This is a genomic window from Hyphomicrobium zavarzinii ATCC 27496, from assembly GCF_000383415.1.
Taxonomy (GTDB): domain Bacteria; phylum Pseudomonadota; class Alphaproteobacteria; order Rhizobiales; family Hyphomicrobiaceae; genus Hyphomicrobium_C; species Hyphomicrobium_C zavarzinii.
In genome coordinates this window covers 714,691-771,689 of record NZ_KB911256.1, presented here as the reverse complement: position 1 = coordinate 771,689, position 56,999 = coordinate 714,691, and the positions used below count along the sequence as shown (strand labels likewise).

49 protein-coding genes and 1 tRNA gene (2 of these 50 only partly in view) are annotated in these 56,999 nt (G+C 64.5%); 23 read left to right on the top strand and 27 right to left on the bottom strand.

Features of this window, described 5'->3' with window-relative positions; genetic code table 11:
* On the bottom strand, nt 1-1,248 hold the 5' portion of the coding sequence (locus F812_RS0107610) for a glycosyltransferase family 4 protein (RefSeq protein WP_020085370.1). It extends 30 nt beyond the left edge of the window; only the first 1,248 of its 1,278 coding nucleotides appear in the window; its start codon is at nt 1,246-1,248; its stop codon lies off the left edge, out of view.
* Nucleotides 1,249-1,280: 32 nt separating this feature from the next.
* Nucleotides 1,281-2,546 carry a nucleotide sugar dehydrogenase gene (locus F812_RS0107605; RefSeq protein WP_020085369.1) on the bottom strand — a complete coding sequence of 422 codons (1,266 nt, stop codon included), beginning with the start codon at nt 2,544-2,546 and terminating at the stop codon, nt 1,281-1,283.
* A gap of 240 nt (nt 2,547-2,786) precedes the next feature.
* On the opposite strand from F812_RS0107605, the gene F812_RS23030 reads away from it, so the two are divergent.
* Entirely contained in the window at nt 2,787-3,899 is a 1,113-nt protein-coding gene (locus tag F812_RS23030; RefSeq protein WP_020085368.1) for a glycosyltransferase family 4 protein, read from the top strand.
* Nucleotides 3,899-5,836, top strand: coding sequence for a heparinase II/III family protein (locus tag F812_RS0107595; protein ID WP_020085367.1), 1,938 nt, complete (start codon nt 3,899-3,901; stop codon nt 5,834-5,836). The genes F812_RS23030 and F812_RS0107595 overlap by 1 nt, the downstream gene beginning before the upstream one ends.
* 9 nt (nt 5,837-5,845) lie before the next feature.
* Here F812_RS0107595 and F812_RS0107590 read toward each other — a convergent pair whose 3' ends face one another.
* Complete coding sequence (locus F812_RS0107590; protein ID WP_020085366.1) at nt 5,846-6,553, bottom strand: heparin lyase I family protein; 708 nt, start codon at nt 6,551-6,553, stop codon at nt 5,846-5,848.
* Between the two features lie 99 nt (nt 6,554-6,652).
* Here F812_RS0107590 and galE point away from each other — a divergent pair, with 99 nt between their 5' ends.
* Nucleotides 6,653-7,630, top strand: coding sequence for a UDP-glucose 4-epimerase GalE (gene galE, locus F812_RS0107585; RefSeq protein ID WP_020085365.1), 978 nt, complete (start codon nt 6,653-6,655; stop codon nt 7,628-7,630).
* A gap of 3 nt (nt 7,631-7,633) precedes the next feature.
* On the opposite strand, the gene F812_RS0107580 is transcribed toward galE, so the two are convergent.
* Nucleotides 7,634-9,142: a lipopolysaccharide biosynthesis protein gene (locus tag F812_RS0107580; protein ID WP_020085364.1), complete on the bottom strand. Its 1,509-nt coding sequence runs from the start codon at nt 9,140-9,142 to the stop codon at nt 7,634-7,636.
* A 136-nt stretch (nt 9,143-9,278) separates the two neighbouring features.
* On the opposite strand from F812_RS0107580, the gene F812_RS25355 reads away from it, so the two are divergent.
* The 6 genes from F812_RS25355 (at nt 9,279) to F812_RS0107550 (ending at nt 15,149) form a co-directional block, all read left to right on the top strand.
* Entirely contained in the window at nt 9,279-10,760 is a 1,482-nt protein-coding gene (locus F812_RS25355; protein ID WP_020085363.1) for a glucosamine inositolphosphorylceramide transferase family protein, read from the top strand.
* A gap of 122 nt (nt 10,761-10,882) precedes the next feature.
* Nucleotides 10,883-11,818: a cupin domain-containing protein gene (locus tag F812_RS0107570; protein WP_020085362.1), complete on the top strand. Its 936-nt coding sequence runs from the start codon at nt 10,883-10,885 to the stop codon at nt 11,816-11,818.
* A gap of 19 nt (nt 11,819-11,837) precedes the next feature.
* Nucleotides 11,838-12,941: a GNAT family N-acetyltransferase gene (locus F812_RS0107565; RefSeq protein ID WP_020085361.1), complete on the top strand. Its 1,104-nt coding sequence runs from the start codon at nt 11,838-11,840 to the stop codon at nt 12,939-12,941.
* Between the two features lie 109 nt (nt 12,942-13,050).
* Nucleotides 13,051-13,125 (top strand) — tRNA-Thr (locus tag F812_RS0107560).
* Between the two features lie 204 nt (nt 13,126-13,329).
* Nucleotides 13,330-14,070 carry a Crp/Fnr family transcriptional regulator gene (locus F812_RS0107555; protein WP_020085360.1) on the top strand — a complete coding sequence of 247 codons (741 nt, stop codon included), beginning with the start codon at nt 13,330-13,332 and terminating at the stop codon, nt 14,068-14,070.
* A gap of 71 nt (nt 14,071-14,141) precedes the next feature.
* The gene (locus tag F812_RS0107550; protein ID WP_040497933.1) at nt 14,142-15,149 is read left to right on the top strand and encodes a hypothetical protein; all 1,008 of its coding nucleotides are present in this window, start codon (nt 14,142-14,144) and stop codon (nt 15,147-15,149) included.
* Nucleotides 15,150-15,222: 73 nt separating this feature from the next.
* Here the strand turns inward: F812_RS0107550 and F812_RS0107545 are convergent, their stop codons facing one another.
* Together F812_RS0107545 and F812_RS0107540 are read right to left on the bottom strand one after the other, a co-directional pair.
* Nucleotides 15,223-16,224, bottom strand: coding sequence for a hypothetical protein (locus F812_RS0107545; protein WP_156827297.1), 1,002 nt, complete (start codon nt 16,222-16,224; stop codon nt 15,223-15,225).
* A 251-nt stretch (nt 16,225-16,475) separates the two neighbouring features.
* Nucleotides 16,476-23,381 (bottom strand): DUF5801 repeats-in-toxin domain-containing protein, encoded by a 6,906-nt coding sequence (locus tag F812_RS0107540; RefSeq protein ID WP_020085357.1) that lies wholly within the window; start codon nt 23,379-23,381, stop codon nt 16,476-16,478.
* Between the two features lie 332 nt (nt 23,382-23,713).
* Between F812_RS0107540 and F812_RS0107535 the strand changes: the two genes are divergently transcribed.
* Nucleotides 23,714-24,604 (top strand): TIGR01459 family HAD-type hydrolase, encoded by an 891-nt coding sequence (locus tag F812_RS0107535; RefSeq protein ID WP_040498069.1) that lies wholly within the window; start codon nt 23,714-23,716, stop codon nt 24,602-24,604.
* 39 nt (nt 24,605-24,643) lie between these two features.
* On the opposite strand, the gene ribA is transcribed toward F812_RS0107535, so the two are convergent.
* Nucleotides 24,644-25,279, bottom strand: a complete 636-nt coding sequence (gene ribA / locus F812_RS0107530) for a GTP cyclohydrolase II (protein WP_020085355.1) — start codon at nt 25,277-25,279, stop codon at nt 24,644-24,646.
* Nucleotides 25,280-25,451: 172 nt separating this feature from the next.
* Here ribA and F812_RS23020 point away from each other — a divergent pair, with 172 nt between their 5' ends.
* Nucleotides 25,452-27,662, top strand: a complete 2,211-nt coding sequence (locus tag F812_RS23020) for a glycoside hydrolase family 3 N-terminal domain-containing protein (protein WP_020085354.1) — start codon at nt 25,452-25,454, stop codon at nt 27,660-27,662.
* Between the two features lie 15 nt (nt 27,663-27,677).
* Here F812_RS23020 and F812_RS0107520 read toward each other — a convergent pair whose 3' ends face one another.
* From F812_RS0107520 to F812_RS0107505, 4 genes are read right to left on the bottom strand one after another with little or no spacing between them, the layout of a single operon-like run.
* Nucleotides 27,678-28,115, bottom strand: coding sequence for a CoA-binding protein (locus F812_RS0107520; protein WP_020085353.1), 438 nt, complete (start codon nt 28,113-28,115; stop codon nt 27,678-27,680).
* On the bottom strand, nt 28,115-28,543 hold the full coding sequence (locus F812_RS0107515) for a VOC family protein (RefSeq protein WP_020085352.1): 429 nt from the start codon (nt 28,541-28,543) through the stop codon (nt 28,115-28,117). Before F812_RS0107515 ends, F812_RS0107520 begins: the two co-directional genes overlap by 1 nt.
* 1 nt (nt 28,544) lies before the next feature.
* Nucleotides 28,545-29,387, bottom strand: coding sequence for an enoyl-CoA hydratase (locus F812_RS0107510; protein ID WP_020085351.1), 843 nt, complete (start codon nt 29,385-29,387; stop codon nt 28,545-28,547).
* A gap of 29 nt (nt 29,388-29,416) precedes the next feature.
* Nucleotides 29,417-29,989: a hypothetical protein gene (locus F812_RS0107505; protein ID WP_020085350.1), complete on the bottom strand. Its 573-nt coding sequence runs from the start codon at nt 29,987-29,989 to the stop codon at nt 29,417-29,419.
* Nucleotides 29,990-30,443: 454 nt separating this feature from the next.
* Between F812_RS0107505 and rplM the strand changes: the two genes are divergently transcribed.
* From rplM to F812_RS27105, 5 genes are all read left to right on the top strand, one after another.
* Complete coding sequence (rplM, locus tag F812_RS0107500; protein WP_020085349.1) at nt 30,444-30,905, top strand: 50S ribosomal protein L13; 462 nt, start codon at nt 30,444-30,446, stop codon at nt 30,903-30,905.
* 5 nt (nt 30,906-30,910) lie between these two features.
* Nucleotides 30,911-31,390, top strand: coding sequence for a 30S ribosomal protein S9 (rpsI, locus tag F812_RS0107495; protein ID WP_020085348.1), 480 nt, complete (start codon nt 30,911-30,913; stop codon nt 31,388-31,390).
* A gap of 140 nt (nt 31,391-31,530) precedes the next feature.
* Nucleotides 31,531-32,238, top strand: a complete 708-nt coding sequence (locus F812_RS0107490) for a YjbE family putative metal transport protein (RefSeq protein ID WP_026867934.1) — start codon at nt 31,531-31,533, stop codon at nt 32,236-32,238.
* On the top strand, nt 32,235-33,173 hold the full coding sequence (gene argC / locus F812_RS0107485) for an N-acetyl-gamma-glutamyl-phosphate reductase (protein ID WP_020085346.1): 939 nt from the start codon (nt 32,235-32,237) through the stop codon (nt 33,171-33,173). The genes F812_RS0107490 and argC overlap by 4 nt, the downstream gene beginning before the upstream one ends.
* An 80-nt stretch (nt 33,174-33,253) precedes the next feature.
* A complete protein-coding gene (locus tag F812_RS27105; protein ID WP_020085345.1) occupies nt 33,254-33,385 on the top strand; it encodes a hypothetical protein in 132 nt (43 codons plus the stop codon).
* 29 nt (nt 33,386-33,414) lie between these two features.
* Here the strand turns inward: F812_RS27105 and F812_RS0107475 are convergent, their stop codons facing one another.
* The gene (locus F812_RS0107475; protein ID WP_020085344.1) at nt 33,415-34,485 is read right to left on the bottom strand and encodes a COX15/CtaA family protein; all 1,071 of its coding nucleotides are present in this window, start codon (nt 34,483-34,485) and stop codon (nt 33,415-33,417) included.
* A gap of 139 nt (nt 34,486-34,624) precedes the next feature.
* Between F812_RS0107475 and F812_RS0107470 the strand changes: the two genes are divergently transcribed.
* Nucleotides 34,625-34,831, top strand: coding sequence for a DUF2842 domain-containing protein (locus F812_RS0107470; RefSeq protein WP_020085343.1), 207 nt, complete (start codon nt 34,625-34,627; stop codon nt 34,829-34,831).
* On the opposite strand, the gene F812_RS0107465 is transcribed toward F812_RS0107470, so the two are convergent.
* A complete protein-coding gene (locus tag F812_RS0107465) occupies nt 34,803-35,933 on the bottom strand; it encodes a polysaccharide deacetylase family protein (protein WP_026867933.1) in 1,131 nt (376 codons plus the stop codon). The genes F812_RS0107470 and F812_RS0107465 overlap by 29 nt on opposite strands.
* A 120-nt stretch (nt 35,934-36,053) precedes the next feature.
* Nucleotides 36,054-38,327: a GumC family protein gene (locus F812_RS0107460; RefSeq protein WP_020085341.1), complete on the bottom strand. Its 2,274-nt coding sequence runs from the start codon at nt 38,325-38,327 to the stop codon at nt 36,054-36,056.
* A gap of 153 nt (nt 38,328-38,480) precedes the next feature.
* Between F812_RS0107460 and F812_RS0107455 the strand changes: the two genes are divergently transcribed.
* The 3 genes from F812_RS0107455 to F812_RS0107445 all read left to right on the top strand — a co-directional run bounded on the left by F812_RS0107455 (nt 38,481) and on the right by F812_RS0107445 (nt 41,998).
* Nucleotides 38,481-39,182, top strand: a complete 702-nt coding sequence (locus F812_RS0107455) for a polysaccharide biosynthesis/export family protein (protein WP_020085340.1) — start codon at nt 38,481-38,483, stop codon at nt 39,180-39,182.
* Nucleotides 39,183-39,189: 7 nt separating this feature from the next.
* Nucleotides 39,190-40,332: a glycosyltransferase family 4 protein gene (locus tag F812_RS0107450; RefSeq protein ID WP_245257639.1), complete on the top strand. Its 1,143-nt coding sequence runs from the start codon at nt 39,190-39,192 to the stop codon at nt 40,330-40,332.
* Between the two features lie 157 nt (nt 40,333-40,489).
* Nucleotides 40,490-41,998, top strand: coding sequence for an undecaprenyl-phosphate glucose phosphotransferase (locus tag F812_RS0107445; RefSeq protein WP_020085338.1), 1,509 nt, complete (start codon nt 40,490-40,492; stop codon nt 41,996-41,998).
* Here F812_RS0107445 and F812_RS23015 read toward each other — a convergent pair.
* The 9 genes from F812_RS23015 to F812_RS0107395 all read right to left on the bottom strand — a co-directional run bounded on the left by F812_RS23015 (nt 41,992) and on the right by F812_RS0107395 (nt 50,953).
* Nucleotides 41,992-43,824 carry a patatin-like phospholipase family protein gene (locus F812_RS23015; protein WP_020085337.1) on the bottom strand — a complete coding sequence of 611 codons (1,833 nt, stop codon included), beginning with the start codon at nt 43,822-43,824 and terminating at the stop codon, nt 41,992-41,994. The two genes, F812_RS0107445 and F812_RS23015, sit on opposite strands and share 7 nt — an antisense overlap.
* A 262-nt stretch (nt 43,825-44,086) precedes the next feature.
* Nucleotides 44,087-44,518: a hypothetical protein gene (locus F812_RS0107430; RefSeq protein ID WP_020085335.1), complete on the bottom strand. Its 432-nt coding sequence runs from the start codon at nt 44,516-44,518 to the stop codon at nt 44,087-44,089.
* A 5-nt stretch (nt 44,519-44,523) separates the two neighbouring features.
* Nucleotides 44,524-44,757, bottom strand: coding sequence for a hypothetical protein (locus F812_RS0107425; RefSeq protein ID WP_026867932.1), 234 nt, complete (start codon nt 44,755-44,757; stop codon nt 44,524-44,526).
* A gap of 320 nt (nt 44,758-45,077) precedes the next feature.
* The gene (locus tag F812_RS0107420) at nt 45,078-46,106 is read right to left on the bottom strand and encodes an HlyD family secretion protein (protein ID WP_020085333.1); all 1,029 of its coding nucleotides are present in this window, start codon (nt 46,104-46,106) and stop codon (nt 45,078-45,080) included.
* Nucleotides 46,107-46,121: 15 nt separating this feature from the next.
* Nucleotides 46,122-46,895: an ABC transporter ATP-binding protein gene (locus F812_RS0107415; protein WP_020085332.1), complete on the bottom strand. Its 774-nt coding sequence runs from the start codon at nt 46,893-46,895 to the stop codon at nt 46,122-46,124.
* A 294-nt stretch (nt 46,896-47,189) separates the two neighbouring features.
* Nucleotides 47,190-48,389 carry an ABC transporter permease gene (locus tag F812_RS0107410; RefSeq protein WP_020085331.1) on the bottom strand — a complete coding sequence of 400 codons (1,200 nt, stop codon included), beginning with the start codon at nt 48,387-48,389 and terminating at the stop codon, nt 47,190-47,192.
* Nucleotides 48,390-48,557: 168 nt separating this feature from the next.
* Complete coding sequence (locus F812_RS25350) at nt 48,558-49,070, bottom strand: hypothetical protein (protein WP_020085330.1); 513 nt, start codon at nt 49,068-49,070, stop codon at nt 48,558-48,560.
* Between the two features lie 193 nt (nt 49,071-49,263).
* On the bottom strand, nt 49,264-49,860 hold the full coding sequence (locus F812_RS0107400) for a hypothetical protein (protein WP_156827295.1): 597 nt from the start codon (nt 49,858-49,860) through the stop codon (nt 49,264-49,266).
* 217 nt (nt 49,861-50,077) lie between these two features.
* Nucleotides 50,078-50,953 carry an alpha/beta hydrolase gene (locus F812_RS0107395; RefSeq protein ID WP_020085328.1) on the bottom strand — a complete coding sequence of 292 codons (876 nt, stop codon included), beginning with the start codon at nt 50,951-50,953 and terminating at the stop codon, nt 50,078-50,080.
* Nucleotides 50,954-51,339: 386 nt separating this feature from the next.
* On the opposite strand from F812_RS0107395, the gene bfr reads away from it, so the two are divergent.
* Together bfr and F812_RS0107385 are read left to right on the top strand one after the other, a co-directional pair.
* Nucleotides 51,340-51,831: a bacterioferritin gene (gene bfr / locus F812_RS0107390; RefSeq protein ID WP_020085327.1), complete on the top strand. Its 492-nt coding sequence runs from the start codon at nt 51,340-51,342 to the stop codon at nt 51,829-51,831.
* A 136-nt stretch (nt 51,832-51,967) separates the two neighbouring features.
* Nucleotides 51,968-52,384: a response regulator gene (locus F812_RS0107385; RefSeq protein ID WP_083929107.1), complete on the top strand. Its 417-nt coding sequence runs from the start codon at nt 51,968-51,970 to the stop codon at nt 52,382-52,384.
* On the opposite strand, the gene F812_RS0107380 is transcribed toward F812_RS0107385, so the two are convergent.
* The 4 genes from F812_RS0107380 to petA all read right to left on the bottom strand — a co-directional run bounded on the left by F812_RS0107380 (nt 52,381) and on the right by petA (nt 56,193).
* Nucleotides 52,381-53,256, bottom strand: coding sequence for an S-methyl-5'-thioadenosine phosphorylase (locus F812_RS0107380; RefSeq protein ID WP_020085325.1), 876 nt, complete (start codon nt 53,254-53,256; stop codon nt 52,381-52,383). The genes F812_RS0107385 and F812_RS0107380 overlap by 4 nt on opposite strands.
* A 188-nt stretch (nt 53,257-53,444) precedes the next feature.
* Nucleotides 53,445-54,302, bottom strand: a complete 858-nt coding sequence (locus F812_RS0107375; protein WP_198011150.1) for a cytochrome c1 — start codon at nt 54,300-54,302, stop codon at nt 53,445-53,447.
* Nucleotides 54,303-54,328: 26 nt separating this feature from the next.
* The gene (locus tag F812_RS0107370) at nt 54,329-55,606 is read right to left on the bottom strand and encodes a cytochrome b (protein WP_020085323.1); all 1,278 of its coding nucleotides are present in this window, start codon (nt 55,604-55,606) and stop codon (nt 54,329-54,331) included.
* Nucleotides 55,607-55,620: 14 nt separating this feature from the next.
* Nucleotides 55,621-56,193, bottom strand: a complete 573-nt coding sequence (gene petA / locus F812_RS0107365; protein WP_020085322.1) for a ubiquinol-cytochrome c reductase iron-sulfur subunit — start codon at nt 56,191-56,193, stop codon at nt 55,621-55,623.
* Between the two features lie 347 nt (nt 56,194-56,540).
* Between petA and F812_RS0107360 the strand changes: the two genes are divergently transcribed.
* Nucleotides 56,541-56,999, top strand: the 5' portion of a protein-coding gene (locus tag F812_RS0107360; RefSeq protein ID WP_026867929.1) for a tRNA (cytidine(34)-2'-O)-methyltransferase. Its footprint extends 12 nt past the window's final position; the window shows 459 of its 471 coding nt (coding positions 1-459); its start codon is at nt 56,541-56,543; its stop codon lies off the right edge, out of view.

Genomic DNA, 56,999 nt, shown 5'->3' with positions numbered 1-56,999 from the left:
TGCGACGGCGCGAGCGTTTTTGTGCTCCAATCTCCGGTAGGCGGCGATGAGGCGGGGGATCTCATAGCTCCAGGCCATCTGCGTCTCGATCCGCTTTCGGCCTGACGCGCCCATGCGCGCTCGCGCGTCGGGGTCTGCAAGAAGCTCGAGAAGCTTCGCGGCAAAATCGACCGGGTCATTGGCCTTGGCATAGAGCGACGCGTCGGCCGCGCTGACGCGGCCCTCGGTAACGTCGAACTGAACGATCGGTTTTCCGAGCGCCATGTATTCCAGAATCTTGTTCATGGTCGACTTGTCGTTCATGGCGTTCACGCGATCCGGGTTCACACACACGTCCGCCGTGGACAGCATCTCGAACAGCAGCGCATCGGGCACGCGGCCAAGGAACGTGACGTGGTCCGCAAGGCCTAGATTGTCCGCCTGCTTCTTGAGCGCTTCGGTGCTGGGTCCGCCGCCCGCAAGGCAGAACTGCACGTCGTCGCGACCGAGGGTGTGGACGACATGGCGCGCGGCCATCAGCAGCAGGTCGATGCCTTCCTGATCGCCCATGACCCCGACGTAACCCACGAGATAGCGGCGTCCTTTGCGGTGGGCCGGGTTCGGCTCCGCATGTTTCACGCGCGTGAGATCGGGTCCGCTGCGCACCACGAAGACATCCTCGGGCTTCTTGCCGCCGCGCTCGATCGCGATCCTGCGGTAGCTCTCGTTGGTCGATATGACCAGGTTCGCCGTCTTGAACGTCAGCCACTCGAAGAGGCGCAGAAGCCTGTGAAAGCCGCCTTGCCGCCCGAACTTGGCCTCGTAGAGCTCGGGATTGATGTCATGGTGATCGAACACATAGCGCTTGCCGATCAGCTTGAACGGCAGGGCCACGAGGAAGATGAGATCAGGCGGATTGCAGCCGTGGATGACATCGAAGCCGTGCCGCCTGAGCACCTTCAGCGCGAGGCGCATCTCGTGATAGAGGGCTGCGCCGTATTCGACGAGGTAGCCTGCGGCCGCGCTCGCTTCCGTTGGCAGGGGATGGCGATAGACGTGGATGCCTTCGAGGCATTCGTAAGCTGCATCGTGGCCTTTCCCGGTGGGACAGATCACCGAGACAAGCGCGCCGGCCTCCTTCAGAGCGCGCGCTTCCTGCCACACGCGCCGGTCGAACGGCACCGGGAGGTTCTCGACGATGATCAGCACCTTGCGGCCCGCGAGTGGTGCCACCTGGTGGTCATCCAGGCCTTCGATGGTTGTCAGCATGTCCCCGTCCCCAGAAGTCCCCAAGTGCCTCGTCAAAGAGCGTTGATGTTGATGAGCGGCGCCGGCATGAGTGCCACGCCTCGCGCGCGGCCGTTGGTGTCGATCACCCTGTCATAGGTGGTGGATGCGGCCACCTCTTCCGACACCAGCAGCTTGGCCATGTTGGGCAGATGCGCGAAGGCATAGCCAAGGTTCTGGCCGAGAAGCTGATCCGGCTTCACAGCGGGATCGAGGATCGAGAGCCGGTAGCCGTTCTGGAGCAAGCGGCGCGCGAGATCGAGCTGAGGGGCTTCGCGCAGATCGTCGGTTCCGGCCTTGAAGGCGAGACCGATCATCAGCACGTGCGATCCCTTGGGCAGATCCTTGGTCGCAAGCTCGTAGAGAAAGCGCTTGTGCGCCTCGTTGGATTTCAGAAGCGACTCGATGAGGTAGGCGCTGGAGCCCGTGTCGTCCGAGAGATACTGGAGCGCGCGGACGTCCTTCGGCAGGCACGAGCCGCCGAACGCCCCGCCCGGGCGGCAGTAGTACGGGGAGATATTGAGCTTGCGGTCAGATATGAAAATCTCGTGCACCTTCGACGCGTCGATGCCGAGCGCCACGCAGAAGCGGCCGATCTCGTTGGCGAAGGCCACCTTCACTGCGTGGAAGGTGTTGTCGACGAACTTCGTGAATTCCGCCTCCCGGAAACGCGTGACGAACGTGGGGGCGTCGATGGTGCTGTAGAGCGCCTCGATCCGGGTCGACGGCTTTCCGTCTTTGGTTCCGACCACAATTTTCGGGGGAGCCAGGTAATCGGCCACGGCGGTGGATTCGCGCAAGAACTCGGGATTGTAGACGAGTTCGACGAGCGCGGCGTTTTTCTCGCCCAGCACGCTCTCGAACACGGGCGCGATCAGCTCCTCGATGGATCCGGGGCGCATCGTCGAGCGGTAGACGACCGTCAGCGGCTCCGCTCGCGCGCTATCTGCGAGCGCAGTCGCGATCTCCTTCGAGACGTTCATGACATAGGACATATTGTGCGCGCCATCCGGCGCGCTCGGCGTACCGACGCACACCATCGCAATGTCGGCATCCGCGATCGCGTCCCTGGCATCGGCGACCACCGTCAGCCGCCCTTCGCGCACGCCCGCGGCGAGCAACTCCTCCACGCCCGGCTCGAAAATCGGAGAGCGCCCGGATGCGACCGCGCGGCTCTTGCGCTCGTTGATCTCGACTCCGACGACCGTATGCCCTTCACGCACAAGGCAGGCCGCGCCGGTGATGCCGACGTATCCGAGACCAAAAATCGCAATCTTCACCGGGTCTTCCTATCGAGAGTCGTGCGCGCGGGGAGGACCGGCACAGCACGGGTGCCGGAGCAGTCCGAACGGAGGGGATATCGACGTGACTGTACCCGGCTCTCCGCGCCAACCTCTCTCAAGACGGTAGATACCGTTAACAACGCCGCTTAAGACTGTAGGCTGACGCATGCTTGCGTCCGGCCGTCACTTGCCGCCTATGCGGTAGAGAGCGGACCGACAGGGGGCGTCCAGCGCATAATGAGCGGCGACATCGCAAACACTCAGGCAAGAGCGGGCAAAACGTCCGTCTACGTCCTTGTGGCGACGCCGCTTGGCCACGGCGGCCGCGGCGGCATCGATCGCCTGATGGATGCGGTGAGGGACGAAGCGCGCGGCGGAAAGATTGGCCCGTGCGATGTGCGCTTCGCGGCGACACGCGGTCAACGGAGCATCTGGTTTTCGCCCCTTTACCTTGCGAGCTTCCTTTTGCGCATGGCGTGGCTCAGAGCGCGCGGGCTGCTCGACGTGGTGCACATCAATCTTTCGAGCCACGGCAGCGTGCGGCGTAAATCGATCGTCGCGCGTTCGGCCCGCATGCTCGGCGTCCCCTATGTGGTTCACCTCCACGGCTCTCGCTTCCAATCGTTTTTCGATGCGGCCGATTCCGGAACTCAGGCGTCCGTCCGTCAGCTTTTCGCCGGAGCCCGGCGCGTGATTGTGCTTGGGAGCGCGTGGCGGACGTTCGTTGCCGATCGCGTTCCGGAAGCCGCCTCGCGCATCGTGATCCTTGCCAATGCCTCGCAGCCGCTTTCGCGCTCCCTTGAGCGCCGTGACGGCGTTCGCATTCTCTTCCTCGGTCAGGTCGGTGCCCGAAAGGGGGTGCCAGACCTGATCCGTGCGCTTGCTCGCCTCAAGGACGTTGCGGGGTGGCGCGCGACCATCGCTGGCGATGGGGATGTCGCGGTGGCGCGCGAGCAGGCTCAGGCGCTCGGCCTCTCCGCTCACGTCACCTTTCCGGGATGGGTTGGACCGGAAGAAGCGCGCGCGCTTCTCGTCTCGTCCGACATTCTGGTGCTGCCGTCTTTCGACGAGAACCTGCCGATGTCCGTGATCGAGGGCATGTCGGCCGGCCTCGCCGTCGTCGCAACTCCGGTGGGTGCCGTCGAGGACATCGTCCGAAACGGAGAGACCGGCCTGCTGGTTTCTCCCGGAAACTCAGATGAGCTCGCCGACGCGCTGCGTCGGCTCGTTGCGGACGAGCGCCTTCGTCACGCGCTCGGGGACGCGGCTCAGGATTTTCACCGCCGCAATCTCGAAATCGGCGCCTACGTCGCGCGGCTCGCAAAACTCTGGACGGAGGCGTGCCGCTGATGTCGCTCGCCTGGTACATCCGCCGCCTTCGCAGCATGAGCCCAGCCGAGATTGCACATCGGGTTCGCGAGCTGGCTCTGAAAACCAGCGCGCGCAGGCGCACGGAGGGGTGGGAGCGCTATGCGAGCCCCGGAGGCGTGCCGCGCATTGCCGGTCTGCGGGAGGCGGTGGAGCGCGCCTCGCCCGAAGTTCGCGATGCCATTCACAGAGCTGCGAGGCGTGCGATCGAAGGGCGCTTCAGCGCGCTTGGATGCGACTGGCCGAGACGCTGGCCGGGCGTGCCACTCTCTGCCGATCTCTGGCGGCTCGATCCCGTCACGGGACGGCTGTGGCCCGGTGCGGACACGTTCACCTTCGACATCAACTACCGCCACGAGCGCCGCTTCGGTGACATCAAGTACGTGTGGGAAATCAACCGGCTTCAGTTTCTCCAGCCGCTCGCGGCCGAGGTGGCTCTCGGCGGAGATCCGAAGGCGCTCGCCCTGATCGAGGAGACGATCGGGAGCTGGCATGCGAGCAACCCGCCGTTCCGCGGCCTCGCCTGGAATTCCGGCATCGAATGCGCGTTGCGGGCGATCAGCCTGATCGTGGTCGCCTCGCTCGCCGGAGATCGCCTCTCGAACGAGACGATTGCGCGCATGCGCGAAATTCTCGCAGCCCACGCCTTCTGGCTCCGGCGGTTTCCGTCGCGCTTTTCCTCCGCCAACAACCATCTCGTGGCGGAAGCGGCAGGCGAGCTTATTCTTGCGATCGCCATGCCGGAGCTTCCTCGTGCGTTCGCGCTCGAAACGGAGGCGCGCCGTGCGCTCGAGGCCGAAGCGTCCCGGCAGATCCTGGCCGATGGCATGGGGGCCGAGCAATCGCCCACCTATGGTGCCTTCACGGCGGAGTTGCTGCTGCTCGCCGCCATCGCCGCGCGCGGATCGGACAAGCCGCTTTCGGCCATCGTCGATCAGAGGCTCGGGCAGTTCGCGCGTTTCGTCGGATGGATTGCAGACGCGAGCGGCGCTGTCCCCGCATTCGGCGATGACGACGAGGGGCGCGTCCTGTCGCTCGCGGGATACGAGCCGGCCTATGCCATGTCGGTTGCCCGCGCCATCAGTGGCTATCTCGCGCAGACGCCAGAAGGCCTTGTTTCGGTTTCGCCGCATCTCCGCGACGCGATTTTCTTCGCGCCGCCCGCACCTACGCCGCCTCCGCGCGGCCTCGCGACGTTTTCGAGCGGAGGGCTGTCTGTCGTGCGGGAAACGCGTGCTGGGCGTGAGCTCGTTCTCGCACTCGACCACGGTCCGCTCGGCTATCTTTCCATCGCGGCGCATGGGCACGCGGACGCGCTTTCGCTTCTCGTTGCCCTCGATGGCCGTCCGCTGCTCGTCGATCCCGGCACGTACCTCTATCACTCGGGTGGCGCGTGGCGCGACTGGTTTCGCGGCACCGCGGCCCACAACACCCTTTCCATCGAAGGGGCGGATCAAAGCGAGATTTCAGGCCCTTTCAATTGGGGGCGAAAGGCGGATGCGCGCCTCGATGCGTTCCAAGACGGCGCCACCTGGCAGCTTCGCGCCTCGCACGATGGCTACGTTCCGAAGTTCGGCGTGCGGCACGAGCGGACAGTGGAAGCGGCGAGTGACGGCTTCACGGTTCGCGACCGGCTGCTCGGCGCCGAGACGCCGCTTCCGGTCGAGATCGTGTTTCAGCTTGCGGCGGATTGCGCAGCCTCCCGCGACGGGCAGGTGGTGACCGTGACGCCCGCTATCGGCGCGCCCGTTCGCATCGCATTCGAGACGCCGGGCGACATTGTGCTTGCGTGCGGGGCGCCGGAGCGTTCAGGCGGGTGGGTTTCGCCGGCCTTCGGCCTCAAGCATCCGGCTTGGCGCCTCGCGTGGCGGGGATGCATCGGCAGCTCCGGAGCCGTCGTTCGGTTCGTGCTCGCGTAAGGAGCACGCTCAGGGCGCCGCCGCCTCGGTGATTTTAACGTTCCGAAAGCGGATCGCGATCGGCTCGGGGCTTTTGGCGCGGTAGATGCCGAACTTGAAGTAAGGCCCGACGTCGTCCGCGTATCCGATCGGAATGTCCTCTGCGAATACCCGCCTTCCATCGACGCGGACCGCGAGGGTTCCATGGCGTGGATCGAAGCGCACGTCGTAAGAAAAGGAGATCCATCGCCCGCGCTGAATGTCCGGCACGCGCGCGCGCTCGATACCTTTCGGATTCTTGGTATGGCGGCGCGCGATTTCGGACTGCGTGTAAACAACGAGATCGCGGCCGGCCAACTCAAACGCCAGCGGCGGCGACGACGGTGCGTCTCCCTCGTCCTCCGTCGCGTGCCACTGCCCCGCGACGAGCCAAGCGGATGTGCTTTGCGGTCCGGGCTCGATCAGCATCTCGTAGGAAACACGATAGAGCGCACCGAAGCTCACGGGGCTTTTGTCGAGACTGAGCTCGGCACGCTCGCGATCGGCGCCCAAGATGCGGTCGACGCTCCATCTGTCGCCAGCACGCACTTCGAAACGAAACTCTCCGGCGTGCGGCGCCGTGACGGCGTACGGGCGCTCCTCAGCGGCGTGCCGGCTGGCTGGCCGGCCATCGACATTCATCTCAGCGGCCACGGCCACTTGCATGTGCGCCTGCAGGGCGAGAACGGCGACAAACAAGGCGGCGCGGCGCCGGACTGGCCAATGCTCCGTGTGCCCCGCCGTGCCTCTAGACTGCCAACACGCTTTGTGAACGAATTTCATGTATGCGTGTCTCTCATGACAGTTCTCGTGACAGGCGGCGCCGGCTACATCGGCAGCCATATGGTGCTGGCGCTTCTGGACGCCGGTGAAAAAGTTGTCGTGGTCGACAATCTGTCGACCGGCTTTCGACACGCGGTACGCCCTCCGGCGGTGCTGGTGGAAGGCAACGTGGGAGACCAGGAGCTGGTGTCCCGCGTCGTCCGGGAGCATGGCGTCCGGATCATCATCCATTTCGCCGGCTCCATCGTTGTGCCGGATTCAGTGGCCGATCCGCTCGGCTACTATCTCAACAACACGTCGAACTCGCGCTCGCTTATCGAAGTCGCGGTTAAGACCGGCGTCAAGTCGTTCATCTTCTCTTCCACGGCCGCCGTCTACGGCAACCCCAAGGAGATCCCCGTCAAGGAAGACGCCGAGCTTCGGCCGGTCTCGCCTTACGGCACCTCCAAGCTGATGACGGAATTGATGCTGGCGGACACCGCGTTCGCGCATGACTTCCGCTACGTGGCGCTGCGCTATTTCAACGTCGCGGGCGCCGATCCAGAAGGACGAGCCGGACAATCCACGCCGCGCGCGACGCATCTCATCAAGGTCGCGTGCGAGACCGCGCTCGGCAAGCGTGCTTCGATGGACGTGTTCGGAACGGACTACCCGACGGCCGACGGCACCTGCATCCGCGACTATATCCACGTGACGGATCTCGCAGCCGCGCACATGGCGGCGCTGAGATATCTCGACGCCGGCGGCAAGTCGGACGTGTTCAACTGCGGATACTCATCGGGTTACTCGGTGCTCGAGGTGATCGAAGCGGTGAAGCGCGCCTCCGGCGGCCCGTTCCCGGTGAAGCTCGCCCCGCGCCGCCCCGGTGACGCGGAAGCGATCGTGGCGGATTCCTCGAAGATCCGTAGCAAGCTCGGCTGGCAGCCGAAGCTTGCCAATCTCGATCAGATCGTCGCCCATGCGTTCGCGTGGGAACGCTCGCTCAAGGCCTGAGCTTCACGGCTTCTGCCTCGCCACAACCATCTCTCGCGCGAGCGCTACGGCTTTCCTGCGCTCGCGCGGATAAAGGGCCGCGATCAGGCTTGCGAAGACCAGCGCACCCAGGGCCACGATGAGCGTCAGGGATGCTATGTCCGCTCGCGCAGGGACAAGCGCGATCACGGCCATCATGGCGGCCGTTGCGAGCGCGATCTTCACGACATCGGCGAGCGGCAGCGCAAACCGGTAAAGCGCCCAGCCCCAGGCCATGGTCACGATCAGGCTCAACACTGCACCGATCGCGGCACCGGCGACCAGCCCCGGCAGGCCCGCCCACAACAGCCCGATGCCTCCCAGAACCAGGGCCGCGACGGCATCGATGGCATCGTTGATCAGTGGAACAACCGGGCGCTCGTGCAGCAGGAACACCTGCTCGCCGCAGTGGACGCGGAAGCTGCGGGCGGCTCCCGCCAGAATTGACGCCGGCAGAATGGCCGCTGTCACCGCCCGATAGGGCTCGCCCACGAACATCGGTACGATCAGGTCCGAGATCATCCAGAGACCGGCGGAGGCCGGTGCGAGCGTCGCCAGCAGCAAGAGCCCGTTGCGGGCGAGCTGGGCCTGTCCCGCCTCATGTCCGCCGTCGCGCGCGCGGGCAAGCGCCAAGGGAAAGCCGGCCGCCGTCACCATCATCGCCGCAACGCTCGCGATACGGAGACCGATCGACCATCCAACCGTGACGAGGCCGACGGCGGCGGCGCCATCGCGCCATTCCACCACGAAGCGCACGCCGTTGTTCGCGAGCCAGACGAGCATGCCTCCGATGACGAGCGGCAGAGCGTAGGCCATGGCTTTCGCGATCACCTCCCGCGCGAAGCGGAGGGGTTCGCGGCCGATCTCGATCCTCAGTAGGACGAGGGCCAGCGAGATGGCCTGCGCCGCAGCGTATCCGGCGAGGACCGAGGCCGCGCTCGGCTCATAGAGCATCACGAGTGCGAGCGCGGCGAAGAAACCGCCGACCGGCCAGCCTATCTGGAGGATGGAATACGACAGGGGATCGCCACAGGCTCGCGCGCGGTCGGAGAGCTGCGCGACGGCGAGCCGTCCGACACTTTGCAGGATTGCGGCCGCGACGAGGCCCCAGGTCCAGACCCCGTCGATGAACGACGGCATAGCCACCACGATAAGAACCGTGATCACCCCGGAGAACGTAAGCACGAACGTCTCCGTATCGAGAAACGCCTTGCCGGGGCTCGGGGCGCCGCCCGCATAGCGCACGGTGTAGTGCGTGAACCAGTTGAGCGTGGTGGCGAGGGATAGCTCCTGGACAGCCGTGATCAAAGCCACGAGACCAAGGTCGGTCGGGCTCAGAAAATGGGTCCATGTCAGGATCGACACGAACTGGAAGACCGGCCCGAGAAACTGGGCCGGCAGATAGAGAAGCGTCTGGCGTAGGAGCATCGTGTCCCATCTGATGCGGGCCTCGTCGCGATGCCACGCGTGCGGCGCCGGGCGAAGCTCGGTCATCTCTACCTTTTAGCGCAGGCTTTGTGGCATTCGGCGCTTCGTCGCTCCGCTCCCTTAACCGCAACCGCTTTTTGAGGGTGGCATCGGCGGCGGCTTCATCGGAGGGTCGCGGCGGATCGTTCAAATACGGGGCGCCATGCGCACGCTCGTTGTTCTCGATGCAAAGCGGCTCGCGCGCTGGCACGGATGGTTAATTTCGCGCCTCGCGGCGGATGCCCGCGTGGAGTTGCATGTCTCGCTCGTGGAGGGGCCGGCGGGAGCGCGGCCGGGCGCGGCGCTGGAGATGCTGCTCTCCGGCGAGCGCCTGCTCGACCGGCGGCGGCTTTCTGCATCCGATCGGATCACGGCCGCCGAGCTTGGCCATCGCGCGACGGCCGGCCCCTTCCCGGCAGGCGACTTCGACGTGGTGCTCGATCTCACCTGGGGCGTTGCAGGCGTCCCGGCGGCGGGCCGTGTCATCCGGCCGACGTTCGACGCCGATCCTTCGGAAGCGGCGCTGTGGTCGGCTCTGCTCGAACGAAGATCGCCGCTACTCGGCCTCGATCTCGGCGAGGCCAAGCCGCGTCCCGCTGCCCTCCCCGCGGTCGAGCATCCGACGCGTCTTCGTCGCTCGGCGGATCAGGTTCTCTCGCGCCTCATCCAGGTGCTCGCGATTGCCGCTCTCGAAGGCCCGAACGCGCTGCCTCAGGTGCCAGTGCCGTGCGCCGTCAAAGATCACACCGACGCCGGAGCCTTCGCGGCTGCGGACTTCGCGTGGCGCAAAGTCGCCCGCAAGACCGAGCGTGCTCTTTCCAGGCTTCTTGGTACGCGCGAGCGCTGGCGCGTCGGATGGCGCCTCGCGCCTGAGGGGCGCAGCCATCTCGCGGGGCTGGCGCCGGCCGAAGCCTACCGCACGCTTCCGGACGACGGACAGCGTTACTTCGCAGACCCTTTCCCGATGCTGCGCGACGGCCTGCACCATGTCTTCGCCGAGGAGGTGCCGTTTCAAACCGGACGCGGGCTCATTTCGCATTTCACAGTGGATGCGAGCGGCAGGGCAACCGCGCCGCGTCCCGTGCTCGAAACAGGGCATCACCTCTCCTACCCGCAAGTGTTCGCGCATGAGGGGCAGATCTACATGATGCCCGAATGCTCAGCCTCCGGCGCGCTCGACATCTATCGTGCGGACCCGTTTCCACATCGCTGGGTTCCCGCGTTCCGCTTGCTGGACGAGGAGGTTCACGACGCCACGCTCGCCGTCCACGCGGGGGCTTTCTATCTCTTCGCGTCCACGCGCGACCTTCAAAGCTCGTCCTGGGATGCGCTCAACGTCTACCGCTCTGAAAAACTCGAAGGGCCATGGCAGCCAGTGTCCGTGAACCCAGCGCTGATCGATGCGCGCGAGAGCAGGCCCGCGGGAGCGCTCTACCATCGGGACGGCGCCCTCTGGCGCCCCGCACAGAACTGCAGCGCCAGTTACGGCGGCAGCCTCAGCCTCGCCCGCGTGACCCGTCTCGACGCGGACGGCTTCGCTCAGGAGCTCGCTGCCGACCTTCGCATGGGCGGCCAGCCTGCCGGACATGGTCCGCACACGATCAATTGGGCCGACGGGCTCGAGGTCATCGATTTTCTGGCCTGAGGCGCGCCCGCATTCGTCGCCGGAGGCGGTTTACTCTCCCAAGCGAAGGCCGTTTGACACCGCCATTCGAGAGCACTAACTCTATTTGTCTTCTCAACATCTTCAGTGTGGCAGTTGATCCAATGAGCGAAGCCATCTTCACCGATTGGAGCGCGGATACGGCGCGCCGGTGGGCCAGCGAGCCCTTGCGGCTGAAGCACCGCCTGCACACAGATCCTCTGTTCTCGATGGATACGCTGGCCGAGCTGATCGACAGCTATCCCCGGCAGCATTATTCGCTCGTGCAGGTGGGGACGCCCGGGCAGCGCCGTCTCTGGCGCGAAGGCGAGATCGGCAAGCTTTCCGGTGCGCGCGTGATCGAGAGCATCGGCAACGGACGCATGTGGCTCAACCTGCGCAACGTGAGCGCCGTGGACAAACGCTTCCGCGCGCTGCTCGACCAGCTCTTCGGCGAGATCGCCGAGCGCGTGCCCGGCTTCAGTGCCTTCTCGAGCACGATGGGCATTCTCATCTCATCGCCCAAGGCCGAGGTCTACTATCACATGGATCTGCCGGGCCAATCGCTCTGGCAGATCCACGGCAAGAAGCGCGTCTATGTTTATCCTGCCGAGCCGCCGTTCCGGCGCGACGAGGATCTCGAGAGGATCGCGCTCTACCAGCTCGAAATCGACATTCCGTTCGAACCTTCCTACGATCGCTATGCGCAGGTCTTCGAGATCGAAGGCGGCGAGATGCTGCACTGGCCGCTGAATGCTCCTCACCGCGTCGAGAACCTCGACTGCCTCAACGTGTCGATGACGACCGAGTACTGGACGGAGCCGATCCGCCGTTCGCAGATGATCAACCTCGCAAACGGCATTCTGCGCCACAAGCTGGGCGTCACGCCTCGCAGCCGTTCGATCGAGGGGCCTGGCTTCTGGGCCAAGGCTGCTCTCCAGGCGGGCGTGAAGCGCGCAGGTCTCCTCAAGAAGGCGCGCAAGACGCTGCGGCCCATCGAGTTCGAGCTCGATACCGAGCGCATCGGAGAAATCCGCGATATCGCGCCTGTCGCCCGCTGATTTGGGTCAGGAACGCCTGATGTATTGTGCCGAGATCTGCCCGCCGACAGATCTTCTGACCTTGGCCGGTGCCCTCGGAGCCGAGAGAGCGCAGAGCGCATTTACGTCGCCCTACTGGCTCGGTCCGCTTATCGACACACTCGCGCCCGAGGCTGGGGCCGAAGCATTCGGCGTGGTGGTCCGGCGGCGCGCCGACGATGCCGTCGCCGCCGTTCTGCCGCTCGCCGCGACGCGGGAAAAAGGCTTCAAGACGGTTCGGTTCGCGGATTTCGGCGTGACCGACTATGCCGCGCCCCTCATCGGGGCCGCCTTTCCGAAAGCCGCCACCGATGGCCCGGCTTTCAACGCAGCCATCAAAGCCGCCCTCTCGCGTTACGATCTCGTCCGCTTCGAGCGCCTGTTGCCGCAGGTCGCCACGGAAGCCAACCCGCTCGCAACCGACCCGGCCGCCGTTCCCTCCCGCATGAGAGGTCACGTGATCTCGCTCGGGGGCAGCGTACGCGACCATGTGGCGGCGCTCGGCCGCAAGGTGCGCAAGGAGGTGGAGCGCTGCGAGCGCCACATCGCCTCCGCTGGCGCGCTCAGGCTCAACCGTGCGGCGGGGGGAGCTGAGGTCGCCGCCGCCTTCGAGCGGCTCGAAACCCTTCAGTCCGCGCGTTGGAGCGGCACGGAACGGCGCTATCGCCTCGATCAGCCCGCCTATGGCCGCTTCTACCGGTCCGTGATCGAACGCGGAACCGGCCCCGGCTTCGCGGACGTGTTCACGCTGTTCTCCGGTGACGTTCCGGTGGGAGCCGTGTTCGGAGTTCGGGGGCCGGATCGCTTCATCGTGCTGAGGATCGCGAGTGACGATACGCAGTGGGGGCGTTTCTCGCCTGGCCGGATGACGCTGCTCGCCGTGCTGGAGCATCTTGTCGCGGATGGGCTAAGCACCTTCGACCTCGGCATCGGCGATTATGACTTCAAGCGTCGGCTCGGCGCCGTACCCGCCCCGCTGGCCGACCTGACGGCGCCGCTCTCCTGGACCGGCCTGCCCCTGGCCGCCGGGCTCAGGACAAAAGCGTTTCTGGGCCGGCAGCCCGCCCTCAAGCGCCTGGCGGACCGGGTGCGCGGACGCGTCTGAGGCCGTGGCACGAAGACCCTTTTTCCGAGCCCGGGAGTTCGATAAAAGAAGCCACTGCTTCGTGTCGGCTTGGCCATGCGCGCCTTGCCCGTACCCGTTGCACAAGCCTGCCGGCTTAGCTCAGTGGTAGAGCAGCGGTTTTGTAAACCGTTGGTCGGGAGTTCAAATCTCTCAGCCGGCACCAATTTCGCCTCCTTCCTGACGACTTGACGTTGCTCAAACACCGGGACCCCAGTCCGGGTGCATACTGCGGCCAACCCTGGTGCGTTTTGCCGATCTCACGGGATGAGAACGGGCGTTCGAGGGCATTTCGGCGTTCTGCTCGTGGCGGCCCTGCGGCCATTCATCGGGTGGAAGCCTGGAGCCGTCAGGAGCAGCAGACGACCCCATGACCATTCCCGCCCGATGCAGCACCTGTCCTGTCCGGTCTGCCGCGCTTTGCGGCAAGATCAGCGACGACGCCGCTAATGCGCTTTCGCGCGTCATGCATCGCGTTCGCATTCCGGCCGGCCGCGTCATCTATGGCGCCGTCGAGCAGCCGAACTCGTTCGCGATCCTCGTCTCCGGAGTCGTGAAGCTCGTCATCACCAAGCCTGACGGGCGTCAGCAGATCGTCGGCCTGCAATTCCCATCGGATTTCGTGGGCCGGCCGTTCGCGGACGGCTCGACGCTTTCAGCGGAGGCCGCGACTACGCTCGAGCTCTGCTGCTGCTCCGGCCGCGCGTTCGAGAACGTGCTGCGCGACTACCCCGAGCTCGAACGGGCGCTTCTCAAGCGCCTTGTTTCGGACCTCGACGGCGCGCGGAACTGGGCGTTCCTGCTCGGGCGGACGACCGCGCAGGAAAAAGTGGCGAGCCTGCTTTACGTCATCGCAGACCGGATGGCCCGCTCCGTCGTGCGCGGCTGCCAGGAGCGCCCGTGCGCGCTCGGTCTGTCTCTGCCGCTCTCCCGGATGGAGATGGCGGAATGCCTGGGCCTGCGCCTCGAAACGGTCTGCCGCCAAATCACGCAACTCAAATCGCGCGGTGTCATCTCGACGATGGGGCGTCGCGCCTTCGACGTGCTCGACATGCATGAGCTCAAGCAGTGCGCCGCCAACGCCACCGCCGTTCTGGACGAAGCGGTGTGAGGGCGCACACAATCCTATGACACCGCTGCGCGGGGCGGACGCGCGGGAGTTCTCTTGGGGGACATACGATCATGCCTATGACGCTGGCGGGCTCCTGTGTTCAAGAGGGGCGGCCGACGCTACGCCCAGCGCTGCTCGCGGAACGGGCCGGAACTCTCTTCGCTGCCGGAATGCTCGGCATCTTGGCGGTCTCAAGCATCCTCTCCGAGGCAGCGGCGCCAAACGAAACGCCAGATGAGCGGGCGGGCGTCTCCTCTCCCACACCCGAGCACGCTGGCTCAGCTACGCGCGAGACGTTCGTCGCGGGCTACGTCGCGCAGCCCCTCTACGCGCGCAGCGACGTGCACATGACGCGGCCGGACGGCACGGATCTCACGCTCAAGGCGCTCGGGTGGGATGGCGACGCTCTCCGCTTTCCGATCGATGGCGGCGTGCGTGCGGTCTCCGGCGCCGCGCCGCTCAGCTTCATGGTGGATTTCCTCCATAACAAGGCGGTGGCGCGCCTCGGCAAGGGTGCGCACGGGCGCAAGCTCAAGAACCCGGTGATCGAGGACGTGGACACCGAAGGCACTCTCAAGGGCGGGCCGGCGCCGGGGCGCGTGAAGCTCACGGAGGTGTTCGACCGGCTGGAGTTCACGCACGGGCACAATGTGCTTCTGTTCACGCCCCTGTTGCGCCTCGCCAACATCACGCCGCGTATCCGACCCTACCTCGGCGTCGGAGCGGGCTTTGCGCTTCCCCATGTCGAGGTGTGGTTTCCCGGCGAAGCGCGAGACCGGCGCACCAGCGAGTACCAGTTCGCGGGGCCCGCCGCGCAGGCGGTGGCCGGGGTCGAGATCCGCACCGGGCGCATGGCCTACTTCATCGAGTACAAGTTCAGCTATGCCTGGATTTCGGCGGCGTTGAGCGGCGACGAGTCCTGGCTCAACTTCGACATGCCGGGCGATCTCTTGCGGCAGCTCCAACGGTGGTGGCGGGGTGAGGAGCCTGCCTTCGGCCGCCTCGGCACTACGCTCGCGGCTCACCAGATCGCAGTCGGCGCCGGGTACTGGCTGCAAGGCACCCGCGCCACGCCCTGAGAGACAATGAAAAAAGGCGGCACGCAGATGCGGCCGCCTTCTCCTACTTTCAGACTTTCTGATCCTGCGCGCGTCAGTTCGGCGCGGAGCCGAGCCCGATGGTGATGCGGAGGCCTGTCCTCAACTCCCAGAGGTCGTCGTCCTGAACGTGGGATTCCAAACCGACGATCTTGTTGCTGGTCAGGTGCGCGGTCGGGACGTTGGAGAAGTAATCGGCCTCGGCGAAACCTTCGAGGTTGGCCGTCTGCGAGAGCTTCACCTTCAGACCGATGCCGAGCAGGCCACGGAAGCCCACGCCGGAGTCATTATCGGAAATGGTGGCGGCGAAAATGTCGGGCGTGCCGTTGGAGCTCGACCGGAACTTGCCGTCTGCGTCATAGCCATAGATGCCGGCCCCGACGCGCCCCACCAGGGCGACGTTGGATGTGAGCCAGGTCTCCGGCTCAGCCGAGACGGCGATACCGTAGAGCAGCGCATCCACGCTCGCGCCGCGGCGGAATTCGCAGCAGAGCGTCGTCGTGACGAGCGTGCTGGTGTCTTCCTCGAAGCTGCGGATGAAGGGCGCAAAGGCCCACGTCACGGTCGTCGTGGCGTTGACGACGTCATCATCCTCGAGGCGGAAGCCGACTTCCCAGGTCTCGCGCTCGACCTTGGTGCGCCCTGTCAGGCCACCGCCAGCGCCGAGAAGGGTTCCGTCCACGTTCTTCAGGATGATATCCGAGAGCGGGGGCGCGGTGTTGCGCGCGCTGTCGTCGGCGTTGCCGTAGAGCAGGTAGACTTCGAAGCGATTGAAATCGAAGAGGTAGGGCGTGCCGTTTTCGTAGCCGATCTGGCCGCCGACGAAATAGCCGTCATTGGGCGAAACGAAGGTGTCCTGCTCCGGGCCGCCCGACGTCACAACGATACCGTGGCCCGTCACATCCGGTCCGTCCTGATGAAGATAGCCGCCGTCGAAGGACAGCGTATAGCCATTCGGGCCGACCGGGGCCTTGCCCATATCTGCATGAGATGGCTGCGAAATCGCAGACAACCCAGCGGCTGCGACGATCGCTACGGCTACGCGACCTCTCGTCATGCTATCCCCCTCGCTGCGCCGTCGCCGGCCCCCGCTCATGCAAATTCTATAGACGCCCCCAAGTCGGGCGGAGCGTGCCGAAAACGACTAATCCCCAGCAATGAGCGATTCTCGACTGATTCGCGACCTCTTCGGGCTTGATTCGCAACACACAAGAGATTTCTTTGCTGCACTCAACAAAAAAGGCGGAGCCGCGAACGGCCCCGCCGAAGATGCAGTCCAAATATCTGCCGGGCCAAATATCTGCCGGGTTAGATCACGTAGAAATCGGTGTGATCCACGGCGGCCGCACCGCCGGAGATGCCAGATAGGGTCAGCGTAGCAAACTGAACCTTGGCACCAGCGCCGTTGCCGTCGGCGTCGTAGTAGAGCGCCCCCGTGTTGGTGTCGAAGATAATGCGTTGGCTGGACGCGCTCGCCTCGCCCGTGGTGTTGGCAACGAAGGCGGCCGACGACAGCGTGCCTCCGGGCAGTGCGGAGAAGAGCCCTGCCCCGTTGTCGAGAAGAATATAGTCCTGGCTGCCGTCCGAAGGGTTTGCGTCGAAGTCGAGAATTGTATCGACATTCGTCGTGCTGTTGAGCGTCGTGTTGAAGATGAAATAGTCGCTTCCCGAGCCACCGACCAAGAGATCGTTGCCGAGCCCGCCGTTCAACTCATCGTTGCCTGAGTTGCCGATCAGAACGTCGTTTCCACCGAAGCCATTGATTTCATCACCGTTGGTTCCGCTGATGAGAATGTTGGCGTTGTTGTCGCCATTGAGCGGGTCCGTGTTGGAATTGACGCGATCGATGGTGACCGTCGCGGTGTCCGTCAACGATCCGGCGGTCGCCGTGTAGCTGAACGAGCCGCCGCGCGGGTTGGGGTCCGAGAACGTGACGCTTCCCGATCCATCCGTCACGGTGCCGCCGGAGGCGCTGAACACGTTGGTGAGCGTGATGGATTGGCCTTCCGCGTCGGTATCGTTGTAGAGCAACGCATAGTCCGGGATCACGATCGAGGCGGGGTTACCCGCGATGTTCGTGATGATGGCGTCGTCGCGTGCCACCGGAGCATCATCCACCGGCGTGATGTTGATGAGCACCGACTTGGTATCGGTCAGCGCGCCACCCGCACCCGTGTCTCCCGTGTCGTTCACGTGCAGGCTAAGCGTCGCATTGGCAGGCGGCGTATCCAGGTTGGCCACGTAGTGGATGGACCCTGCCGATCCCGGCCCGGTGTCGATGCCGCCGAGCAGGTTGTTGATCTGCTGCTGGCTGCCGGTGATGGTCACGGTCGAGCTGCCGCTGCCGCTCACCGATGCACCGCTGTTGCCTGCCGTCACGTTGAGAATGCCCGCGGTGACGGAGAGCTGTGCGAAGATCGACGCGCTGCCCGCATCCACATCGAAAACCGACAGGCCCGTGCCATGAAGCGCGAGGCTGGTGTCCTCGATCGCCGCGTAGCTTGCCGCCGTGATGGTCGCGACCGGGGCGTCGTTCACCGGAGTGAGATCGAGGAGAACGGTGTCGCTATCGATCTTGGCTCCGCCCAGGCCGGACGCGCCGCCGTCGTTCGAGGTGACGGTAAGCGTGACGTCGGCCGTGGAGTTCGCAAGCGGCGTGAACGTGACGCCCTGCGCCGGGTTCAGCAAGAAGGCGTTGATGGCCGCCAACGTTCCCGTGAGCGTGAGCGCGCTCGCGCTTCCTCCGACGGTTACGCCGGAAGCCGACGATGCCGTTAGAGCACCGGTCGCGCCCGGGATCGAAAGCGTTACGGTGAGGTTCGATGTTCCGATGTCGGCGTCCGCGAAAGAGATGCCGGAGAGCTTGGTCGGCGTGTCCTCCTGGACCCCGATGGAAGCCGGAACGGTATTGACGGGCGCTTCGTTGGCGTTCTGCACCGTAATCTGCAGCGAGGCCGTGCTGCTGTCTCCATCACGATCGACGATCGTGTAGTTGAAGGTGCCGATGCGGTCGGCCGCGATTCCGGTCGGGGCGGTGAAGTGCCAGGCGCCCGTCGCGAAGTTGAACGTGAGCCTGCCGCCGATCTCGGTCGTGATGTTGCTCAGGAGATTTCCGGCGACCGGCGCGCCTCCTGCGCTCGAGGTGATCTGGGTGCCGTTATAGGAATAGGTGACGCCGTTGATCGCGATCGAGGCGATGCGGCCTGCGCCGTCGGCACCGAAGCCGTCGTTGGTCAGCACGTTGCCCGAGATGTCACCGCCCAGCACGACGCTGAGCAGCGTATCGATCAACTCGTCGAAGTTGCCGACGCTGATCGGCGCGCCCGAACCATCGACATCCACATCCTGCAGACGCGCAGTGTTGATGCCGTCGCCGATACCGATCGTGGTGACGTTGATCGGGTTCGCGCCGTTGACGAACGCGTTCCAGGCGATCGTGGTCGGATCGTTCAGCGAGCCGCCGGTGGATCCGGTCTGCTCGTTCGGATTGCCGTCGCTCAGGAAGAAGACCTGATTGCTCCAGCCTGCGAGCGGCGTGTAGACCGCCATCGTCTGCTGGATGGCCGCGGTGAAGTCCGTGGTGAAGCCAATAGAGCCCGGGGCCGTGCCGCCCGCCAGCGGATTGATCGCGTTCAACTGGGCCTGAAGCGCGGCAAAGGTCGTGAAAGGACCGTACGACGTGGCATCGCCCGCGAACGGGAACAGGTGCACGCGCACATCGCCGCTGGTGCCATCGAAGAGCTGCTGGGCGGCCGTCGCAACGGCCTGCAACATCTGGTTCAACTCGACATTGTCGATGCTGCCGCTGAAATCGAGCACGAAGGCGCAGTTGAAATCCTTGCCCTCACCCTCGACGACGGAGGCCGTGTCGCCGACTGCGACCGGCACGTCGTCGATCACGGTGATCGACGCATTGAGCGGCACGTTGGTATCGCCCACCGGCCCGCCCGCGTCGGAGACGACGACACGTCCGTTGAGATTGATGGCGAGGGTGTTCTCTCCGCCGCCCGCCGGATGATCGACAGGAGCGAGGAGCGTGAAGGTGTAGGCACCGGTTGCGGTGTCGGTGAGCGCGAGCTCGAACACCTTGGTATCGCCGGCACCATACGGACCGCTGCCGCCGTCTCCGTTGGTATAGCCGATCAGGTTGCCGCCGCTGGTCGCGAAGTACACCGGACGGCCGGCGGAGGTGAGGGCGCCATTGGCGACCGTCTGCACGGCGGGATTGACGCTCAACCCGGCGAACGCGAAGCTCAAAGCTCCGTCGATCCCACCGGTGACCACGGAACCGAAGCTGCCCTGGTGCACGTTGCTCGTCAGGCCGAAGTTGCCGGCCGTGTCGGCATCGAGGTCCGGCGGACCCGAGACTTGATCTTCGATGCCGCCGGGAAGGCCGTGCTCCTCCTCGACGAGGCCGCTCGCAGCACCGCTGATCACCAGCGGCGTGTTCACGTTCACGACGCGGATGATGTGGGTGTCGGAGGCAGTGTCGAGATCGCCATCCGTCATGCTGATCGTGATGTTCACGTTGGCGGTTGCCGAGATGGAGGACGGCGTGAAGGTCCACGTTCCCGTTCCGGCCGGCGTCGGAGCGCCGACCACCAGTGTTCCCGCGGACGTGACGATCGTCTCGCCGTCGAGCAGGGCGTTCACATCGACCACCTGAACGTTGGTGCCGTCGACGTTGACCATGAGCTGGCCCAGGAGCAGGCCGTCGGCACCGGCGGTGAACTGATAGGTTCCGTTTACCGGCGCGCCGTTCTCGTTCACGGTGCTGGCGCCGCCGATATCGACGCTCACGATGTCGTCGACAATGCGGACGTCGATGGAACCCGTGGCCTGCGAGCCGTCCGTATCGGTGACCTCAACCGTAAAGCTCTCGGTGATGCTGTTCTCGCCGAGCCCGGCCGGATGCGCCTCATTGTCGAGCAGCGTATAGGCGTAGCTGACAACGCCGGTCGCCGCATTGAAGCCGGTGATCGAGAGCGTGTTGCCGAGCGGCGTCGTGATGTTGAGCGGGAACGGCCCTGTAAGCGGCACGGACGTGTTGTGCACGCTGATGGCAGCGACACCATCGGGCGCTGTGATCGTGAAGGTACCCGTTTGCGTGAGAGCCGCAGCGTTCGGCGACGAGCCGGCCGACTCGCCCGCGCCACGGCTGGCCGCGAGATCATCCTCGTCCACGACCAGCTCTCCGCCCGCAACGTCGAGGCCGGAGATGGTCACCGGATCGTCGGCGCCGTTGACTGTGATGGTGAGGGTGGCGATCGCGGGGTCACCGTCCGCATCGCGGATGGTATAGGTGAACGTCTCTGTGAGGGACTGGTTGCTGTTTAGCGCGAGCACCGCCGGGTGGTTGCTGTTGACGGTGTAAGAATAGTTGCCAGCAGCATCAACCGCGAGATTGCCGTAGCCGCCCGCAACCGTGCTCCCCACGGCGCCGGCCCAGGAGATGGAGCCGAAGCCGTCGGCGCCGAGGGTATCGGCCACGCCATCCGTGCCGTTGCTATCGGTCCCGAGACCGCCGTCGAGCCCGGAAACCACGTTGCCCGTCGCGACGGGACTCGACACGGCGGTCACGGCGTCTGCGTCGTTACGGGCAGCCGGTGCGTCGTCGTGGAACACGAGGGAAGAGCCGATATCAATGCTCGCCCTGGCAAAGTCGCCATCCCTGTCGGTGATGGTTGCGCTGACCGAGATGAAATTGGCGCCGAGGGAAACCGACTGGTTCGGGCCTGTATCCGGCGTATGCGCGATGGCGCGCTGCTGGTCGAGCGTAACATTGCCGGCACTGTCGATGGTGACGGTGAAGGAGATTGCGCCCGCCGAGTTGCCGGCGCGGCCGACGATTGCGCCACCCTCGCTGAAGAGCAGTATGCTGTCGCCGCTGGCCGTATCGACGAGACCCGTGTCGACACCCGGGGTGATGTTGATGAGCGCGTAGGTGATTGCGCCCGCGCCATCGGCGCCGTAGGTGGTGCCGAAATTGGCGGCGACGTTTGTGCTCGCGTCGCTTCCGAGGGCGGTCTCATCGACGGCGAGCAAGGGAATGCTCGCGTTCCTGACCCCGATGGCCGGGGCATCATCCTTGAAGATCAGCGAGCCGCCGATGTCGAGCGTTGCCGTTGCAGCATCGCCATCGCGATCGGTGATCCGTCCGGTCAGCGAAACGAGATTGGCGGCGATCGAGACAGATTCGTCAGGATTCGTGCTGTCCGTGTGCACGATCGCGCGCTGCTGGTCGAGCGTCACGTTCCCCGAGGCGTCCACGGTGACACGGAAGGAGACGTCGCCGGCTGAGCTTCCGACGCGTCCGACGATCGCACCGCTTTCGTTGAACAAGAAGATCGCGTTTCCGGTGGCGGTGTCGATCAAGCCAGAGTTCACGCCCTGGGCGCTCACACCCAGCGCATAGACGAGCGAGCCCGCTCCATCTGCACCAAAAGAACCGATAAAGCTGCCCGCGAAGCTGGCGGTTGCGTTGACCGCAAGATTGCTCTCGTCGACGACGAGGGCGGGCGCACCGGCGTTTCCGACCGAGATGGACGGGGCGTCGTCCTTGAAGATCAGCGAGGCGCCGATGTTGACGGACGCGCTAGCGGAATCCCCGTCGCGATCGGTAATCCGGCCCGTCAGCGTGACCAGGTTGGCGGCGATCGAGACAGCCTCGTCCGGCCCAGCGTTCGCCGTGTGGGCGATGGCGCGCTGCTGGTCGAGCGTGACGTTGCCCGCGCTGTCCACGGTAGCGCGGAAGGAGACGGCGCCCCCCGAGCTGCCGACGCGGCCGACGATCGCGCCGCTTTCGTTGAAGAGCAGGATGGCGTTTCCGGTGGCGGTGTCGATCAAGCCGGAGTTCACGCCCTGGGCGCTCACACCCAGCGCGTAGACAAGCGAGCCTGCGCCATCGGCGCCATACGCGCTCGCGAAGCTGCCGGCAAAGCTCGCCGTGGCGTTGGATGCAAGATTGGTCTCATCGACGATGAGCTTGCCGGTTACACCGACTGCGCGGATCGAGGGTACGTCGTCGATAATGCGGACTGCGAGCGAAGAGTTGGCGGAGCTGCCGTCGCGGTCGGTGAGGACGACGGTAAAGCTCTCGAACAGAGCGTTTTCGCCCGCGCCAGCCGTATGCTGCTCGGCGCCGTTCAGCGTGTAGGAATAGGTAACGACGCCGGTTGCGGAGTTGAAAGACGTGAACCGCAGCGTATTGCCCAGGGGCGAAGAGAACGAGGTGGCAGTGAATACGCCGTTGGTGATGATGGCGCGGCCGCCGACGATCAGATCGTCCAGCCCGTCCGGCGTGGTGATCTTGAAGGTTCCGACCGACGTCAGCGACTCCTTCGTGGTGTCAGAGCCCGTCGGGAGGTCGTCCTCGTCGACGGTGACATCGCCGCCGCTGGCGGCGGGCGTGAGATCGCTGATGGTGACGCCGTCGTTGGCGCCGCGAATGGTGATGGTGACGATCTGCGAGGCCGTTCTGCCGTGACCGTCGTCGACGGTGACGCGGTACTGCTGAACGCGCACATCGTTCGGGCCGAGCGAATCCAGAACGCTGTCGGCGACCCTAAAGGTCCAGCCGATGGAATCGGTGTTCTGGTTGACCGAGCCGATGGTCAGAGCGCCGAGATAGCCGTTGCCGAGCGGCGCGACCTTGGCTGTGTGCGTGTCGAGCTTGTCCACGTCGTTGAAGGTGACGGTGCCGGTGCGGGCGTGCGTCGTCGCGTTCTCACCCGCCGCGCCGTCCGCGATCTCGGTGACAGTGGCCGCCTGGACAGCAGACGTGATCACCGGTGCATCGTTGGTGCCCACGATCTTGATGGTGACCGAGGTGGTTGCCGTGCGGCCCGTGATGTCGGTGAGTGTGACCTTGTAGGTCTGGACCAGGGTCTGGCCAGCCTGCAGATAGTCGATGGCGCCGTCCTGGAGCTTGAAGGTCCAGCCCACCGTGTCGGCAACCTGGTTGACAGGGCCGAGCGTGAAGGTGCCGAGGTAGCCGCTTCCGGCGGGCGTGAAGGAGACCTTGTGGGTGTCGGCAGCCGTGTCCGAGAATTTCAGCGTCGCCTGCTGCGTGTGAACGTAGGTACGCTCCTGAGGATGATTATCCCGCAGCTCTATGACGGTCGCGCATTGCGGCGAGGTGGTAAAGACCGGGATGACCTTTCCGCACAACTCCTCGAACGAAAGAACTTTTGCGACCTTGACTTTCTTCGCCACGGATCACTCCACTACGTCAATCGCGACCTTGGGTTTCTGAGCGGAGTGCGGGCCCAAAGGCGTGAATACTGGGAAAACTCCAATAACAACACTCCGGAATGGCACGCTTTTATAACTCCCGTTAAGCGAATTAAATTGAAACGCTCATTTACCGTTAACTCGGATTATTTCATTTCAAATTTTATTTAAATAATTTTGTTATTCGTCATAAATTTTGGAAAATTTCGCGCGGAAAACTCAAAGCAGAATCAAACAGGGCTGCGGCCTAAGGGCGGTAGACACGCGGGGCGGGTTGCGGTTGGATCGCGCTCTCCTTCACCGTTCGGATGATCATGACCATCTCGCCACCTCCCGACGCCAGCCCACCCCCCATCATTTCAAGCGCTGCCGACCTGCTTCTGCGCTACGACGTGCTTTATTGCGATGTATGGGGTGTCGTTCACGACGGCGTTCGCGCCTATGCCGGGGCCACGGAGGCGCTCATGCGCTTCCGGGCGCACGGGGGAACCGTGGTTCTCGTGACCAACGCGCCGGTGCCCACGCATCGTGTGGAGGCGATGCTGGAGGCGCGGCATGTGCCGCCAGACACTTACGACGCGATCGTTTCATCGGGAGAGATCGCGCTCGCGCATATCCGCGAGAAGGGCTACAGGCGCGTCCATTTCATCGGACCACGCGCGCGCGACGCGGCTTTCTTCGAGAAGGCCTCGGTGCCCGATGTGGGACTCGGCGAGGCGGAGGCCGTGGTCTGCACAGGGCTCACTGACGATGTCAACGAAACGGTGGAAAGCTACCGCGATCTGCTCACGGATGCCCGCGCGCACGATCTGCCCTTCGTGTGCGCCAATCCGGATCTGGTAGTGGATGTGGGAGGCCGCCTGTTCCTTTGCGCGGGCGCGCTTGCGGATGCCTACGCGCATATGGGCGGGCGCGTCTATTGGGCGGGTAAGCCCCACGCGACGGCCTACGCAGCAGCCAAGGCCGAGGCGAGCCGGATAAGAGGGGCGGAGGTACCTTCAGAGCGCGTGCTGGTCATCGGCGATGCGGTGCGCACCGATCTTGCGGGCGCGCACGGGGCTGGCCTCGACGCCCTGTTCATCGCGGGCGGCATTCACCGGCACGACACCATGGTGGGCGCCGACATCGATCCAGACAAGCTCGCGCGGTTGTTCCCGGCGGGAACGCCGGGCGCCCTCGCAGCGATGGCGGCTCTGGCCTGGTGAGAGCAGCGTGAACGCGCCACCCCATCCAGGTTGCAGATCCTAGATCTTGTGGGACATGCGGCGGCGTTTGGTTTCGAGGTAATGCTCGTTGTGCGCACCCGGCCTCACGATGACGGGAATGCGATCCACGACCTCGATACCGGCATCCTCGAGCGCTTGCACCTTGGTTGGATTGTTGGTCATCAAGCGAATCTTCGAAAATCCGAGATCGAGCAGGATCTCGGCCGCGAGCTCATATTCGCGCGCATCGATCGGCGCGCCGATCTCGATATTCGCGTCCACCGTGTCGAGCCCCTGATCCTGCAGGGCATAGGCCTTGATCTTGTTGAAGAGGCCGATGCCGCGCCCCTCCTGATAAGGCAGGTAGATGAGGATGCCGTTGGGCGTCACTGTGATGCGTCTCAGCGCGGATTCGAGCTGAGCGCGGCAATCGCAGCGAAGCGAGTGGAAGATATCGCCAGTGACACAGCCGGAATGGACGCGAACCAGCGGGATCTCGCCAGCTTCGTCGCCCACGCCCCGGTTGATGAGGGCCATGGCCTGCGAATGCTCGTCCTTGCCCTGATAGGCACGGGCTTCGAGCACGAGTTCGACACCATCGAGCTCGATCGGCAGTTGTGTGCGTGCCGAACGGTCGACGTCGAGTTTCTTGGCTTGGACGCCGCTGGACGGCACCTGGCTCTCCTAAATGCGTTACCTGCTGTTCGCGGGGCTGGCCGCGGCAGGCTTGCCCTGCGGCCGGTGGACATGTTGTAGCACATCGCTCAATTCACAAGATGCGAATTGGACGCGGGGCTGCCAGCCCGTATACCATGGGTTCCTCCCAAACGGACAGAGCGGCTTTTCGATGAGATTTAGCTTTTTTCTCTTAACCGTCATTGCCTGCCTCGCCCCCTTCGCCGCTCACTCCACTCCCTCGCCCCGCCCCTCGCCCAACGACGCCATCGCGGCGGAGATCGAAGCCAAGGTCTCGGCGCTCCTCGGCCGCATGACGCTCGAGGAAAAGATCGGGCAGCTCAATTTCCCTTCTTACGCCTTCCCGCGGGAGCCGCAGCTCACATCGGTCAAGAGCGGACGCATTGGCGGCATGCTCAATGTCGCCCATCCCGATCACGTCCGCGTGTTCGAGGAGGCCGTACAGGCATCGCGCCTCAAAATTCCGCTGCTGTTTGCCATCGACGCGATTCACGCCTTCCATATCGCCTTTCCGACGCCGATCGCCTGGGCGGCGACCTGGCGGCCGGAACTGGCCGAGCGGGCGGCCGAGGCGATCGGCAACGAGACGGCGCAGATCGGCGTCAACATCACGTTTGCGCCGATGGTCGACATCTCGCGCGACCCGAGATGGGGGCGCGTGATCGAGGGGGCCGGTGAGGACGCGTTTCTGGCCGCCGCCTTCTCGGCTGCGCGGGTGCGCGGCTACCACAAGGGCGGGCTCGCCACCTCCGCCAAGCATTTCGTCGGCTATGGCGCTCCGGAAGGCGGGCGCGACTACAACGGGGCGCAGATTTCGCTCTCCGAGCTCTTCGACCGTTACATCCCGCCTTTCAAGGCTGCGATCGATGCCGGAACGGAAACAGTGATGGCGTCCTTCAACACCGTGAACGGGGTTCCGGTGACGGCAAACCGTCGCCTCATCACCGGCGTGCTCAAGGAGCGGCTCGGCTTCGACGGGCTCGTGATGTCCGATTTCGCGGCGATCAGCGAGCTGGTCAATCACGGCGTGGCCGGCGATCTCGGCGAGGCGGCCCGCAAGGCGCTGCATGCGGGCATAGACTTCGACATGGAAGGCAAAGCCTACGACAAGCACCTCGCGGAAGGCGTCAAGGCGGGGCTGGTGCCCGTGAGCGAGATCGACGCCGCGGTGCGCCGCGTGCTGCGCGTGAAGTACCGCATGGGGCTGTTTCCGGATTCGCCGGGCGGCGTGCGCAAGGTGCCGCCCGCCATCGGCGAAGCGGGTGTCCGCAAGACGGCCCGCGACGTGGCGCGGGAGAGCTTCGTTCTGCTCAAGAACGGCGGGGCCACTCTGCCCATCACGCCGCAATCGGGCACCGTGGCGCTGATCGGAGCCGCGGCGACGTCCACGAACGATCATTCCTGGTACGGGCCGGCCGGACTTGAAAAGCCCAAGACGGAGACGCTGCTCGAGGCGCTCGAGGCTCGCGTAGGCAAGACGCAGAAGCTGCTCTTCGCTCCGGCCTTCGCGGATGCGTGCGGGCAATCGTTCGCGGACAAGGACAAGGCCCTCGAAACCGCGCGCGCGGCCGATCTCGTCGTTCTGGTGCTGGCGGAAGATTGCGCGATTTCGGGCGAAGGCGTGTCGCGCGTCGATCTGGGGCTCACGGGCGTGCAGGAGGAGATGCTCGACGCGCTCGTCGGTGTGGGCAAGCCGATCGCGCTCGTCGTGGAGACGGGCCGGCCCCTCACGCTCACCGCCGAATCCGAGAAAGTCGCGTCGCTCCTGATCGCGTGGCATCCCGGCACCGAAGGCCGCACGGCGCTCGCGGAAGTTCTTGCCGGAGAGTTCGCGCCGTCGGGCAAGCTGCCGATGACCTTCCCGCGCTCGGTGGGGCAGATCCCGCTCTCGTACAACGAGCTGCCGACCAGCCGCCCCTTCACCGGCGATCGCTTCACGACGGGGTATGTGGATGAGAAGCCGACGCCTCTCTATCCGTTCGGCCACGGGCTCAGCTACACCACCTTCAGCTATTCGGATCTCAGGATCGGCACGCCCGAGATGCGGCGCACCGGCAAGATCGAGGTGAAGGTGGATGTGACGAACACCGGCCTGCGCGCGGGCCAGGAGGTTGTACAGCTCTATACGCGCCAGCTCGTCGCCTCGCGGTCACGTCCGCTGCGCGAGCTCAAGGGCTTCGAGAAAATCGAGCTTGCGCCGGGGCAGCGCAAAACGGTGCGCTTCACGCTCAATGCGTCCGACCTTGCCTATCACGATGACGACGGCAAGCCGGTGATCGAGCCCGGCCCGTTCAACGTGTTCGTGGGCGGCAGCTCCGCAGCCGACCTCAAGGGCGAGTTCCGTATCGTCGCCGACAACTGACGGAGCCGTGCCCGGCTAAGCGACGAGGCGTGCGTGCTCGATCTTGGAGCAGCGGTCCATGACCACGGCGAGGCCGGCCGCAGCCGCCTCGTTCGCCGCCTGCTCGTTGATGACTCCGATCTGCATCCAGACCGCCTTGATGGCGAGGCGATCCTTCTCGCGGATGGCGGCACGCACGATGTCGAGCGCGGCGTCCGAATTGCGGAAAACATCGACGACATCAATTGGGGTTGAGATGGACGCCAGATCCGCCACGACGGGCTGGCCATGGATCTCTTGTCCGGCCAATCCCGGATTGACGGGAACGACGCGATAGCCGTTCGCCAAAAGGTATCTCATCACGCCATAGCTTGGTCGCGCTGGCTTATTGGATGCGCCGACGACGGCAAACGTCTTCGCGGCTTTCAGGATGTCAGCAATCGCGGGATCGCTGGGCGGCGCGTAGGTCATCATTACTTGTAGGGCAGAACGACGTGTCCTGCATCATCGAAGGGGAAGAACGGATTGAAAGCCACTTCCCACAGATGTCCGTCAGGATCGCGGAAATAACCGGAGTGGCCGCCCCAGAACGCCGTCTCGGCCGGTTTTACGATGACGGCTCCGGCCGCTTCGGCTTCAGCGAGGACTTGGACGACCTCATTCTCTGCGCGGACGTTATGCGCCAGCGCTATGCCGGAAAAGCCGGGTGTGGAATCTGGCACCTTCGCGTCTGCGGCGAGGGCCGCGCGACCGAATAGGGCGAGCACCACACCTCCCGCATCGAAGAACGTGACGTTCTCGTTCGAATCCGAAGAGGCCTTGAAGCCCAGCTTTTCGTAGAAGGCGCGCGCACGGGCGATGTCGGCCACGCCGAGCGTCACGAAGGACAAGCGCGGCTCCACCTCAGCACCCTTTCCAGACCGGGGGACGCTTCTCGAGGAAGGCTCCGATGCCCTCCGCAGCGTCCTCAGCCATCATGTTCTCGACCATGACAGACGCCGCATAGGCGTAGGCGTCGGCGAGCGGCTCCTCGATCTGCCGATAGAAGGCCTCCTTGCCGACGGCGACAGTCAGCTTCGACTTGGCCGCGATGATGCGCGCCATCGCGAGCGCCTCGTCCATAACCCGGTCGGCCGGGACCACGCGATTGACGAGGCCGTAGCTCATGGCGTCCTCGGCCGCGAGCATTTCGCCCAAGAGCAGCATCTCCATCGCCCGCTTGCGGGAGATGTTGCGCGAGAGCGCCACCATGGGCGTAGAGCAGAACAAGCCGATGTTGACGCCGGGTGTCGCGAAGGTTGCGCTTGCCGCGGCGACTGCGAGATCGCAGGTGGCGACGAGTTGGCACCCAGCCGCCGTAGCAACGCCCTGTACGGCCGCAATCACGGGCTGCCGATTGCGCACGATCGCCTGCATGAGCGCCGCGCAGGCCAGCATCGTCTCCTGGTAGAAGGCGCGGCCGCCGTCCGCATCCGTGCGATGAGCGGACAGCTCCTTGAGATCATGACCGGCGGAGAAAACCGGACCAGCCGCCGCCAGAACGACGGCGGCTACGTCCCGGTCGCCCGACAGGCGTGCGAGCGCTTCGTCGAGAGCGGCGATCATCTGCCGCGAGAGACTGTTGCGGGAGCGCGGCGCATTGAGCGTGAGCAGCGCAATGCCGGGCTCCGGCCGCGACACGAGCAGCACATCCTCGTCCTCCTTTCGGGGGGCGCCAAGATCTGCCGGCTTCGTGTGCGTGGTCACGGTGTCAACGTCGCTCGATCAGGTCTTGATTATGGCGCAGGGGCTTCGTCGGCGGGACCGCTCTCTCCAGCTTCCTCAGGAATAAGCTCCTCGATGGCCGCAATGTGCTTCTTCACGACCTCGATGTTGGCCGCGTACTTGAGCGGCTGCGCCTGCTTGATCTCCTGCGTGAGATCGTCGACGGCGAGCTTCTTGTCCTCCGGCGGGATCGAAGCGTCAGCTTTGATCTCCTCGAGCTCCTTCTTCATCTTCTCGACCGGATCCGTGTAGGTGCCGGTCGAGCGATCGAGACCATCGAGAATGATAGTGATGTTGGCGCCGACGTCCTCGAAATCCGCAAAGCTCGCAAAGCCGTGCTTCTTCGCAATGTCCTCAAGCTCCTTGGTCAGCGCCGCGTCCGGCGTCTCGCCGCCTTCCGCAAGCTTGCTGGCCAGAGGCGCGAAATCCTTCTGAGCCGCGATGAACGACGTGACCATCTGGTCGGTGAGCTCGAGCTGCTTGAATTCCTGGGCAGCGACGCCCAGGGCTCCGGCTCCCAACACTCCCGCGCTCAAGCCGAGGACGAATGCCAGCGACCTAAGGCGTGAAATGAACATGCTCATGAAGCGTAATCTCCCATTCCCTAACCACATCGCGATCGTTTGCTTCCCCAGCGCGTCGCTCGGGAGCGGACCAAAGCTCACAACTGAGACGGATCTAAGAACACTCCGGCTCTCAGAACCGCCGTCGGGGCTCGATGTTCCGCTTGCGCATTGGGGCCTGGCGGCTTCCATGCACTCGAGGCGCGTCGCGACCCCTGGGCTACACCCGCCATTCTGTGGCGGCAAGGAGGGTTAACGGGGCCGCCCCGCCCGATCCGGCGCCTGAAATGCGGTATTTCATTACCTCTAATGTGGTTTTATATTACCTTATTGCTTATATTATTGATTTTGCTATATTTTATTATTTCCAAGGATAATTGACGCGATTCGATCTCTCGCGTACATAGCGCGCTTCGCAACGGCGAGACTTTCCATCACGCCGATAACCCCCTATTGGGCAGGAGCGCTTCCCGCCATGAAGACATACGTCGCCAAGCCGGATGAGGTCGACAAGAAGTGGGTCGTCATCGACGCCGACGGTCTCGTCGTCGGCCGTCTGGCCACCCTCATCGCCGTTCGCCTCAAAGGCAAGCATAAGGCCATCTACACGCCGCACGTCGACTGCGGCGACAACGTCATCGTCGTCAACGCGGAGAAGGCCGTCTTTACCGGCAAGAAGCGTGAAGACAAGGTCTACTACCGCCACACCGGCTATCCGGGCGGCATCAAGACCACGACGCCGAAGCGCATCCTCGAAGGCCGCTTCCCCGAGCGCGTGATCGAGCTCGCCGTCGAGCGCATGCTTCGCCGCGGCCCGCTGCAGCGCAAGCTCATGAGAAACCTGAAGATCTACAAGGGCGCGGAGCATCCGCACGCGGCGCAGACGCCGACCACGCTCGACATCGCGAAGCTCAATCGCAAGAACTCGAGGGCCTAATAGCCATGGTACAGGAAACCAAGTCCCTGGACGATCTCGGCGCCCTCAAGGGTGCTGTCGCTGCCGAAGCGCCCGTCCACGTCCAGAAGCTCGATGCGTTCGGCCGCGCCTATGCCACCGGCAAGCGCAAGGACGCCGTCGCCCGCGTCTGGATCAAGCCGGGCCGTGGTCAGATCACGGTCAACAAGAAGGACTTCAAGCAGTATTTCGCACGCCCCGTGCTGCAAATGCTGCTGCAGCAGCCGCTCGCGGCTGCCAACCGCGCCACGCAGTTCGACATCATCGTGACCGTTGCCGGTGGCGGGCTTTCGGGCCAGGCCGGCGCCGTCCGCCACGGCATCTCCAAGGCGCTCACCTATTACGAGCCGGAGCTGCGCGGCGTGCTCAAGAAGGGTGGCTTCCTCACCCGCGACAGCCGCACCGTGGAGCGCAAGAAGTACGGCCGCGTCAAAGCTCGCCGCAGCTTCCAGTTCTCGAAGCGCTAATTCGCCTCACCTACTTACGTATTATAATGACAGCCCGCCTTCCAAAGGCGGGCTGTTTTACTTTCAGGCCACCTTGACTAAAGGCAGACGTCTCACCTAATGCCACTCTGTTCAGGAGAGACTTGGCCGGGGAGCACACGGTGATCGAGTGGTTTCAAGAACACGCGCTCGCGTTGTTCAATATCATCATGATCGACTTAACGCTGGCGGGCGACAACGCCATCGTCGTCGGCATGGCAGCGTCGCGCGTGGCTCCAAATCTCAGAGCCAAAGTCATCTTCTGGGGCATTGCAGGCGCGGTGATCCTGCGCGTGCTGTTCTCTGGCGTTGCTGTCCAGCTTCTTCAAATCATCGGCCTCACGCTCGCGGGCGGCCTGCTGCTGCTCTTCGTGGCCTGGAAGATGTACCGCCAGCTCGTCGATGGAAGCATGCACTCGATCGACGACGTGGAAGCCAAGGTTGCCTCCACCGGAACGCCTCCGAACGAAGTGGGCTTCTGGAGCGCGCTCTGGACGATCATTCTCGCCGACGTCTCGATGTCGCTCGACAACGTGCTCGCGGTCGCGGGCGTGGCGCAGGGCGCGGAAGAGCCGCTGATCCTGCTCGTGATCGGCCTCGGTCTCGCGATCATTCTGATGGCGGTCGCCTCGACGTACATCGCCAAGCTGCTCGCCTCCTATCCGTGGATCGCGTGGATCGGCCTCCTCATCATCGTGTGGGTTGCGCTCGACATGATCTACACCGACAGCCATAAGATCACGTGCGCGGCCTACAACATCGGCTGCTCCGAGACCCTGTGGCAGGCGGTGCTTCACAGGCTCGGCCTGGGACCGGGTGCCGGCGGATGAGCCACTCCAAACCTCGGATTTTCATCGACGGCGAGGCCGGCACCACCGGCCTCGAGATCCGCGAGCGGCTGGCAGCGCTGCCAGCCGTCGAGGTCATCAGCATTGCCGACGACAAGCGCAAGGACGCGGACGCGCGCAAGGCGATGATGGCCGATGCCGATCTCGTGGTGTTGTGCCTGCCCGACGCCGCGGCGATCGAGGCGGTCACGCTGGCGGACTCGCTCGGCGACAAGGCACCCCGCATCGTGGACGCGTCCACGGCGCATCGCGTGGCCGAGGGATGGGTCTACGGATTTCCCGAGCTCGACCGCGCGCAGTCGGATGCCATTCGCAAAGCGCGCCATGTGGCCAACCCGGGGTGCTATCCCACGGGCGCCATCGCGCTGCTTCGCCCGCTCGTCGATGCCGACATCCTCCCTTCCGATCACCCTGTGACGGTGAACGCCGTCTCGGGCTATTCGGGCGGCGGCAAATCGATGATCGAATCCTACGAGGTCGCCAAGACCGCGCCGGCCTTCGAGCTTTACGCCCTCGGACTCGAGCACAAGCATCTGCCGGAGCTGACACGCTATTCCCGGCTGACCCGGCTTCCGGTGTTCGTGCCCTCGGTCGGGAACTTCCGCCAGGGCATGCTGGTGAGCGTGCCTCTCCACCTCGACACGCTGCCGGGCAAGCCCTCGGCACGCGATCTCGAAAAGGTCCTCGCCGCGCACTATCGGGGGTCGGAGCTGGTGCGGGTAGTGCCTCACGAGGAGATCGCGAAGCTCGGCGGGCGTCTTCACGCGCTCGGTCTCAACAGCACCGACAAGCTGGAGCTCTACGTGTTCGCGCACGAGCGGCACGGGCATGCGCTGCTGGTGGCGCGGCTGGACAACCTCGGCAAGGGTGCGGCCGGCGCGGCCGTGCAGAACATCCGGCTGATGCTCGGAGTTTGAGCACGCCTGCTGTCACCTGCGTAACAGCGCACTCTCGGCGAACGACGTAGCGTCCGGCATCTCCCGCAGGAGGTCTGGCCATGATCTTGCTATTTCTCATCGTGCTCGTCGGCGGCGCATTCGCAATCGCGGTGCTCGCGTCGGATGCCCATTTCGGCAAAGCCAACCCGAAGGATGGGTACGACGAAAAGACCCGCAAACGGTTGCCTTGACCGGTCCTCGTCGCTGAGCGCGCCTCGCGTCAGGCTCCCCGCGAGACGACGTGCAGGTGCCGCACAGCAATGACGAGCAAGATGGCCGCACAGGTCTGATGGGCGATGCCGAGGCCCAGCGGCACCGCTTCCAGAAGCGTCCAGATTCCGAGCGCCGCCTGACCGAGCACGCCTGCCGTCAGCAGAGCGGCGGAGACGCGCACCTCCCCGGCTGCGCGAGACGCAAAGCGGCGCCAAGCCTCGAACGCCACGAGCAGCACCACGGCATAGGCCACGAGGCGATGGTTGAACTGGGCCGTCACCGGGTTCTCGAACGGATTGTGATACCAGGGCTCTAGCGTCATCAGGTCGTAGGGGATGAACGCGCCGTTCATGGTGGGCCACGTGTTGTAGACGAGGCCGCCCTTGAGGCTGGCCACGAAGGCGCCGAGCACGACTTGCAGGAAAATGAAGCCCACGATCACCGCCGGCAGCGATGTGGCCGTGACGCGCGAGGAGGCGCGCGCTTCATGCGGCACGGCGTGCTCGAGGGCGAGCCAGACGACGAGCGCGAGAATGAGGAAGGCCACCGTGAGGTGCAGGGCCAGGCGATACTGGCTCACGTCCACGCGATCGACGAGGCCGGACTTCACCATGTACCAGCCAATGACGCCTTGCAGCCCGCCGAGGGCGAGGACGCCTGCGAACTTCGGCAGGTAGCCGGGGCGCAGCGCGCCGAGATACCAGAAGACCGCAAGGGGAAGCGCGAATGCGAGGCCGATGATGCGGCCCAGGAAGCGATGGCTCCACTCCCACCAGTAGATCGCCTTGAAGGCATCGAGCGACATGCCCTTGTTGACAAGGTGGTACTCGGGGATCTCCTTGTACTTGGTGAAGGCTTCCTGCCAGTGAGCATCGGTCAGCGGCGGGATGGCGCCGAGGATGGGCTGCCACTCGGTGATGGAAAGACCGGAATCCGTGAGGCGCGTCGCGCCGCCCACGGTAATCATCGCCAGCACGAGGCCGGCGACGGCGTAAAGCCAATAGCGCACCGCGCGATCCCAGGGGGCCGCGTGTGCTGCCCGCAAAGACTTCCCGTTCGCCGTACCGGTCGCAGCCATGCTCTGTATTTCCTAGAGTTTCGCCGCATGTGTGATAGGGCGAACCCGCCTGCCGATCAATGCGATGATCGGGCGCTCTATGCCGCGCCAGGTCTTTACGTTATGGGACCCGTAGAGATCGAAGAAAAACAGGGGCTTCATGACCCTACGTACGCGAAAGCTGGTCGGCGCCATCGCGCTCGTCGTCTTCCTGGCCTTCTATGCGCTCATGGCGATGATGGCAGCGATCATCCTGCAGGTGAGCGCCAGCAAGGTGGTGGAGCTGATCTACTATCCGGTGGCCGGGCTGCTCTGGCTGCCGCCCGCCATGTGGCTGGTCAAATGGATGCAGCGCCCGGACGCGTAGCGGCGGGGGCAAGATCGGCGGCTCCGCGCGCTCCACGCGCGGCTTTGATGCGCCGGAGAACGGCCCTCGCCCCATCGAACAGCAGGAACGGAACGCCCGTGATCATCGCGCGCACGTAGCGCGCCTCCTGAAAGTCGCCGTTGAGCGACACCCGGGGCAGCCCCGTCATCACCGCCGAATGGCGGGTGCGCAGCACATCCTTATGGGTCGTCACCGCGGTTTCGAGACCGAGGGAACGAACGATCTCGAAATCGCGCGCTCCTGCACTGCCGGCATCGCCGTAGGGAAAGCTGAAATGGCGGCAGGGACGGCCCAGCTCGCGCTCGATGCGCGCTACGCTCTCGGCGATCTCGGCGCGTGCCTCGTCCTCCGGCAGCTTGGCAATGGCGAAGTGGCGCCGGGTGTGCGCGCCGATCGTTACCAGCGGATCGGCACAGAGCGCCCGCAGCTCGTCCCAATCCATGATGAGATCGCGGCAGAGCGTGGCCGGGTCGTAGCCCGCGGCCTCGGCGATCTTGCGCACCGTGGCGCGCAGTTCGCTTTCAGGGCGATTTCTAAGCGGCCAGTAGATCTCGTAGAACGTGCGATCCTTCGCTTCCGGCGTGCCGGCATCGAAGACGCGCAGGGCGCCATCGAGAACGACCTCGATCCGGTCGGTGTTGCGGATAGCCGTCTCCAGCACGAACCACCACAGGTCACCCTCGCCGTCTGCATAGGCGGTCGGCACGTAGATGGCGAAGGGAAGATTGCGCGCCTTGAAGATCGGATAGGCGAAATCGCGATTGTCGCGGTAGCCGTCGTCGAACGTGAAACAGGCGAAAGGCCGCTCGGGCTCGTCCGACTTCATGCGCCGGGCCGCCTCGTCGAGCGAGACGATGTCATAGCCCGCCTTCTCCACCGTCTCGATCGCGGTTTCGAGGAAAGCGGGCGTGACCTTCAGAATGCGGTTCGGCTCGAAGGCTTCCGGCGGCTCGGGGCGAACGTTGTGCAGCGTGAAGATCACGCCCTTGCCACGCGTCATCGGAGCCAGGAGCGCGCCCAGGCCCGAATAATGAAGCGCCGAAAGCGCAGTCTGCATAAGAGCAGTGGTTTTACGGCTCATCGTCGGCTCGCGTCGCGGTTTCCGAAACATCGAGCTAAAGCGAAGTTCGTTCAGATCGTGTTAAATCTGAAACCCGCTGTTACAGCGTAGCGTTAACGAACAGTTGCCGCAGGTCCCGCTTCAGCCCGTGCGTGCGAACCTCTGCTTCTTGCGTGGCAGCTCCTTGGCCTTCTCCATCGTGAAGAGCGCAATGCCCTCCACGTCGAAGCCCAGGAACGTGCCCTCCTCCGCGCTGACGCGCGCCCTCTGCTTCTCGTCTTCGACCAACGTCACGCCGCAATCGAAGCGGCCCTGGATGGCCTCGAAGAGAGGACGTGCGGCTTCAGTGCGGCTCACGACGACGATGTGCTCGTAGACGTCATCCAGCGCGTCGAGAAGAAAATTGATGGTGTTGCCGTCGAGCGGGTCTCTCTCGGCATCGGGCAAGCCGCGTCCCGAGGGGATCAAGTGCACGTCCGTCTCATGCAGCGAGCGGACGATATCCTCGAAGCGGGCCTTGCCGTCCATCAGCTCGCTGAACCCCGGCCAGGCGGGCTGGCCCAGCGGCTCGGCGATGCCGGTGCCGTCGAAGCTCCAGTCGACCATGACCACGGTCAGTCCTTTGTCGGCCAAACGGCGGCAGAGGCTCGCCGCCTCGCTTGCGAGCGAGAAGACGTCGGATGAACCGACGAGGAGTGTGCGCACGCCAGAGAGTCCGCCTTTGCGCATGGCCTCCAGCGTATCTGCCAAGGTTTCAGACGTGATCATCTCGGGGGCTGCGGTGACCGATGCTGCGGGCGCGGAAGCCTGCGCCATCGCCGGCGCGGGCGTGGGTGCAGGCGCGAGCGGCCTCGTGCGGATGTCGGACTGCGGCGCGGGCGGCACCCGGCGCGGAGGCTGAGGCGGCGTCGGCGGCGAGGACGGGGGCGGCCCTTGATGCGGCGGGTCCGGCAACCTCGGCAGCGGGCGCTCTCTGCGATCGCGCGCGCTCGCCGCGCGACGCTGCGGGACGCGAGCGCCACTCAGAAGACCGCGGGTGATGACGAGCGCGAGGCCGATCAACAGCGTCGCCACGCCGACCAGAAGCGCCGTCGATCCCTTCTTCGGGAACACCGGAATGCTGGACGGGCGGGCGCTCGATACGATCTGCGCTTCCACCGGTACGGCGCGGCTGTCGTCCGCGCGCACGCGGTTGGCCTCGTACTGGGCGCGCAGGCGGTCCAGCTCGGCGCGTTTGGACTTGGCGTCGGCTTCCAGGCTTCTGAGCTTGGCTTCCTCGGGACCGGCGGTGACGATGCGCGTCTTGATCTCGCTGACGTTGCGCTGGATCGCCTCCTCGCGCAAAGCGGCGACCTTGGCTTCCTTACCCATGCCATCGACGATTTTCGCTACCTCGGCGGCGATCTGAGTCTTCAGGCCCTTGAGATCGGCCTGGAGCTGGCGCATGCGCGGATGGCCCGGCAGCAGCGTTGCCGAAAGCTCGGAGATCTGGCGCTCGACACGCACGCGGCTCTGTACGAGGTTCTGGATCAGCGGTGACTTCTGCACGTCGGCCAGCGTTTCCGCGCTGCCGAGCTCCTGCATCTCGCGCGCCTGCTTCGCGCGGGCCTCGGCCTCGCTGCGCGCGGCCTTCACCTTCGAAAGCTCGGCGTTAAGCTCCGCGAGCTGCTGCTCGTTCAAGCCGGTGGCCTGCTGACCGCCCTTGAAGATGTTGGCTTCGCCGCGGAACTTCTCGACCGCGGCCTCGGCGACGGCTGCCTCCTCGGCAAGCTTGGCGATCTTGGGCTCAAGCGCCTTCTGGACGTCGTCCGTCTCGCTGATGCTCTGGCGCGCCAGGTTCTCGCGATAGGTCTCAGCGATGCGATTGGCGACGGCGGCGGCCAGCTCCGGATTGTTCGACCAGAAGCGCACGCCTATGAAGCGGCTTTCCTTCGGCGAGTAGACCTCGAGGCGGTTGAAATAGGCGGTAAGCGCGCGATCCTGATCGCTCTCGGAGGCACGCGGGGCACCGATGCCGACAAGGCGCAGCAAAGCGGACAGCATATCGGGCGAGCCGCGCGCGCTGTTGAACTCCGGAAGATCCGCAAGCTTCATGTCGCGCACGATGGTCTCGCCGAGGTCCGTCGACATCAACGCGCGGACGTGCGTGTTGATCGCCTCCTTGTCCATGCGGACGCTGACGCTGTCGTTGGCGCCGGAGCGGGTCGGGTCGGCGAAGGGGTTGTTGGTGCTCTTGGACTCGATCGCGAGTTGCGTCTCCGACACGTAACGCGGAGCAATGAGCGTGAGCACGCCATAAGTTGCAGCGGCCGTGACAACGGCGAGCAAGGCAAGCCGGGGCACGCTCCGAATGGCGGTCTGCCACAGCGAGCGGAGATCTATGTCATCGGGACGATGGGGGGTATTCGAGGCCATTTCGCTTTCGTCCGCATCTTGCGTTGCTCCGAGGGATACAGGGACGCGCGTTAGAATTTCCTTAAGTTTCCCAAAAAAGGTCAGCTCCTCAGATTTTCTTAACCACGGGTCCTTAACACTGGCCGCCAACAGAGTTTCGTAAAGCGGTTGATCATGGGCGCTGGCGTTACAGCTTGGATCCGATTTCTCTCGTGCGCCGCCGCGCTCGCGCTGGCGGGCTGTGCGCATGATCCCGAGACCGTCATCTCGGCGGCGTTGACGAACATGGAGCGGCAGGGGAGCGCCGTGGTGTTCGGCGACGGGCCGCCGCCGGCCGAAGCCGCGGATCAGGTGACCTGGGGGCCGCCCGCCGTGCATCCGGCCGGATATGGCGCGCCGATGGCGGCGCCCGGCGAGGGTCCCTACCTGCTCGATACCGGCGACCGGCTGCGCGTGTTCGTTTACGGACAGCCCAACCTTTCGCGTGCCTACACCGTGGATCAGGAAGGCCAGATCACCGTGCCGCTCATCGGAGAGGTGCGTGCGCGGGGAAGGACCGCCCGCAATCTCGAAGACGCCATCCGCCAGCGGCTCGCCGTCGAATACGTGCGCGATCCGCAGGTCACCGTCGACATCCTGCAGAACCGCCCGTTCTTCATCTACGGCGAGGTGAAGACCGGCGGGCAGTATCCCTACATCTCGGGCATGACGGTCGAGACGGCGATTGCGGTCGCGGGCGGCTACTCCGAACGCGCCAGCACGCGCAGCTTCCGCATCACGCGGCGCATCAACGGGTTCGTCGAGCAGATCGATGCGCCGAACGATTTTCCGGTGCTGCCGGGCGACGTCGTCTACGTGAACGAGCGGTTCTTCTGAGGCTTCCGTGACCGACGCGCCGGCTGAGGCTCCCCTTCGTATTCTGCACGTCATGCGCGCGCCCGTGGGCGGGCTGTTCCGGCATGTGCTCGACCTTGCGGGTGAGCAGGCGCGGCGCGGCCACTACGTCGGCATCGTGGCGGACGGAACGTCGGCGGACAGCCTCACCGTCAAACGCCTCTCGGCCATCGAGCCCAAGTTGCGGCTCGGGCTGTCGCTCATTTCCATGAAACGGCAGCCCGGGATCGGCGATATCTCGGCCGTTCGCTCGGTCGCCAAGATCGCGCGCGCGATGGATCTCGATGTGCTGCATGGACACGGCGCAAAGGGCGGAGCCTACGCGCGTCTCGCAAAGACGTCGCTTTCCGTTCGCGGCCATCGCGTGAAGGCATTCTATACGCCACATGGCGGCAGCCTCCACTACAAGCCCGGCACGGCGGCGGGCAACGTGTTCCGTATTCTGGAACGCATCATGGGAATGATGACCGACGGTCTCATTTTCGAATCCGATTTCGCGCGTGAGGCCTATGCGCGTCTCGCGGGTCAGGGCGGGCCGCCGCGCCGCGTGATCCCGAACGGGCTCAGGCCCGAGGATTTCGACGCGCGTCCGACAAACCCGGATGCCGCGAACTTCCTCTTCATCGGTGAGCTTCGCGCGCTCAAAGGCGTGGACGTGCTGCTCCAGGCGCTGGCCAAGATCATCCCGGCCAACCCCGTGCGGGCCGTGATCGTCGGCGGCGGTCCCGATGCCGTCGAGTTCAAGGCGCTCGCGCATCGGCTGGGGCTCGACGCCCACGTGATCTTCCCTGGCGCCATGCCTGCGCCAGACGCATTTCCGCTCGGCCATTGCCTCGTCGTGCCCTCGCGCGCCGAAAGCTTCCCTTATGTCGTGCTGGAAGCGGGTGCAGTGGGCAAGCCGCTGATTGCGACGCGCGTCGGCGGCATTCCGGAGATCGTCGCGGGCACTGGGATCGAGTTGATCGAGGCGGGCTCCGTCGACGCGCTGGCGCGGGCGCTCACGCAAACGCTCGCGGACCCGAACGGCGCCCTCGCGCGCGGACAGGAATTGCGCGAGATCGTGAAGCGCAAGTTCACTGTTGAAGCGATGACCGATGCGGTGCTCGACTTCTATCGTCAGAGCACGCACTGAATTCAGACAACCCTGTCGAATCCCTTGCTTTAACGATTTGTTAAGGCTCGGCGCAGCGCTGACGCGCGCCAGACCCGTGCGCGGTGGCATGTCCGCTGCACCTCTTGCGTCATCTGCCGGTCCTCGGCCGGCGTCTGTCGCATTGTGAGCCAGTTCCATGCTTTCGCATGTCCCATACACGCCGCCTCTGACCTCCGCCGCGCTTCCTTCGTCTCTTTCCGGGCTCGGGTTGCCGCCGCTACCGCGCAGCAAGAGCACGCTTCTGTCGCCGGTCGTCCTCTCGGGCCTGGTCCGGGTTGCGGACTTCTCGATCGCCGCTCTCAGCGGTCTCGTGATGGCCGTGCTCTATCACGGCGAAGCCGACGTCACGACCGATCTGCTCTACGGCACCATGATCGCGGTGGCCGCGATCGGCACCATCCTGATGCTGGACATCCTCGGCCTCTATTCTCCCCGCTCGCTGGCGACGTTCCATCGCAACATGCCTCGCCTGCTGCTCGGCTGGATCGCGGCGTTCGCGGCCGTGGGCCTCACCGCCTTCTTCCTCAAGGCGGGTGCCGAGCTGTCACGCGGCTGGATGGCGCTGTGGTTCCTCGCAGGCGGCACCGCGCTGACGGTCGAGCGCGCCTCAGCCGGTCTTCTCTTCCGCGCGATGGCGCGTAGCGGACGCCTCCAGCGCCGCGCGGTCGTCTACGGCACGGGCGCACTCACCGACGACATGATCCGTCTGCTCCAACAGGACCACGGCGCGGATATCCGCATCGTCGGCGTGTTCGACGACCGGGCGGACGGCCGGGCGGAGGCGCCTGCCGTCGGCTACGGCCGCATCGGAACGCTCGACGATCTCCTCGAGGTCGCCCGCGCGATGAACGTCGATCTCGTGATCGTCGCGCTTCCCGTGGCGGGCGAAAAGCGGCTTCACGACGTGACGAGCCGGCTCTCGGTGCTGCCGGCGGATATCAGGCTCCCCGCGCAGGCTACGCAGATCCGTCTTTCGCCGCGCCTCTATTCCCATGTCGGCCCCGTCGCCATGATCGACCTCTACGACCGGCCGATCGCGGACTGGGGCTTCATCGCCAAATCGCTCTTCGACAAGACCATCGGCCTTCTCTGCCTCGTTGCACTGTCACCCGTGATGGCGGCGGTTGCGCTGGCGGTGAAGCTCGACTCGCGCGGGCCGGTGCTGTTCCGGCAAAAGCGCTACGGCTTCAACAACGAGCTGATCGAGGTTCTGAAGTTCCGCTCGATGTACGTGGACAAATGCGACGCGACCGCCTCGCGCCTCGTCACGAAGGGCGATCCGCGCGTGACGCGCGTCGGGCGCTTCATCCGCAAGACGAGCCTCGACGAGCTGCCGCAGCTCTTCAACGTCATCAAGGGCGAGCTTTCGCTTGTGGGGCCGCGCCCGCACGCGGTATCGGCAAAGGCCGAGGAGCGGCTCTACGACGAGATCGTGGCCAGCTATTTCGCGCGCCACAAGGTGAAGCCCGGCATTACCGGCTGGGCCCAGATCTGCGGCTGGCGCGGCGAGACGGATACGCGCGAGAAAATCGAGAAGCGCGTGGAGCACGATCTCTACTACATCGAGAATTGGTCGGTTCTGTTCGACCTTTACATTCTCGCCATGACGCCGCTCGCGCTGCTCAAATCGGAGAATGCCTACTGAGCGGAGAGCGTGTCGGCCAGCCAGGAGGGCTTGCCCGTGCTCGCGAGCGAGGCGATCTCGTCGCGCGTCCAGCGGTAGGCGCTCTCGAACAGCTCGCCGTGGCGATGCCAATCCAGGAAGCTGATGCCGGGCGAGACCGGCGGGACGAGCGAGACGTCGTCGGCGTTGAGCTCGCGAAGGAAATCGCGCCGGTTGGCCATCAGCGCTCGCATGAGCACGGTCACCAGCCCTGGCGCATCGGGAAGACGATCGCGGCGCAACGGGTTGAGAACCAGCCGCAGGAGCTCGGTGCGCGAGGGCAGGGCTTCGTAGTCGACCTCGAAACGGTCGAGCTCCGGCGGCTTGAAGCTCACGACGACGTTGGGCCCCTCCTTGAGATCGCGCATGATCTTCACCGGCACGTTGTCGAGGAGGCAGCCGTCGACCAGCATGTCACCCTCGGCCGTGTACACGGGCGGCAGGAGCACGGGGATCGATGCCGAGGCGCGGATCGCACGCCACAGCGGACCTGAGCGGTGGCAGGCGATGCCGAAGCGCGACAGGTTGGTGGACACGGCGAAGAACGGAAGCCACAGATCCTCGATCTCGATGTTGCCGAACAGGCGCTTCAGCTCGGCATCGAAGACGGTGTGATCGAGCAGCGCGTATCGCGGCAGCGTGTAGCGGCGCATGGCGCGGTTGGTGACGAACATCTCGCCCAGCGCCCTGTCGATCTCGTCGGGCTGGCTTTCGATCATGAACGCGGCGGCGAGCGCCGCGCCGGCCGATGTGCCGCCCATGATGTCGAACTTGATGCCGGCTTCGCTCAGACCTTTGAAGACACCCGTATGCGCGGCCGCGAGCGCGCCTCCTCCGGCGGCCACAAAGCCGATCGCGCGCCCCTCAATGAAGCGCACGAGCCGCTCGACGTCCTCGCGGCTGTCGCGCGCGACGTGATGGTGCATGGCGACCGAGCGCGGCGCGAGCCAGCGGGAGGTGCCTGTGATTTTACCGCGTGCCGGGTGCAGCAGGACGAGGCGCGTCGCGTCGGGGGTGACGAAGCGTGCGGCCAGCCGCTCAATGGCGTTCAGCTCCGGATCCGCATCCTTGCAGGCGACGGCGAGAACGAGATCCGCATGGCGGATCGCTTTTTCCGTCCATGGAGTGATTGTGTCGTCGGAGACCATAAGAACGTATTCGTGGCGCGCCTCGAGCGCGTTCAGCCGCGATATCGCCTCCGGCGCTTCGAGCGGTCCCTCGCAGCCCAGAACGGCGCGGGCATTCTCTCCATCCAGCGTCGCGCAGCGCGCTTTGCGCCCGAGGGTCTCGCCGAGCAGGGCGCGGAATGCCGCTTCGATGGGCGCTCCGCCGGCAGGAATGATGCAGATCGTGCGGGGGCGTGGCGGCGCGTGCGTGATGTGGACGGCACTCGACGTGGTCGCTGCGAGCCTCCTGGCGAGCATGGCTGTGAGCGTGCCCCAGATGCCGGGATGAGCACCCACCAGGCTCTCGAACTCACCGCGCGAGAGCGAAAGCACGAGCGTATCGCGCATGGCTGTGACGCTGGCGGTTCTCGTGCCGCCAGTAAGGAAGGCAATCTCTCCGGCAGGCTGGCCTGGACCGATCTCGCTTACGGGCTCGCGAAGCCCTTCGACCGTCACAGCGAGACGCCCTGAGAGAACCACGTAGAGCGCGTCAGCCTGATCGCCCTGGCGCATCAGCACATCGCCGCGGCGCAACGTGCGCAAGGCGCAGCGCGCGCCGAGGGCTTGCCGTTCCGTCTCGGAAAGCCCCGAGAACAGATCGACTTCCGGGATCTCGTGCAAAAAGCCGTCGGCCGGTTTCATGGAGCAGGTCCGCTTCCTGCCCTCCAATATAAGGCGGCAGACGCGGATCCGAACCGGCCTTATCGGCCGGGGCGGTTAACGAGGCATCAGAAAAATCAGTCCGAAGCCCCCGACATCTTGGCGAGGGCGACAAGCAAAAGTCCGAGCGCGGGCAAGAAGACCGCGAGATAGGACAGGACGAGGGCGATTGTGGCTACCATGCCCTCTTATATGGGCAGGTCTTTCGCTCGGATCACCGTGTCAGGGTGTCCGAACGTAAAAATTACGCTGCGGCGGGTTGTCCCTGGAGGCCTTCCGTGGCGGCGGCCAGGGCCTCGCTCATGGCGCGGGCCATCTTGTGCGGGTTGAAACCCCACTTGGCGTTGAGACGCATATTGGCGGCTGCTTCGAGTGCGGTGACGAGAGCAGCTTGGCCATGAACGGCGATGAGATCGCTTACATGGCGCGTGCGGCACGCCGCGAGGAAGCTACGGAAGCGCAGAAGAACGGCCACCTTACGCACCCGGGCGCGAGGGGAGATCTGCCAGAAATCCTGCTCGACTCGGCGCAGGTCGTCGTCCGAAAGCGTCACGGCGGGCAAAAGTAATCCATTGCCGGACGAGAGAATTTTGAGGGCGAGCGCAAGCTCGCGGGCACCGACGCGGGGTACGTCGCTGGTGTCTACGGCACCGTGCTGGTCATGTGTGTTGGTCATGGCATTCAGCTCCGCTTCACGGATTGGCCGGTGCGGCCAAAAACTGTCCAAGGCGACCCATGCAGAAGGATGATGTCTCTTGGACTATGCGATTCGACGAGGAAATCCACTTCGAGACCGAGCAGGCGGCCATTCGGGTTGCGGATATCCGATTTCGAGAACCGGAATTTGCGACCATCATCCGTGCTGATGACGCCAAAGCCGATGCTCTCTTGGAACTTGGTGATCTGACCTTGCATGATACGCTCCATTTCGCCGGTTCGCGGCCGCTCGTGCGGCGCCTTGCAGAACCATGACGGAAATGGACAGCGCTTGCTGTTCCAGGAGGTACATTCCCAATCTTTTCAAGACTGTCAACCAACCGGCTGGCATTTACCAATAGAAAAGGGCCGCCTTTTCGGGCGGCCCACAATTGGTCGCAGGTCATTCAGGGCGTTCGGTGGACTTATGCCCAAGAGGTGCAATTCCCTCCTCGGCTCAAGGGCCACTTCCAGGCTCGGTTTCGAGCTCCAGCCCGGCAAGCGCAATGGGCCGGCGGGGCTGGGGAGGCGTGGCTGCCTCAGTCCTTACGAAAAAAGGCGTCTACCCGCATGCCCGGCTTCAACGCCGTGGCAGTCCCCTGCATCTCGATGGTCACTTCCATGACTTCCACGTCCGTCGGGCGGAGGGGGCCGCGGGGGCCGATCTTGGCCTGGCCGAGGCTCGGCGCGATACGCGTCACCTTACCTTCGAACTTCTGGTCCGGAACGGCAATGCTCTTCACGTAGGCGGTCTGGTTGAGCTTGATCTTGCCCACGTCGCCTTCGTCGACCTCGGCCTTCACGCGCACGACGCTCATATCGCCCATGACGACCAGCGGCAGATCCGGAGACGGGGCGACCACCTCACCCTGCTTGGGGTTCACCTGGAGGATGGTGCCGGCGGAAGGAGCACGGATGCGTGTCTTGTCGAGGAGGGCTTCGGCCATTCTCACCTCGGCGCGCGCGGCGCTGACGGCGGATTCGGCGCGGCTCGGCGCGGGCAGGTTCGGCTTCGACTGCGCCTTCACATAAGCGATGCGCTCGCGCTCGAGGCGCTCGTTGGCGTCCTTCAGGCGGCGGCGCGCGTCGCTGACGGCAGCTTCGCTGCCGGTTCCGCTGCGCTTGGCCGAAATCGCATAGTCGAGCTCGATGCGGGCTCCCGTCACGGCACGCTCGGCGGAGTAGATGGCGTCCTCGGCCTTTCTCACATCCTCACGGCCGCTGGCGAAGGCCTTCTCGCGATCCTCGCGGAGCGCTTCGGCTTCCGTCTCGGCGGAGGCGAGCTTGGCGCGGGCCTCGGCATCGTCGAGACGCAGCAGCAGCTCGCCTTCCTCGACCTTGTCGTCGACCTTCACCAGAACCTCCTCGACGCGTCCGAGGTAGGTGGCACCCAGGCGGATGTCACCTGACTTCGGCTCGACGCGGCCGGGCGCGGCGACCTCGTAGTCCTTGGTCACGATCGGCAGCGCCTCGTCGGCAGCCTTGCTGTCACGATACTTGTCGTAAGCGAGATAGCCGCCGGCTCCGGCAAGCCCCAGCAATAGGATGAGATTAATGGGCTTCAACATGGCGCTTGATGTTCCTTAAGCTGCAACGTTCTTTTTCTTGGACGCGGCTCCGTCACCCGGTCCGCCCTTCTTGGGTGGCCGTTCGTCGCCGACAATACGTCCGTCCTCGATGGTGATGATCCGATCTGCGTAGTGGAGCGTGCGGTGGTCGTGGGTCACCGCCATCACGGCACGCGTGGGGTCCTTGGCAACCTCTGTAAGCAGCTCCATCACCGCCTTACCGTTCTCGCTGTCGAGCGCCGCGGTCGGCTCATCCGCCAGCACGACGGAGGGGCGGCCAGCGAGCGAGCGGGCGATGGCAACGCGCTGCTTCTCACCGCCGGAGAGCTTCGAAGGATAGGTGTGCATGCGGTGGCTAAGGCCGACCGACTTCAACGCTTCCGCTGCCGTCTCCATGGGATCGGCCGAGCGCGCGTCGCGGACATCGAGCGCGACCAGCACGTTCTCAATGGCGGTCAGCGTGGGGAACAGGTTGTAGCTCTGAAACACGAAGCCGACATGCTGACGGCGAATCTCGGCAAGATCTTCCGACGATTGGCCGACCGCCTGATGGCCCGCGAGATGAAGCTCGCCGCTGGTGGCGGAAAGAATGCAGCCGAGGATCGACAGCAGCGTGGTCTTGCCGCTGCCCGAAGGCCCCATCAGCAACGTCAGCTCACCGGGGCGCAGATCCATGCTGACCCCTTTGAGAATGTGAAGCTCGCCGGCGCCGGTGCCGATCGTCTTGACGATGTTGCGAGCCTCAAGAAGCGGGCGAGGCCCGTTCGATGCTCTTGGAGCTTTGGACATTTCAGTGAGGTCTCCCGAAACCGAAGCGCAGTACTCATTATCAAGAGCTTGGCATCATCAGCTCGCCGTGGCTGTTACGCCTGTCACAGGAAGATGCCGATTTTCTTGCCGATATTAAAAAAAGATCCCGCAACGGACGATGAAAAGGCCGACGCTACGCAGCCCCGTACTTCTCTGCAAGTGCACTCGAACCCGAAGACGTCATTCGACACTCCGCAAGCCTCGAACGGGTGAGGCCCGGAGGATCTTCCGATCCTCCGGACCCGCGCCTTGCAGTTCTGCCGCGTGCGGCCCTCATCGGTTGAAGACGCCCGCCGGGTCGATACGCGTCACCTTCCTGATTGCCGTGATCGCCGCGAAGATGCACATGCCGACCGTCAGCGCGAACAGATAGGCCGCTATCTTCGGCGTCATCACGATGGTCAGCGTGGGCACTCTCACCGAGAGCCTGTAGATCGCCAGCATCGCGAGCAGCATGCCGGCCGCATAGCCCAGCACCGCGCTCATGAGAGCCTGGATCAGAATGACGGCGTGAATGTAGCTCGCTGATGCGCCAAGGGCGCGCAGTGTCGCAAACTCGTTCAAGTGATCCTTGGTGCTCGCGTAGAGTGTCTGTGCCACGATCACGACACCGACGATGGCGCCCAGCACCATGCCCGTGATCAGCGCGAGACCGGCGCCCGTGGAGAACATCCAGTAGTTGATGCTGCGACGGGTGAACTCGTCGTGCGTCAGAATCTCGGTGCCCTGCAGGCGCTCGGAGAGCTGCTTGCGCACCGCCTCGATGTCCGCGCCGCTCTCGAGCGTCACGAGCACATAGGTGGATTGAGACGCGCTCGCGCCCGTGAACTTGCGGGCCGTCGAGATCGAGGTGAAGCCGTAGGGCAATGTCGTGAACGAGCGGATGCCCTTGGTCACGGCAGTAACCTGGGCGCGCTGATTGTTGATTTCGGCGTAATCGCCGCGCTCGTTGATACCGAGATCCTTGAAGTAGGAGCGATCGACGGCGATGGCGTTCGGATTGTTGAGATCGGAGATGTCGCCTTCTTCGATGCTCCAGGGACGCGTGCCGCCGTTCGCCCAATCGAGGCCAACGAGAATGAATGTCTTTTTGCCGCCTTCGGGTTTGCGCCAGGCGGAGAAGCTCACGATCATGTCCTCGGCCTTGAGCACGCCGGGCGTCGAGAGCGCCGCATATTTCTCATGGCCGATGAGGAGCGAGGGATCGTCGAAGCTCTTCGTTCCGAACGGCACGATCCAGAGATCGGCGGGCGCCTTGTCGAGCACGGTCGCGATCTTGTTCTCGGAACCCTTATAGAGACCCACCTCGATGGCGACGAGAACGACCGAGAAGACGATGCCGACGAGCGTGACGATCAAGCTCATGCGATCGTGGAAGAGGTTACGATAGGCAATCTTGGGCGCCATCTTGATGACTTTGCCCTGCCCGGCCGGCGCTGAGGCTCCCGCGCCGGCTGTGATCCTCTTCATCATGTCCGTCTCCAATGAGGCAGCAACGGGAGAGTTGTGCGCTGAAGTCGTTGCTACGTCCAGCACCAGAGCACGCCCGATCGAGCTTTTATTCCATTACAACATGACGTGTCAGACCGAATTTTGGTCTGACATAGTCATCGTTTTCGACTAGGTGATTTTACGGTCTCGTCACTCGCCGCAGCCGACGGAAACCGTCGTGCCGATGGCGGGGATGAATTTCTTGCACGATCCGTTGGCATCGGGCGCCTGCTCCGTAGCCGCCGTGACGGTGCTGTCGGTCGCAGGGGCCTCGGCCTTCACGTCCGAAGAAGGCGTGCTCGTCTCATCTTCGACAGGGATGGAGCCCTGGACGAGAGCGGAGCTCCCGGTCACGCGCGGGGCGGCATCGGTCGCGGTATCGTTGTTCTGTGGCTCTGATTTGGCGGCTTCCGCCTTCACGGGCTCGGCCTTGGCGACGCGGGGCGTCGACTTCTCCGGCCGCGCTGCCTGCTGCACCGGGGGCCGCTTCTTGGCCTGCTTCTGATAGCCTGCGCTCCCGCCGCCGCCGTGTGCGGGCGTTGCAGTGAACGAACCGAGCGGGAAGCCGAAGCCAAGCCGGACGCCGCCGCCAGCTTCGGCTGCCGAAGCCAGCAACATGGTCGCCGTGAGAGCGGAGGCAAGTGCGATAAGCTTCGTGGTCATGGCCGTCTCCTCAAATCCATATCGCCGGGATCTCCCAAGCGATGAAATCTGACGAAACAATGCGCTTCGGCGCGGCTGTGCGCTGTTCCTGGCGTGACAAAAGCGCATTTTTCGAAGCGCCTCGCAAAAAAGAAAACCGGCCCTCGCATGACGAGAGCCGGTCTTTTTGTTTCAGGGCTTTAAGAGCTGCGTCTTAGCATCCGACATCCACAGCAACACCGAGCGCGGGGATGTAACGCTTGCAGGTCTCCGGGGCATCGGCCACCGCCGTCTTGCTCGCTGCGCCTTCGGTGGCGGCCGGGGCGGCGTCGGTCGCGGCAACCGTCGTGTCGGCGGCTTCCGTGCTGGTGGTGGACTGGCTCGCGACGTCAACCTGGGTCAGAGCCGCCGTGCTCGAGGGCGCCGCCACGTAGGTGCTCGGCGTCTTGTTGGTGCTCGTCTCGGCGACGTTCTCATCGGTCTGCTCGTCGCCTTCCGAAGCGGCCTTTGCCTTCTCGGCGGCGGCGATCTGCTGCTGGCGCTTGGCGGCGGCCGCCGCCTGGGCCTTTGCCTGAGCCTGTGCGCGAGCCTTAGCCTGGGCCTGAGCGCGGGCCTTGGCTTGTGCCTGGGCGCGGGCGGCCTGGGCCTGCTTTGCCTTGTTGGCCTGGGCGGCCGAGTGGGCGATCGCGCCGACGGCCAAGATGCCGAGCCCGATGCCGATGCCACGCCCGCCGGCCTGGGCCGCCGGGGTGATCGCCAGGCTGGCGGCCACAGTCGCTGCGATGACGCTAATGGTGAGCTTCTTGGCCATTTTGATCTCCATCCTCTTGTGCCTAGAGCGGATCAGGCTTGATGCCCTCGGCTCTCTCTTGACGCCCAATGTGCCGGATGGAGGCTCCCGGCGCTGTTCCGGGTGTAACAAACGGAGAAAACTTTGCGGACCGGATCAAAATAATTCGCCGCGGAGAGGGCCAGGTCATCCTGCACCCGGTCTCCCACGGCGAATCCAACTTTATTTCAATAACTTATTAGGCGACCGAGGTGGCCAGACCGCCGCCGAGGCGGATGCGGGCCGGTTCCTTCGCGCGCATGCCTTCCGCGAGCGACGCCGCGATCCGCGATACGAAGGACGCGGTACGCTCCAGCACAATGTGGCGCTGCCGGTCGACGGTGACCATGTGATAGCTGTCGTCCAGCACCACGAGATCGACGGGGCCGGCCAGCTCGCGTTGCAGATAGGCTGCGTTGTCGAGCCCCGCGTAATCGTCCTCGCGGGCATGGAGGATGAGCACGGGCTGGTTGATGCTGCCGAGCGTCTTCATCACTTGCTTGGCCAACCGGCGGCGCTCAAGGACGGCGCCGCCCGGCGTCGAGACCTGGGCGACCTTGGAGCCTTCCGCGGCCATTGCGTTGCGGATGAAGTCGCGGACGCGCTTGTCCTTGATGCCGACGTGGAGCGGCACCGGGAAGCGGAAGAGGTTCGCGAACCACTTGTTGTCGATGAGACGGAAAAGCGGGACATACCAGGGGATCTGACGGCCGCTGAGCCAGAGGGTCGGAGAGTAGAGCGCCACGGCGTGGACCTTGTCCGGGTGACGCGCGGCGAGCAGAAGGCTCAAAACTGCGCCAGTCGAGAGACCGCCGACGATGACCGTGTCGCATGTGGCGGAGAGCTCTTCGAGCCCCTTTTCCGCGCTTTCGTACCAATCCTGCCAGGTGGTCGCGAGCAGCTCCGTCTCCGAGCCGCCGTGGCCGGCGAGCGCGGGGCAGAGAACCGTGTAGCCATCGCGGGTCAGGCCATTGGCGACAAAGCGAATTTCGCTGGGAGAGCCGCACAGGCCATGAATCAGGAGCACGCCTACCCGGCCATTCTTGCTTCCCGAATTCGTCTTACTCGTCATCATAGCGCGCCCCAATGTTTTCACCCGACTTGGAATGACCGGACCGTAGACGAGCAAGAACGATGCCGCTGTTCCTGCCGTGACAGGAAAAGCGGTGACGATTGGTGACGCAGGCTTGAAAGTTTTCGACCGGTTGGGCCAAAGCTATGCTTAAGAACGCTTCCTCGCTCTGGCCTTTCGCGGCGCGCGACATGCGGCCTCCGGCCTGACCGCTGCCCCGGGGGCGCTGGAACTGTTCCCATCGTCTTTGCAGCGGTCCGGGCGCGGATAGCGATTGACCGTGCTGCACAGTGCGACTATTGAAATTAGAATTATTCTAAATGATGAGCCGGGATCGCTAGTGTCTCTGCCGTCGGATTTTTCGGCCAGTACGGTCAGAGGGAGGACCCATGCAGGGTAAACGCGAAGTCATCGAGATCCTGAACGAAGCGCTCAAGCTCGAGCTCGGGGCCGTCAACCAATACTGGCTGCACTACCGGATGCTCGAAAACTGGGGCTTCACCAAGCTTGCCAAGAAGGAGCGCGCCGAGTCGATCGAGGAGATGCACCACGCCGACAGGCTGGTTCAGCGCATCATCTTCCTCGAAGGCCTGCCGAACCTGCAGCACGTCGCGCCGCTCATGATCGGCGAGAACCTCAAGGAGGTTCTGGAGTGCGATCTCAAGGGCGAGAAGATCGCTCACGAGACGTACATCCGCGGCCGCGACATCTGCCGGGCCGCCAAGGACTACGTGACGATGGCGCTGTTCGAGGAACTCATCAAGGACGAGGAAGGCCACATCGACTTCATCGAGACCCAGCTCGATCTCATGGACAAGATCGGCAAGGAGAACTACGGGCAGCTCCAGTCGGAGCCCGCCAACGAGGCCGAGGGTCACTAAGACCGCCGTCACATCTCATCCAATCAGCGCGGGCCGCAGCGCCCGCGCTTTTTTGTGTCTGCGGCCTCGAGGCCGAACGGTTTTCCGCGGCGGAACCCACGCCCCCTGATCGGCATTGGCTGAACAGGTGAAAACCATGACAGTAACGAAACTTAATACTCATGCTCCTGAAAGCCCCTCCGCGGCGGTGCTGGTGGTCGAGGACGATCCGATCCTCCGCTCGACGCTGGCTTTCGAGGTGAGCGACGCAGGGTTCCGGGTACGGGAAGCCGCCAACGCGGACGAAGCAGAAAAAATTGTGCTCGCGGGCACGCCGATCGATCTCGTGATCACCGACATCGAGATGCCAGGACCGAGAAATGGGCTCGACCTCGCGAAGACGGTTCGCGCCTACAGGCCGCAGATCAAGGTGATCGTGGCGTCCGGCATCGTGCCGCGCACGGGCATCGTGGGCATCGCGGATGCCTTCTTCGGCAAGCCCTATGACGTGAGCCGGATCATCCTGCGCATGGAATCTCTCTTGCGGCTACCGCCAAGATCCACCTCGCGCTAGCTGCCAAGAACACGCCCCGCGACTGCATCGAGCTTGCGCACCAGCGATGCGTCGCGTGCTTCGGGCGCGGTGATGATGGCCACATCGAGCGCACGGTCGGAGCCTATGGGACAGGCCGGATGCTCACGCGGGAAGTTCCTGGCGAGCGTCGCGACGAGCCTCTGAGCCTTCTCGGTGTTGCTTTTCATGATTGCGATGATGGAGGCAACGTCGACGTCGGCGTGATCGTCGTGCCAGCAATCATAATCCGTGACCATGGCCACGGTCGCGTAGCAGATCTCCGCCTCACGGGCGAGCTTGGCCTCCGGCATGTTGGTCATGCCGATGACGTCCATGCCCCAGCTCCGGTAGAGGTTGCTTTCGGCGCGCGTAGAGAATTGCGGTCCTTCCATGACGAGATAGGTGCCGCCGCGCGTGTGCGAGATTTCTTCTGCCTTGGCGGCGGCTTCGATCGCATCCACGAGGAGCGGGCTCACCGGGTCGGCAACCGACACGTGGGCCACCAGTCCCGGTCCGAAGAAGCTCTTCTCGCGCGCAAAGGTGCGGTCGACGAACTGGTCGACGAGCACGAAGTGGCCCGGCGCGAACTCCTCCTTCAGCGATCCGCACGCGGAGATTGAGACCAGATCCGTGACGCCCGCGCGCTTCAGGGCATCGATGTTGGCGCGGAAGTTGATCGCGGACGGCGGGACTGGATGGCCACGGCCATGGCGCGGGAGGAAGCGGATGGGCAGCCCGCCGATCTCGGCGAACAGGATCTCGTCGGAGGGCGCGCCCCACGGCGTCATCACCTTCTCCCAACGGGGGTTCTCGAGCCCGGGCAAGTTGTAAAAGCCGCTGCCGCCAACGATGCCGAGCACCGATTCTGTCATGTGCTGTCCTCTTTCCTCTCCGACGCTCCCGGCCGCGCTGGCGTCGGAGGTCCTTCTAACGCCCGCTGGTCGCACGTTTCTGCGACGCGGCGGTGTCAGATATTCAGACCAGTTACCGAGAAAAGAAAAGGCCCCGCGCAGGGGGCCTTTTCGTCATGTGATCAATCGTGAGGCCGTGGCGGCCCTCGTCAATGAGGGATGCTCGACCAGATCCGGCGCTTGCCGACGTAGAGAAGGCCGGTGGTGACCACGAGGTAGAGCATCACGAGCCAGCCGAGACTCTTTCTCGCGTTGAGCGAGGGATCGGCGGCCCAGGACAGGAAAGCCGCGACATCGCGCGAATTCTGATCCAGCGAGCCGGTGCCGTCCTGGTACGTCACGAAGTTGTCCTTCGCGAGCGGAGCGGGCATGCCGATCTGATGGCCCGGGAAGGCAACGTTATAGGACATGCCTTCGCCGAGTTTCACGTCGGCGGGCGCCTCGTGATATCCGGTCAACAGAGCATAGAGGTAGTCCGCTCCACCCTCCTGATAGCCCGTTGCGATATCGCGGAGCATGGAGAAGGGATGCGCCCACCACGTGCCGGTATACTCGACGTTGCGCGCCCTGGCGATCAGCGAGAGATCCGGCGGCAGCGCGCCATTCTGGGCCGCGCGCGCCTCATTGTCGTTCTTGAAGGGGCCCAAGATCGGATCGAAAGCCTTCGGCTCGCGCTCGAACATCTTGCCTTCGCTGTCCGGGCCGTCCGTGATCTTGTTCGGCCACTCGTTGGCGAGGGCCTTCACGGCGTCCTCCGGGAACTCCGGGCCGCCAGCTTCGAACAGGTTGCGGAAGCGCACCCGCTTCAGGCCGTGGCAGGCAGAGCAGACATCCTTGTAGATCTGGAAGCCGCGCTGAAGCTGGGCCTTGTCGTACTGCCCGGTGAACCCGCCGAAGCTCCACTCCTGGCGCTCGATATGGGCGTGCTCGCCGCCGGCCGCGTAAGCAGCGGGAGCGACAGCGGCACCGACCAGAAGTGCCAGCGCGGCAAGGGGTCCGTTTTTCATGGCTCGCATCATCGGATGTCCCTCGCTCAGCGCGTCTCTGGAGCTGCGGCCGCGCCCTGGGGCGTTCCGGAGCCTCCCGGCAAGACCGAGGCCGATATGGACTTCGGCAACGCCGTCGGCGTTTCGATCAGACCGAGGATCGGCATCACGATCAGGAAGTGGGCGAAATAGTAGGCGGTGAAGATGCGCGACCAGGTCACGTAAGCGCCTTCAGCGGGCTTTGCTCCGAGGTAGCCCAGAGCCACGGCCGAGATGACCAGAAGCCAGAAGAACCACTTGTAGAGCGGGCGGTACTTGGCCGAGCGGACGCGGCTGGTATCGAGCCACGGCACGAAGAGCAGCACAGCGATGGCGGAGAACATGGCGATGACGCCGCCGAGCTTCGAGGGGATGGCACGCAGGATCGCGTAGAACGGCAGGAAGTACCATTCGGGCACGATGTGCGGCGGGGTCACCAGCGGGTTCGCCTCGATGTAGTTGTCGGCGTGACCCAGGTAGTCGGGCACATAGAAGACGAACCAGCCGAACAGGATGAGGAAGGCGAAGAGGCCGACGGCATCCTTGGCGACCGCGTAGGGGAACATCGGCACGGCGTCCGACTTGGTCTTGATGTCGAGGCCGGTCGGGTTGTTCTGGCCGGCCACGTGCAGCGCCCAGATGTGCAGCACGACAATGCCGAAGAGAACGAACGGCAGCAGGTAATGCAGCGCGAAGAAGCGGTTCAGCGTGGTGCCGGAAACGGAGTAGCCGCCCCACAGCCATTCGACGATGGCGGTACCGACGCCGGGAATGATCTCGTTCAGCGACGAGAACAGGTTGGTGATGACGGTGACGCCCCAGAAGCTCATCTGTCCCCAGGGAAGCGCGTAGCCCATGAAGGCCGTGGCCATCATCACGAGGAAGATCAGCACGCCCAGGATCCAGAGCACCTCGCGCGGAGCCTTGTAGGAGCCGTAGTAGAGGCCACGGAAGATATGGATGTAGACGGCGATGAAGAACATCGACGCGCCGACCGCGTGGAAGTTGCGAAGCAGCCAGCCGAAGTTCACGTCGCGGCGGATGGCCTCAACGGAGTTGAAGGCTTCATGCGCACTCGGCTGGTAGTGCATGGCGAGCACGATGCCGGTCACGATCTGCGCGACGAGGCAGAACGTGAGGATGCCGCCGAATGTCCAGAGGTAGTTGAGGTTGCGAGGCGTCGGGAAATCAACGAACTGGCCGTGCATCAAGCGTGCGACCGGCAGGCGGTCATCCCACCATTTGCCAAATGCGGATTTCGGCTCGTAGCTAGACGTATGCTCCATCGGGCGCGACCCTCTCAGCCGATCTTGATCTTGTTGTCGGAGACGAACTCGTAGGGCGGCACCTCGAGGTTACGCGGCGCCGGGCCCTTCCGAATGCGACCCGACGTGTCGTAATGCGAACCGTGGCAGGGGCAGAACCAGCCGCCAAAGTCTCCCTTCGAGTCGCCCATGGCCTGACCCTTGGGGATGCAGCCGAGATGGGTGCAGATGCCAATCAGGATCAGCCAGTTCTCCTTGCCCTTCTTGACGCGGTTGGCGTCGAGAGCAGGGGTCGTCTCGGGCAGCATATCGTTGCGGGCCGAGTGGTCCGGCAGGTCGGCCGGGTTCATGGCCTCTGCGGTCTTGATCTCTTCAGGCGTGCGGTTGCGGATGAAGATCGGCTTGCCACGCCACATGGCGGTGATTGCCTGACCTTCCTTCACGGGAGAAAGATCGATTTCGACGGACGCCAAGGCCTGAGCGCCAGCGTCGGGATTCATTTGCGAAATAAACGGCCACAGCGTAATGGCCGCGCCTACCGCTGCGAATGCATTGCCTGCAATGACAAGGAAATCACGGCGATTCGGCTCTTCGACTTCACTTGCCACGTACCCCTCCAATTTCGAGGATGTTCAACCAGCGCGAAGCGCTTTGCGGAGCCGGAGATCGGTTAGTAACACTCAGCAATCTCAGGTCGCGTTCGGCGTTCGAACACCGATTACAGTCGAACGAAACGCCAAACCCTGTGGACTTGAAGCACTAACCGAGGCCTGCCTGTTGCGCAAGAAGCGCGCCGTCCGATCGCAGCGTAAAACTGGATCTTTCAACGGCCCGAGCGACCGCTTTGCCTCAATCGGCTCTTCTTCTTGCACCGTTTGCCAAGCTGCTCAAGACGACTTAACTCGAGCCGCGCGGGTCAAAGTGGCGCACACTTTCAATTACGACAGGATCTCAAATGCGCGTTGCTCTTTATCAGCCCGACATACCGCAAAATACTGGCACCATTCTTCGACTTTCGGCCTGTCTTGGCGTTCCAATTGATCTAATCGGACCCGCCGCGTTTGATTTCAGCGATAGATCATTCCGGAGGGCGGGACTCGACTATTTGGATCACGCCGAAGTCTGTCGTCACGAGAGCTTTGCCGCGTTCGACGCCGCGCTCAGGGTTGCCTCCCCTCAGCCGCGACTCGTTCTGCTCACGACGCACGCCGACGAGACCCACACCGGCTTCCACTTTCACAAAAGCGACGTGCTGCTGCTCGGACGTGAAAGCGCGGGCGTGCCGGACTCCGTTCATCAGCGTGCGGACGCCCGTATCCGCGTCCCGATGCGGAGCGGCCTGCGCTCGCTCAACATCGCCGTCGCCGCCGCGATGGTGCTCGGGGAGGCGCTGAGGCAGACGGACGGGTTCCCG

Excerpts from the sequence above, each read along its gene's own strand:
- F812_RS0107460 (WP_020085341.1), bottom strand. The coding sequence starts at position 38,327 with ATGGCCTCGAATACCCCCCATCGTCCCGATGACATAGATCTCCGCTCG.
- rplM (WP_020085349.1), top strand. The coding sequence starts at position 30,444 with ATGAAGACATACGTCGCCAAGCCGGATGAGGTCGACAAGAAGTGGGTC.
- galE (WP_020085365.1), top strand. The coding sequence starts at position 6,653 with ATGACAGTTCTCGTGACAGGCGGCGCCGGCTACATCGGCAGCCATATG.
- F812_RS0107470 (WP_020085343.1), top strand. The coding sequence starts at position 34,625 with ATGACCCTACGTACGCGAAAGCTGGTCGGCGCCATCGCGCTCGTCGTC.
- F812_RS23020 (WP_020085354.1), top strand. The coding sequence starts at position 25,452 with ATGAGATTTAGCTTTTTTCTCTTAACCGTCATTGCCTGCCTCGCCCCC.
- F812_RS0107475 (WP_020085344.1), bottom strand. The coding sequence starts at position 34,485 with ATGGCTGCGACCGGTACGGCGAACGGGAAGTCTTTGCGGGCAGCACAC.
- F812_RS0107370 (WP_020085323.1), bottom strand. The coding sequence starts at position 55,606 with ATGGAGCATACGTCTAGCTACGAGCCGAAATCCGCATTTGGCAAATGG.
- F812_RS23030 (WP_020085368.1), top strand. The coding sequence starts at position 2,787 with ATGAGCGGCGACATCGCAAACACTCAGGCAAGAGCGGGCAAAACGTCC.
- rpsI (WP_020085348.1), top strand. The coding sequence starts at position 30,911 with ATGGTACAGGAAACCAAGTCCCTGGACGATCTCGGCGCCCTCAAGGGT.
- argC (WP_020085346.1), top strand. The coding sequence starts at position 32,235 with ATGAGCCACTCCAAACCTCGGATTTTCATCGACGGCGAGGCCGGCACC.
- F812_RS0107505 (WP_020085350.1), bottom strand. The coding sequence starts at position 29,989 with ATGAGCATGTTCATTTCACGCCTTAGGTCGCTGGCATTCGTCCTCGGC.
- F812_RS0107375 (WP_198011150.1), bottom strand. The coding sequence starts at position 54,302 with ATGAAAAACGGACCCCTTGCCGCGCTGGCACTTCTGGTCGGTGCCGCT.
- F812_RS25350 (WP_020085330.1), bottom strand. The coding sequence starts at position 49,070 with ATGACCACGAAGCTTATCGCACTTGCCTCCGCTCTCACGGCGACCATG.
- F812_RS0107395 (WP_020085328.1), bottom strand. The coding sequence starts at position 50,953 with ATGATGACGAGTAAGACGAATTCGGGAAGCAAGAATGGCCGGGTAGGC.
- bfr (WP_020085327.1), top strand. The coding sequence starts at position 51,340 with ATGCAGGGTAAACGCGAAGTCATCGAGATCCTGAACGAAGCGCTCAAG.
- F812_RS0107550 (WP_040497933.1), top strand. The coding sequence starts at position 14,142 with ATGCCTATGACGCTGGCGGGCTCCTGTGTTCAAGAGGGGCGGCCGACG.
- F812_RS23015 (WP_020085337.1), bottom strand. The coding sequence starts at position 43,824 with ATGAAACCGGCCGACGGCTTTTTGCACGAGATCCCGGAAGTCGATCTG.
- F812_RS0107420 (WP_020085333.1), bottom strand. The coding sequence starts at position 46,106 with ATGTTGAAGCCCATTAATCTCATCCTATTGCTGGGGCTTGCCGGAGCC.
- F812_RS25355 (WP_020085363.1), top strand. The coding sequence starts at position 9,279 with ATGCGCACGCTCGTTGTTCTCGATGCAAAGCGGCTCGCGCGCTGGCAC.
- F812_RS0107430 (WP_020085335.1), bottom strand. The coding sequence starts at position 44,518 with ATGACCAACACACATGACCAGCACGGTGCCGTAGACACCAGCGACGTA.
- F812_RS0107415 (WP_020085332.1), bottom strand. The coding sequence starts at position 46,895 with ATGTCCAAAGCTCCAAGAGCATCGAACGGGCCTCGCCCGCTTCTTGAG.
- F812_RS0107400 (WP_156827295.1), bottom strand. The coding sequence starts at position 49,860 with ATGGCCAAGAAGCTCACCATTAGCGTCATCGCAGCGACTGTGGCCGCC.
- F812_RS0107565 (WP_020085361.1), top strand. The coding sequence starts at position 11,838 with ATGTATTGTGCCGAGATCTGCCCGCCGACAGATCTTCTGACCTTGGCC.
- F812_RS27105 (WP_020085345.1), top strand. The coding sequence starts at position 33,254 with ATGATCTTGCTATTTCTCATCGTGCTCGTCGGCGGCGCATTCGCAATC.
- F812_RS0107580 (WP_020085364.1), bottom strand. The coding sequence starts at position 9,142 with ATGACCGAGCTTCGCCCGGCGCCGCACGCGTGGCATCGCGACGAGGCC.
- F812_RS0107410 (WP_020085331.1), bottom strand. The coding sequence starts at position 48,389 with ATGATGAAGAGGATCACAGCCGGCGCGGGAGCCTCAGCGCCGGCCGGG.
- F812_RS0107570 (WP_020085362.1), top strand. The coding sequence starts at position 10,883 with ATGAGCGAAGCCATCTTCACCGATTGGAGCGCGGATACGGCGCGCCGG.
- F812_RS0107595 (WP_020085367.1), top strand. The coding sequence starts at position 3,899 with ATGTCGCTCGCCTGGTACATCCGCCGCCTTCGCAGCATGAGCCCAGCC.
- F812_RS0107425 (WP_026867932.1), bottom strand. The coding sequence starts at position 44,757 with ATGCAAGGTCAGATCACCAAGTTCCAAGAGAGCATCGGCTTTGGCGTC.
- F812_RS0107380 (WP_020085325.1), bottom strand. The coding sequence starts at position 53,256 with ATGACAGAATCGGTGCTCGGCATCGTTGGCGGCAGCGGCTTTTACAAC.
- F812_RS0107535 (WP_040498069.1), top strand. The coding sequence starts at position 23,714 with ATGACCATCTCGCCACCTCCCGACGCCAGCCCACCCCCCATCATTTCA.
- F812_RS0107465 (WP_026867933.1), bottom strand. The coding sequence starts at position 35,933 with ATGAGCCGTAAAACCACTGCTCTTATGCAGACTGCGCTTTCGGCGCTT.
- F812_RS0107555 (WP_020085360.1), top strand. The coding sequence starts at position 13,330 with ATGACCATTCCCGCCCGATGCAGCACCTGTCCTGTCCGGTCTGCCGCG.
- F812_RS0107545 (WP_156827297.1), bottom strand. The coding sequence starts at position 16,224 with ATGACGAGAGGTCGCGTAGCCGTAGCGATCGTCGCAGCCGCTGGGTTG.
- F812_RS0107455 (WP_020085340.1), top strand. The coding sequence starts at position 38,481 with ATGGGCGCTGGCGTTACAGCTTGGATCCGATTTCTCTCGTGCGCCGCC.
- F812_RS0107520 (WP_020085353.1), bottom strand. The coding sequence starts at position 28,115 with ATGATGACCTACGCGCCGCCCAGCGATCCCGCGATTGCTGACATCCTG.
- F812_RS0107445 (WP_020085338.1), top strand. The coding sequence starts at position 40,490 with ATGCTTTCGCATGTCCCATACACGCCGCCTCTGACCTCCGCCGCGCTT.
- F812_RS0107385 (WP_083929107.1), top strand. The coding sequence starts at position 51,968 with ATGACAGTAACGAAACTTAATACTCATGCTCCTGAAAGCCCCTCCGCG.